The 56,900-nt window shown below is 68.0% G+C and carries 50 protein-coding genes (1 of these 50 running past the window's edge); 24 read left to right on the forward strand and 26 right to left on the reverse strand.

From position 1 onward, the window contains the following. The coding region (locus AC1RVW_RS19410) for a penicillin-binding transpeptidase domain-containing protein (RefSeq protein WP_493201861.1) at nt 1–877 on the forward strand (877 nt) is incomplete at its 5' end. 94 nt (nt 878–971) lie between these two features. Here AC1RVW_RS19410 and AC1RVW_RS19415 read toward each other — a convergent pair. The 6 genes from AC1RVW_RS19415 to AC1RVW_RS19440 form a co-directional block, all read right to left on the reverse strand. Continuing rightward, on the reverse strand, nt 972–2,189 hold the full coding sequence (locus AC1RVW_RS19415) for an acetate/propionate family kinase (RefSeq protein WP_493201863.1): 1,218 nt from the start codon (nt 2,187–2,189) through the stop codon (nt 972–974). 78 nt (nt 2,190–2,267) lie between these two features. Then, nucleotides 2,268–4,649, reverse strand: coding sequence for a DNA polymerase II (locus tag AC1RVW_RS19420; protein WP_493201865.1), 2,382 nt, complete (start codon nt 4,647–4,649; stop codon nt 2,268–2,270). A gap of 132 nt (nt 4,650–4,781) precedes the next feature. Continuing rightward, a complete protein-coding gene (locus AC1RVW_RS19425; protein ID WP_493201867.1) occupies nt 4,782–5,912 on the reverse strand; it encodes a 2-aminoethylphosphonate--pyruvate transaminase in 1,131 nt (376 codons plus the stop codon). A 52-nt stretch (nt 5,913–5,964) separates the two neighbouring features. Next, nucleotides 5,965–7,674, reverse strand: a complete 1,710-nt coding sequence (locus tag AC1RVW_RS19430) for a putative 2-aminoethylphosphonate ABC transporter permease subunit (protein WP_493201869.1) — start codon at nt 7,672–7,674, stop codon at nt 5,965–5,967. Between the two features lie 41 nt (nt 7,675–7,715). Continuing rightward, nucleotides 7,716–8,858 (reverse strand): putative 2-aminoethylphosphonate ABC transporter ATP-binding protein, encoded by a 1,143-nt coding sequence (locus tag AC1RVW_RS19435; RefSeq protein ID WP_493201871.1) that lies wholly within the window; start codon nt 8,856–8,858, stop codon nt 7,716–7,718. A 127-nt stretch (nt 8,859–8,985) separates the two neighbouring features. Continuing rightward, nucleotides 8,986–10,026, reverse strand: coding sequence for a putative 2-aminoethylphosphonate ABC transporter substrate-binding protein (locus AC1RVW_RS19440; protein WP_106937992.1), 1,041 nt, complete (start codon nt 10,024–10,026; stop codon nt 8,986–8,988). Between the two features lie 160 nt (nt 10,027–10,186). Here AC1RVW_RS19440 and AC1RVW_RS19445 point away from each other — a divergent pair, with 160 nt between their 5' ends. The 10 genes from AC1RVW_RS19445 (at nt 10,187) to AC1RVW_RS19490 (ending at nt 19,113) form a co-directional block, all read left to right on the forward strand. Then, nucleotides 10,187–10,915 carry a phosphonate utilization associated transcriptional regulator gene (locus tag AC1RVW_RS19445; protein ID WP_493201874.1) on the forward strand — a complete coding sequence of 243 codons (729 nt, stop codon included), beginning with the start codon at nt 10,187–10,189 and terminating at the stop codon, nt 10,913–10,915. A gap of 1 nt (nt 10,916) precedes the next feature. Continuing rightward, nucleotides 10,917–12,143, forward strand: coding sequence for a phosphonoacetate hydrolase (gene phnA, locus AC1RVW_RS19450; RefSeq protein WP_493201876.1), 1,227 nt, complete (start codon nt 10,917–10,919; stop codon nt 12,141–12,143). 14 nt (nt 12,144–12,157) lie between these two features. After that, nucleotides 12,158–13,606, forward strand: coding sequence for a phosphonoacetaldehyde dehydrogenase (gene phnY / locus AC1RVW_RS19455; RefSeq protein WP_493201878.1), 1,449 nt, complete (start codon nt 12,158–12,160; stop codon nt 13,604–13,606). Nucleotides 13,607–13,612: 6 nt separating this feature from the next. Further along, nucleotides 13,613–14,179, forward strand: coding sequence for a phosphonate degradation HD-domain oxygenase (locus AC1RVW_RS19460; protein WP_493201880.1), 567 nt, complete (start codon nt 13,613–13,615; stop codon nt 14,177–14,179). Beyond that, on the forward strand, nt 14,176–14,625 hold the full coding sequence (locus tag AC1RVW_RS19465; RefSeq protein WP_493201881.1) for a GNAT family N-acetyltransferase: 450 nt from the start codon (nt 14,176–14,178) through the stop codon (nt 14,623–14,625). Before AC1RVW_RS19460 ends, AC1RVW_RS19465 begins: the two co-directional genes overlap by 4 nt. 17 nt (nt 14,626–14,642) lie before the next feature. Then, entirely contained in the window at nt 14,643–16,031 is a 1,389-nt protein-coding gene (locus AC1RVW_RS19470; protein ID WP_493201883.1) for an FAD-dependent oxidoreductase, read from the forward strand. A 116-nt stretch (nt 16,032–16,147) separates the two neighbouring features. After that, complete coding sequence (locus AC1RVW_RS19475) at nt 16,148–16,612, forward strand: hypothetical protein (RefSeq protein WP_493201885.1); 465 nt, start codon at nt 16,148–16,150, stop codon at nt 16,610–16,612. A gap of 54 nt (nt 16,613–16,666) precedes the next feature. Further along, nucleotides 16,667–17,692 (forward strand): phosphotransferase enzyme family protein, encoded by a 1,026-nt coding sequence (locus tag AC1RVW_RS19480; RefSeq protein ID WP_493201886.1) that lies wholly within the window; start codon nt 16,667–16,669, stop codon nt 17,690–17,692. Nucleotides 17,693–17,718: 26 nt separating this feature from the next. Continuing rightward, a complete protein-coding gene (locus AC1RVW_RS19485; protein ID WP_493201888.1) occupies nt 17,719–18,600 on the forward strand; it encodes a DMT family transporter in 882 nt (293 codons plus the stop codon). 39 nt (nt 18,601–18,639) lie between these two features. Beyond that, nucleotides 18,640–19,113: a VOC family protein gene (locus tag AC1RVW_RS19490; protein WP_106937983.1), complete on the forward strand. Its 474-nt coding sequence runs from the start codon at nt 18,640–18,642 to the stop codon at nt 19,111–19,113. A gap of 70 nt (nt 19,114–19,183) precedes the next feature. On the opposite strand, the gene AC1RVW_RS19495 is transcribed toward AC1RVW_RS19490, so the two are convergent. The 4 genes from AC1RVW_RS19495 to AC1RVW_RS19510 form a co-directional block, all read right to left on the reverse strand. Beyond that, a complete protein-coding gene (locus AC1RVW_RS19495) occupies nt 19,184–20,425 on the reverse strand; it encodes a D-alanyl-D-alanine carboxypeptidase family protein (protein WP_081269193.1) in 1,242 nt (413 codons plus the stop codon). Between the two features lie 297 nt (nt 20,426–20,722). Continuing rightward, nucleotides 20,723–21,445, reverse strand: coding sequence for a winged helix-turn-helix domain-containing protein (locus AC1RVW_RS19500; protein ID WP_493201891.1), 723 nt, complete (start codon nt 21,443–21,445; stop codon nt 20,723–20,725). Between the two features lie 83 nt (nt 21,446–21,528). Then, nucleotides 21,529–23,226, reverse strand: a complete 1,698-nt coding sequence (locus AC1RVW_RS19505) for an EAL domain-containing protein (RefSeq protein WP_493201893.1) — start codon at nt 23,224–23,226, stop codon at nt 21,529–21,531. A gap of 245 nt (nt 23,227–23,471) precedes the next feature. Continuing rightward, on the reverse strand, nt 23,472–24,206 hold the full coding sequence (locus AC1RVW_RS19510; protein ID WP_493201895.1) for an alpha/beta hydrolase family protein: 735 nt from the start codon (nt 24,204–24,206) through the stop codon (nt 23,472–23,474). A gap of 202 nt (nt 24,207–24,408) precedes the next feature. Here AC1RVW_RS19510 and AC1RVW_RS19515 point away from each other — a divergent pair, with 202 nt between their 5' ends. Beyond that, complete coding sequence (locus AC1RVW_RS19515; protein ID WP_234383133.1) at nt 24,409–25,785, forward strand: aspartate aminotransferase family protein; 1,377 nt, start codon at nt 24,409–24,411, stop codon at nt 25,783–25,785. 34 nt (nt 25,786–25,819) lie between these two features. Here the strand turns inward: AC1RVW_RS19515 and AC1RVW_RS19520 are convergent, their stop codons facing one another. Further along, entirely contained in the window at nt 25,820–26,560 is a 741-nt protein-coding gene (locus AC1RVW_RS19520) for an IclR family transcriptional regulator (protein WP_106937971.1), read from the reverse strand. A gap of 164 nt (nt 26,561–26,724) precedes the next feature. Here AC1RVW_RS19520 and AC1RVW_RS19525 point away from each other — a divergent pair, with 164 nt between their 5' ends. Beyond that, complete coding sequence (locus AC1RVW_RS19525; RefSeq protein WP_493201898.1) at nt 26,725–27,273, forward strand: GNAT family N-acetyltransferase; 549 nt, start codon at nt 26,725–26,727, stop codon at nt 27,271–27,273. Between the two features lie 16 nt (nt 27,274–27,289). Here the strand turns inward: AC1RVW_RS19525 and AC1RVW_RS19530 are convergent, their stop codons facing one another. After that, the gene (locus AC1RVW_RS19530) at nt 27,290–28,741 is read right to left on the reverse strand and encodes an APC family permease (RefSeq protein WP_493201900.1); all 1,452 of its coding nucleotides are present in this window, start codon (nt 28,739–28,741) and stop codon (nt 27,290–27,292) included. A 171-nt stretch (nt 28,742–28,912) separates the two neighbouring features. After that, nucleotides 28,913–29,872 (reverse strand): helix-turn-helix domain-containing protein, encoded by a 960-nt coding sequence (locus AC1RVW_RS19535; protein WP_493201901.1) that lies wholly within the window; start codon nt 29,870–29,872, stop codon nt 28,913–28,915. Between the two features lie 362 nt (nt 29,873–30,234). On the opposite strand from AC1RVW_RS19535, the gene AC1RVW_RS19540 reads away from it, so the two are divergent. The 6 genes from AC1RVW_RS19540 (at nt 30,235) to AC1RVW_RS19565 (ending at nt 39,170) form a co-directional block, all read left to right on the forward strand. Beyond that, a complete protein-coding gene (locus tag AC1RVW_RS19540; protein ID WP_493201903.1) occupies nt 30,235–31,689 on the forward strand; it encodes an aldehyde dehydrogenase family protein in 1,455 nt (484 codons plus the stop codon). A gap of 43 nt (nt 31,690–31,732) precedes the next feature. Next, nucleotides 31,733–32,362, forward strand: coding sequence for a cytochrome b (locus tag AC1RVW_RS19545; protein ID WP_493201905.1), 630 nt, complete (start codon nt 31,733–31,735; stop codon nt 32,360–32,362). 215 nt (nt 32,363–32,577) lie between these two features. Continuing rightward, nucleotides 32,578–33,978 (forward strand): DUF1329 domain-containing protein, encoded by a 1,401-nt coding sequence (locus AC1RVW_RS19550; protein WP_493201907.1) that lies wholly within the window; start codon nt 32,578–32,580, stop codon nt 33,976–33,978. Nucleotides 33,979–34,031: 53 nt separating this feature from the next. After that, nucleotides 34,032–35,696, forward strand: a complete 1,665-nt coding sequence (locus tag AC1RVW_RS19555; RefSeq protein WP_493201908.1) for a DUF1302 domain-containing protein — start codon at nt 34,032–34,034, stop codon at nt 35,694–35,696. A gap of 79 nt (nt 35,697–35,775) precedes the next feature. After that, nucleotides 35,776–38,121 (forward strand): efflux RND transporter permease subunit, encoded by a 2,346-nt coding sequence (locus AC1RVW_RS19560; RefSeq protein ID WP_493201944.1) that lies wholly within the window; start codon nt 35,776–35,778, stop codon nt 38,119–38,121. A 20-nt stretch (nt 38,122–38,141) separates the two neighbouring features. Next, nucleotides 38,142–39,170, forward strand: a complete 1,029-nt coding sequence (locus tag AC1RVW_RS19565; protein ID WP_493201910.1) for a WD40/YVTN/BNR-like repeat-containing protein — start codon at nt 38,142–38,144, stop codon at nt 39,168–39,170. 26 nt (nt 39,171–39,196) lie between these two features. Here the strand turns inward: AC1RVW_RS19565 and AC1RVW_RS19570 are convergent, their stop codons facing one another. The 12 genes from AC1RVW_RS19570 to AC1RVW_RS19625 form a co-directional block, all read right to left on the reverse strand. After that, nucleotides 39,197–39,787 (reverse strand): nitroreductase family protein, encoded by a 591-nt coding sequence (locus AC1RVW_RS19570; RefSeq protein ID WP_106937961.1) that lies wholly within the window; start codon nt 39,785–39,787, stop codon nt 39,197–39,199. Between the two features lie 80 nt (nt 39,788–39,867). After that, a complete protein-coding gene (locus AC1RVW_RS19575; RefSeq protein WP_493201912.1) occupies nt 39,868–41,319 on the reverse strand; it encodes an NAD-dependent succinate-semialdehyde dehydrogenase in 1,452 nt (483 codons plus the stop codon). 11 nt (nt 41,320–41,330) lie between these two features. Further along, entirely contained in the window at nt 41,331–42,758 is a 1,428-nt protein-coding gene (locus tag AC1RVW_RS19580) for an NAD-dependent succinate-semialdehyde dehydrogenase (RefSeq protein ID WP_493201913.1), read from the reverse strand. Between the two features lie 63 nt (nt 42,759–42,821). Beyond that, on the reverse strand, nt 42,822–44,504 hold the full coding sequence (locus AC1RVW_RS19585) for a bifunctional 3-(3-hydroxy-phenyl)propionate/3-hydroxycinnamic acid hydroxylase (protein WP_493201915.1): 1,683 nt from the start codon (nt 44,502–44,504) through the stop codon (nt 42,822–42,824). 47 nt (nt 44,505–44,551) lie between these two features. After that, on the reverse strand, nt 44,552–44,848 hold the full coding sequence (locus AC1RVW_RS19590; RefSeq protein ID WP_106937957.1) for an NIPSNAP family protein: 297 nt from the start codon (nt 44,846–44,848) through the stop codon (nt 44,552–44,554). Next, on the reverse strand, nt 44,845–45,717 hold the full coding sequence (locus tag AC1RVW_RS19595) for an alpha/beta fold hydrolase (protein ID WP_493201917.1): 873 nt from the start codon (nt 45,715–45,717) through the stop codon (nt 44,845–44,847). Before AC1RVW_RS19595 ends, AC1RVW_RS19590 begins: the two co-directional genes overlap by 4 nt. A gap of 20 nt (nt 45,718–45,737) precedes the next feature. Continuing rightward, nucleotides 45,738–46,340 carry an amino acid synthesis family protein gene (locus AC1RVW_RS19600; protein WP_493201919.1) on the reverse strand — a complete coding sequence of 201 codons (603 nt, stop codon included), beginning with the start codon at nt 46,338–46,340 and terminating at the stop codon, nt 45,738–45,740. 55 nt (nt 46,341–46,395) lie between these two features. After that, on the reverse strand, nt 46,396–46,905 hold the full coding sequence (locus AC1RVW_RS19605) for a VOC family protein (RefSeq protein ID WP_493201920.1): 510 nt from the start codon (nt 46,903–46,905) through the stop codon (nt 46,396–46,398). A gap of 16 nt (nt 46,906–46,921) precedes the next feature. Then, the gene (locus AC1RVW_RS19610) at nt 46,922–47,959 is read right to left on the reverse strand and encodes a WD40/YVTN/BNR-like repeat-containing protein (RefSeq protein ID WP_493201922.1); all 1,038 of its coding nucleotides are present in this window, start codon (nt 47,957–47,959) and stop codon (nt 46,922–46,924) included. A 25-nt stretch (nt 47,960–47,984) separates the two neighbouring features. Beyond that, nucleotides 47,985–48,779: an SDR family NAD(P)-dependent oxidoreductase gene (locus AC1RVW_RS19615; protein ID WP_493201924.1), complete on the reverse strand. Its 795-nt coding sequence runs from the start codon at nt 48,777–48,779 to the stop codon at nt 47,985–47,987. A gap of 41 nt (nt 48,780–48,820) precedes the next feature. Beyond that, nucleotides 48,821–50,380, reverse strand: coding sequence for an acetolactate synthase large subunit (locus AC1RVW_RS19620; protein ID WP_493201926.1), 1,560 nt, complete (start codon nt 50,378–50,380; stop codon nt 48,821–48,823). 49 nt (nt 50,381–50,429) lie between these two features. Further along, nucleotides 50,430–51,416, reverse strand: coding sequence for a Bug family tripartite tricarboxylate transporter substrate binding protein (locus AC1RVW_RS19625; RefSeq protein WP_106937950.1), 987 nt, complete (start codon nt 51,414–51,416; stop codon nt 50,430–50,432). A 503-nt stretch (nt 51,417–51,919) separates the two neighbouring features. Between AC1RVW_RS19625 and gstA (AC1RVW_RS19630) the strand changes: the two genes are divergently transcribed. The 5 genes from gstA (AC1RVW_RS19630) to AC1RVW_RS19650 are packed head-to-tail and all read left to right on the forward strand — an operon-like array spanning nt 51,920 to nt 56,281. Further along, complete coding sequence (gstA, locus tag AC1RVW_RS19630; RefSeq protein ID WP_493201928.1) at nt 51,920–52,537, forward strand: glutathione transferase GstA; 618 nt, start codon at nt 51,920–51,922, stop codon at nt 52,535–52,537. A 28-nt stretch (nt 52,538–52,565) separates the two neighbouring features. Continuing rightward, complete coding sequence (gstA, locus tag AC1RVW_RS19635) at nt 52,566–53,213, forward strand: glutathione transferase GstA (protein ID WP_493201930.1); 648 nt, start codon at nt 52,566–52,568, stop codon at nt 53,211–53,213. A gap of 35 nt (nt 53,214–53,248) precedes the next feature. Further along, nucleotides 53,249–54,217, forward strand: coding sequence for a Bug family tripartite tricarboxylate transporter substrate binding protein (locus AC1RVW_RS19640; RefSeq protein ID WP_493201932.1), 969 nt, complete (start codon nt 53,249–53,251; stop codon nt 54,215–54,217). A gap of 38 nt (nt 54,218–54,255) precedes the next feature. Next, nucleotides 54,256–55,239, forward strand: coding sequence for a Bug family tripartite tricarboxylate transporter substrate binding protein (locus AC1RVW_RS19645; protein ID WP_493201934.1), 984 nt, complete (start codon nt 54,256–54,258; stop codon nt 55,237–55,239). A gap of 37 nt (nt 55,240–55,276) precedes the next feature. After that, nucleotides 55,277–56,281 carry a Bug family tripartite tricarboxylate transporter substrate binding protein gene (locus AC1RVW_RS19650; protein ID WP_493201936.1) on the forward strand — a complete coding sequence of 335 codons (1,005 nt, stop codon included), beginning with the start codon at nt 55,277–55,279 and terminating at the stop codon, nt 56,279–56,281. 32 nt (nt 56,282–56,313) lie between these two features. On the opposite strand, the gene AC1RVW_RS19655 is transcribed toward AC1RVW_RS19650, so the two are convergent. Next, nucleotides 56,314–56,900, reverse strand: partial view of an IclR family transcriptional regulator gene (locus AC1RVW_RS19655; RefSeq protein ID WP_493201938.1) — the 3' portion only. Its footprint extends 286 nt past the window's final position; 587 of the gene's 873 nt are visible here — the last part of the coding sequence; the start codon falls outside the window, past its right edge — the gene reads right to left on this strand; the stop codon is at nt 56,314–56,316.

Genomic DNA, 56,900 nt, shown 5'->3' on the forward strand with positions numbered 1-56,900 from the left:
GGGCGGGGTGGACATGCACCGCGCCATCCAGTTTTCGAGCAACACCTATTTCTACTCGCTGGCCAACGAGATGGGCGTCGACCTGATCCACGAGTTCATGGCGCCACTGGGCTTCGGGCAGTTCACCGGCATCGACCTGCTTGGCGAGTCACGTGGCGTGCTGCCGAGCAAGGCGTGGAAGCGTGCCGCTTATCGGCGCCCCGACATGAAGACCTGGCACGCCGGCGAAACCATCTCGCTGGGCATCGGACAGGGCTACAACAGCTTCACGATGCTGCAGCTCGCATCCGCCAACGCCACGCTGGCAAACGGTGGCATGCACTATCGGCCGCACCTGGTGCGCGCCATCAAGGACACCGTCACCGAAGAGGTGGTGGAGCAGGTGCAGCCGCAGGCGCGGGATCTGGGCTACGCGCAAAAGCATGTCGAAGTGGTGCGCAATGCGATGGTTGCCGTCACGAAGGGCGGCACGGGCACCCGCGTGTTCGCCGGGGCCGCCTACACCTCGGCCGGCAAGACGGGCACGGCGCAGGCGGTCGGCCTCGGGCCGAAGGCGCGCGCCAGCGGCAAGGCACTCGAAGAACGACAACGCGATCACGCGCTCTACATGGCCTTTGCGCCAGCGGAGGCGCCGACCATTGCGGTGGCGGCCATCGTCGAGAACGCAGGCTTCGGTGCGGCCCACGCCGCACCCATCGTGCGCCGGGTGTTCGACTACTGGATTTCCGGGCAATACCCGAACGAGGCCGACATGGCCGCGGTCCGGATCGGGAAGGCCGCGGCGCCGATCGGCAAGCCTCTGTCGGCGAGCGAGATGCAGGCTCTCGAGGATCTGGCGGAGGCAGAAGAAGGCGGCGAGGAACCCTCGGCGCTCTGAGACCGCCCAGGGCGTCTTCGCGCGCCAGCGAGCGGACACCGATTCCCTGGTGGCGCATTGTGGAGGCCGATCCGCGCGAGGCTCGCGGAGCCGATCATTCCGGCGTTTCGCCCTTCGGCGGGCAGCCTGCGAACACGCGGGCGGCGGTCAGCCTCGCGACCATCCACTCCTCGTTCGTCCGGATGACACGCACGGTGACGCGGCTGCGGGCAACGGAAATCACGTCGGCATTGGCGGCGTTGCACGACGCATCGAGGCGCACGCCGAGAAACTCGAGCCCCTCGCAGATGCGCGCCCGCACCGCCGCGCAGTTCTCGCCGATGCCGCCTGAGAACACCAGCGTGTCGAGCCCGCCCAGCGCAGCCGCGTAGGCGCCGACCCACTTCTTCGCCTGGTAGCAGAACAAGGCCACCGCATCCGCGGCCCTTTCATCGACCGCTTCGCGCGCAAGCAGGTCGCGAATGTCGGAGCTGGTCTCCGAGACGCCGAGCAGCCCCGATGCATCCTTGGTCATGGCGTCGAACTGCACGGGCGTCATGTGCTCGGTTCTTTCAAGATAGAGCGCCAGACCGGGATCGATGTCGCCGGAGCGCGTGCCCATGGGCATGCCGCTGGCGGGCGTGAAGCCCATGCTGGTGTCGATGCCCGTGCCGTCCTTCACCGCCGCCAGACTGGCCCCGCTGCCCAAGTGCGCGAGAACCACCCGCCCCTTCGCGGCAGCCGGACCAGCAGCGCGCGCCAGCGCCAGCATCAGATAGGCGTACGACAAGCCATGAAAACCGTAGCGGCGCACGCCCTTCTCGCCCAGGCGCCGGGGAATGGCCAGCATCCTGGCCACGAGCGGCATGTGGCTGTGGAAGGCCGTTTCGAAGCAGGCGACATGCGGCAGTGACGGCACATGCTTGCGCACGGCCTCGATCAACTCGATCTCGTCCGGCAGGTGGTCGGGGTCGACCCACTGGATGCGGCGCAGGTCATCCAGCAGGTCGGGCGTGACAAGTTCGGGGTCGGTGTGGCCCATGCCGTGCACCAGGCGGTAGCCGACGGCGGCGAGCGTGTCGAAAACCTTGCGCGCGCTCAGCCAGTCGAGCACGGCCTTGGTGGCCGAGCTGTAGTCCCTGACGGCCCTGAGCGCAACTTCGTGCGCCACGCCGTCCGCCCCCGCGAAGCGCAGGGTGGAGCCGCCCACGCCGATGCGGTCCAGCTTGCCCTGAAGCTGGCACGCCGGCCTCCCGCCCATCCGGTACACACCGAACCGGATGCTGGAGGAGCCACCGTTCAAGGCCAGGATGAGAGGGCGCGCGGGCTTCATGAGTGGCCGCAGTTTCTGGTCCCCGGCAAAAGTCCGTCTGTGCGGTAGCGAACATTCGCGACCACATGCACCTAGTCGTCAGAACAAGCCCTGCTGCAGGCTCGTCAGGGCCGCGAAGCTGTCGCCCAAAGGCTGCAGGATGGCGTCGGCGATCGGCTGGAGCTGCTTGCTCAGGTAGTGCTCGTAGTCGATGCGGGAATGGCGCGTTTCCAGCGGCTCCGGCCCGTTGCGGGTCATGACATAGCGGATCCAGCCGCCGTTCTGATACTGCCTGGGCCTTCCGATGCGGGCGTTGTATTCGTCCGCTGTGCGAGCGGCGCGAACCTGCGGCGGCACGTTGACCTGATAGGCGTCGAGGCGATGGCGCAGGCGCTTCCTGTAGATGAGAAGGTCGTCCTTCTCGCCGGCGAGCATCGACTGCGCATAGGCGGTCACGAACGCCTTGTAGGGCTCGCCCTGGAAGATGCGCGACAGCAGGCCCTCCTGGAACTGGCGCGCCAGCGGCGTCCAGTCGCTGCGGGCCATCTCCAGCCCGCGGTAGACCATTTCCTCCTTGCCGTCGGCGTCCACGCCGAGGCCGGCATAACGCTTCTTGCTGCCCACCTCCGAGCCGCGAATGGTGGGCATGAAGAACTTCCGGTAGTGGGTGTCGAATTCGATTTCGAGGAAGTTCTCCAGCCCCTGCCCCTCGCGAAGCGTGCGCGTCCACCATTCGTTGATGTCGCGCGCCAGGCCCGCCGCGACCGCATGCGCTTCCTCGTTGCTGTGGGTGCGCCTGAGCCAGATGAAGATGGAATCGGTGTCGCCGTAGATGGCCTCGTAGCCCCGGCGCTCCACGAAGTCGCGCGTGAGCTTCATCATCTCGTGGCCGCGCAGGGTGACGGCGGAAACGAGCTGGGGATTGAAGAAGCGGCAGTCGGCCGCGCCGAGCACACCGGCGAAGGAGTTCATGAGCAGCTTCAGCGCCTGGGACAGCGGCTCGTTCCTCGCGCGCTTGGCCTCGTCGCGCGCACGCCAGAGCGTGGTCACGATTTCCGGCAGGCAGTGCCTCTCACGCGAGAAGGCGGTCCCCTGCGGACCCTTGACGACCATCGCCGGGTCGCCGGCATTGGCGCCTTCCACGAGCCCCACCGGATCGACCAGGAAGGTCCGGATGATCGAGGGGTAGAGGCTCTTGTAGTCCAGGACCACGACGGAGTCGTAGAACCCGGGCTTGGAGTCCATCACGTAGCCACCGGGGAAAGCCTTGCTCGGGATCTCGCCCACGTTCGGTGCCACATAGCCCAGGCGATGCATCCTTGGAAGGTAATGGTGGCTGAACGCGGCAATGGAGCCGCCGAAGTGATCGGCCTGCAGGCCCGTGGTGTGCGCCCGCTCCATCACGAACTGCAGCAGCTTCGCCTTGTCGAAGATGCGCAGCACCAGCTCGCAGTCCCGGATGTTGTAGCGCGCGAGCGCGGGCTTGTCTTGCCGATAGCGCCGCTCGATCTCCGCCATCTTGTCGTATTCGTCGCCGATGGCCTTGCCCTCCCCCAGCATCGCCTGCGAGACGCTCTCGAGGCTGAAGGACGGAAAGCTCCACATCGCCGCCTTCAGCGCGTCGATGCCATCGATGATCACCCGCCCGGGCGTGGGCGCGAACAGGTAGCCCTGCTTGCCCGGATGGGTGCGCCAGTCGATGGGCCGACGCTCCCGCCCCAGCAGGAGCTGCGTCCCGCAGTCGTTGGCGGTCTTCTGGAGCACCCGCAGGTCGAACTGAATGACGTTCCAGCCGATCACGACGTCCGGGTCGTTGCGCTCGAGCCATTCATTGAACTTCTCCAGCATGGCCTTGCGGGTCGGGCAATAGACAAGCGCGAAGTCCATGGGCTCACCCGACGGCTGCTGCTGCGGCGGCGGCTCGCCCAGCATGAAGACCACGCGCTCCTGCGTGCCGTCCAGCGCGATGGAATAGAGCGCCTCGTCCTGGCTCGTCTCGATGTCCAGCGACACCATCTTCAGCATCGGCCGGAATTCAGGCGCGGGCTTGAGCCTGCCGTCGTAAATGGTGGCGCGGTCTGCCCGGCCCTCCTCCACCAGGACGCCGGCGGTGATGAACCGCTCCATCAGGTAGCGGTCGTGCGGGCGCACGTCGGCTTCGAACACCCGCACGCCCTGCGCCTGCAGGGCGCGCGCCATGCGGCCCAACTGGCGGAAGTGCTTCGCATAGACGCCGAATACGGGGTTCCGATCGAAGGTCTTCAGCTCCAGTTCACGCAGCTGCAGTCCCGGCAAGGCCGCAAGCTGCGCTTCCACCGCGGCCCTGTGCCGCGTCTCGACGAACGCGACCGAGGTCTGGGAGGTCAGGACCACTTTCCTCGGTCCTGCATCCGTTGCCAGCCAGTACTCGATCTCCGTGCCGCCCGGGGTGTCTCGCCAGTGGCGGGTGAGGATGAAGCCCGTGAGTCCGGTGGACGCCACGGGGGTCAGGGGTATCGGGTGAGTCGGGTGGATCGGAACGGCAGGCTTGGGCACGCCCGATTCTCCCCGGTCCCGGCCCGCCGCGCGAAGCGGTCGTGCAACGCGTCGCCGCGCTGCGCGGCGTCTGCTCGCTCACGCCGCCACCACGCCCTCGCCTTGCCGGATGCCCATCGCCTTGAGCGTCTGCCCGATCGCTTCCACCGCACCCGGAATGCCCGCTTCGCCGAAGTGGCCCATGCAGCCGACGCGGAAGGTCTCGACCTGGGTCAGCTTGCCCGGGTAGAGGATGTAGCCGCGCTTCTTCACCTCCTGGTAGAAGGTCTTGAAGTCGTAGTTCGCGTCGTCGGGCGCATGGAACGTGACGATGATCGGCGCCTGGATCGATTGATCGAGAAAACTGCGCAGCCCGAGCGCGGCCAGGCCGTCGACCAGCGCCTTGCAATTTCGCGCGTAGCGCCCGCCCCGGGCCGCGAGGCCGCCCTCCTCGATGTACTGCGCGATCGCTTCGTCGAGCGCGGCGACCACGTGCGTGGGCGGCGTGAAGCGCCACTGCGTGGTCTTCTCCATGTACACCCACTGGTCGTACAGGTCCATGCTCAGCGAGTGGCAGTTGCCTTCGCACTTCTCGAGCGTGCTGCGCCTGACGACCACGAAGCCCATGCCCGGAACACCTTCCAGGCACTTGCCGGAGGCCGCGATCACCGCATCGAAAGGCGTCTTGCGCGCATCGATCTCGATGGCACCGAAGGAGCTCATGGCGTCGATGATCAGGCCGCACCCATGCCTGGCCGCCACGAGCGCGATTTCATGCAGCGGATTGAGCACGCCGGCCCCTGTCTCGCAGTGCACCACCGCCACGTGCGTGATGCTCGGGTCGGCGGCAAGGGCGCGCTCCACGTCGTCGGGCTGCACCTGCCGGTCCTCGGTGTAGTCGATGGTCGTGACCTTGCGCCCGAGCACCCGGCAGATCCGGGCAAGGCGCTGGCAGTAGGCGCCGTTGCTCGGAACCAGCACATGCCCATCGCGCGGCACCAGCGTGCCGACGGCCGCCTCGACCGAGAAGGTGCCGCTGCCCTGCATCGGAACGCATTCGTGCGTGCCCTTGCCGTGCACGATGTCGAGCACTCGCTCGCGGATGCGCGCGGTGATCTTGTTGAAGTCGCTGTCCCACGATCCCCAGTCGCGCAGCATGGCGTTGCGGGTGCGGTCCGAGGTGGTGAGCGGGCCCGGCGTGAGAAGGATGGGGCTGGTGGTCGAACTCATCGTGATATCTCCGTACAGGTAAAGAGCGGGAAGGTCGAGGGGGAACGCGATCTCAGGTGCGCCCCAGAAGGCGCCAGGCCTGCGTGCGCGTCAGCAGCACGCGCGTGAGCAGCGAATAGACGATGCACACGACGACGGAGGTGACGACGATCAGGCTGGCCAGGGCGGCCGCGGGGCCGATGTCCCCCGCGTCGTCCATGTGCATGATCGCGACCGAAGCCAAGATGGTGTCGGGCGTGTAGAGGAAGATGGCGCAAGACAGGCTCGCCATCGACACCACGAAGAAGTAGCGCCCGATGTCCAGGATCGCGGGCAGGCACACCGGCACCGTCACGCGGAAGAAGGTCTTGATGAACGGGACCTTGAGCGAGGCCGACACGGCCTCGAATTCGTTGTCGATCTGCTTGAGCGCGGTAACGGCCGTGAGATGGCTCGAGGTGTAGTAGTGCACGATCATCGAGACGACCAGGATCGTCATCGTCTGATAGAGAAAGCCCAGCGGGTTGGCCGGATGGTTGAAGAACATCACATAGCCCAGGCCGAGCACCAGCCCCGGCACCGCCATCGACAGCACCGCCATCATGTGCATCGTGGGCCGCATCATTCCCAGATTGCGCGTCTTCTCGATCAGATAGGCCCCCACGAAAACGATGAAGGAACCGGCCACGGCCGTGAGCGCGGCGACGGCGAGGCTGTTGGTGTAGGCGGCCGCCATGTCGCTTTCGAGCAGCGCGAAGCGATAGTGCTTCAGCGTGAAAGAAAGGTCGTAGGGCCAGAGCGTGATCAGGGAGGTGTAGACCGCCATGCCGATGATCGCCAGCAACAGCGCGCATACCGTCGCGCAGAACATGAGCAGCAGCGTGTCGGCCACCTTGCGCGGTTTCGGGCTGTAGGGCACCGAGCGGGCAGTGAGCTGTGCCTTGAGCTTGCGGCGCACCACGTAGTCGATCACGAAGGAGACGATTGAAGGCACCAGCAGCAGCATCCCGACCACCGCGCCGATCGAGAAGTTGTGCTGACCCACCACCTGCTTGAACACGTCGACCGACAGCACGTTGAAATTGCCGCCGATCACCTTGGGCGCGCCAAAGTCGCTCACCACGTAGGTAAAGACCACCGTCGACGCGCTGATCAGGCCGTACTTGCAGGAAGGCAGCGTGATCGTCATGAACTGGCGCATCGGCCTGGTGCGCAGCGCCTTGGCCGCCTCGTACAGCCGACCGTCGGTGAGCGACATGGCGGTCACGAGGATCATCAGCGCGTGCGGAAAGGTGTTGTAGACCTCGGACAGGATGATGCCGGGCGCCCCGTAGATCGAGACGCCGCCGAGCAGGAACTTGAGCGCGCCCTGATTGCCGAACCACTGCACGAACGAGATGGCCGACAGCAGCGACGGCGCCAGCAGCGGGATGAGCGCGATCAGCCGGAAAACGGCCTTGAGCCCGGCCGGCATGCAGCTGCGCGTGAGCGCGTAGGCAAATACGAAGGCCGCGGGCACCGAGATCGCGACGACCGCGGCCGCGACCCACACCGAGTTCCAGACCGCGCGCAGCAGGCTGGGCGTCTGGAAGTAGGTGATGAAATGCGCGAGGCCGACGAAGCGGCCGTCCTTGTCCTGCACCGCGTGCGCCAGGATGGTCACCAGCGGCGCGACCAGGAACACGAACAGCATGGCCATCACCGCAAGCAGCACGCCGCGCGCGATGATCTCGTCACGGCTCCAGCGCATGCCGGTGCGGCGGTAGGCTGCGGGCGGTGTCATGGCGGGCGCGCCGGGCGCGGGGGGAGTGTGCGCCAGCGTGTTCATGCGACCGTCCGGGCGGCCGGTGCCGCGAAGGCGCGGATGCGGTTGGCCCGCAGCGCGATCTCGATGGTGTTGCCCTCGCGGATGTCGAGGTCGTGCAGCTGGTTGAGCGAAAAGTGCAGCCCCAGCGTCTGGCCGTGCAGCGCCTGCGCCGTGACTTCCGCGATGCACAGGCCGCCCAGGAACTCGACCTTGCTCACCAGCACGCTCATGCGGTTGGCGGTGTCCTCTCGCAGGTTCTCCGCCATGCGGTCCTCGGGCCTCAGATAGAGGTTGACCGCGTCGCCCGGCGCGAAGGCACCGTCGCAGGCATCGCACTGCAGCTCCAGGTCGCCGACCTTGAAGCGCTGCTGGCCCAGCGCCACCGCGCGCAGCACGTTGACCTTGCCCACGAAGTCGGCCACGAAGGGCGTGGCCGGCTGCTCGTAGATTTCCATCGGCGTGCCGACCTGCTCGATCACGCCGTGGTTCATGACCACGATGCGGTCGGCCATCGAGAGCGCCTCTTCCTGGTCGTGCGTGACCATGATGGTGGTGATCCCCACCTGCTTCTGCAGCCGGCGGATCTCGCCACGCAGGCGGATGCGTTCCAGCGCGTCGAGCGCCGACAGCGGCTCGTCCAGCAGCAGCAGACCCGGCCGCGTGGCCAGCGCGCGCGCCAGGGCCACGCGCTGCTGCTGGCCGCCCGAGAGCTGGCTGGGGTACTTTTGCGCGGAGGTCGGCAAGCCGACCAGCGTGAGCAATTCACTGACGCGCGCCTTGATCTGTGCTCTGCGCGCGCGCGAATTGACCAGCCCGTAGCCCACGTTGTCGGCGATCGTGAGGTTGGGAAAGAGGGCGTAAGACTGGAACACGATGCCGTAGTCGCGCCGCTCGGGCGGCAGCCACGAGACGTCTTTGCCGTTCTGCAGGATCTGCCCCGAGGTCTGCTTCTCCAGCCCCGCGATGATCCGCAGCAGCGTGGTCTTGCCGCAGCCCGAGGGCCCGAGAAAGCACAGCATCTCGCCCGGGTTCACGCGCAGGTGGATGTCGCGCAGCGCGCTGAAGGACTCGAAGTCCTTGCGAACGCCCGCGATCTCCAGCGCGGCGCAAGCGCCCGCGGGCACCGGGCTGGCAATGAACTTGGTATCGGTCATATCCATTTTTCGCACTCGTCGTTGGCGTACGCCGCAGGGATGGGCGCCGCGGGTTGTGAGAAGGGCTGCGGGTGTCGCCCCGGCAGGGGGCTGGTGAAGCGACAGAAGATGCGCGCAGCCCCGGGGGCGGGCCCTATTTCGGTTCGGCCTTGCCTTCGTAGCGCTTGCTCCACTCCGCGAGGATTCGCTCGCGGTTCTTGGCCGCCCAGTTCAGGTCGTTCCTGGCCAGCAGCTTCTCGTAGTTGTCGGGAATGCCTTCGAGCTTCGATGCGACGCCGGGGTAGGCCACCACCGCCCACCATGTGGAGGTGATCTGGTTGGCCTCCTTGCTGGCCATCCAGTCGGCGAAGCGCTTGGCCTGGTCCATCTTCTTGCTCGTCTTCATGATGCTGGTAGCCTCGATGTCCCAGCCCAGACCCTCCTTCGGGAAAATCAGGTCCACGGGCGCACCGGACTTCTTGACCTGGTGCGCACGGAATTCGAACGAGATGCCGATGGGAAACTCACCCGCGCCCGCCTGTTTGCAGGGCTTGGAGCCCGAGTGCACGTACTGGGCGATGTTCTGGTGCAGCGCGTCCATGTACTTCCAGCCCTCGGCATCGCCCATGTTCTGCAGCCAAGAGGACACGTCGAGGTAGCCGGTGCCGCTGGAGGCGGGGTGGGGCATGGTGATGGCGCCCTTGTAGACGGGCTTGGCCAAGTCCTGCCAGCTCTCGGGCTTGGGCAGGCCCAGCTTCTTGGCCTCCACGCGGTTGAAGCAGATGGTGGCGGCCCACACGTCCATGCCGACCCAGGACGGCGGGCGGGCGCTGTCCGAGTACGCGGGATTGAGCGCATTGAAGCCCTTGGGCTCATAGGCCTGGAGCATGCCCTCCTGGGCCAGCAGCGCGAGGCTGCTGGCGGCCAGGCCGGCGACCACGTCGGCCTGCGGGTTGGCCTTTTCGGCCAGCAGCTTGGCAGTGACGATGCCGGTGGAATCGCGCACCCATTTCACCTCGATGTCGGGATTGGCTTTTTCGAAGGCGTCCTTGTAGAGCTTCATCGCGTCGGTTTCGAGCGCCGTGTAGACCAGGAGCGAGGTCTTTTGCGCCCATGCGGCGCCGCTGGCCGCAAGGCCTAGCGCCGCCGCACACAGAACCGCCGTGAGACGGCGCGTGCTTTGTTTCATCGTCATCTGTTTCTCCTGAGGGCTTGCTGTCACTGGAAGAGGTGAGTGAGTGGCGGGCTCCGGCAAGGGCTGTACCAAGCGCCGGTGGGCAAAATGTAGATTGGTGATTGAAGACTGTCAATAAAAAATTGTTGACAGTTTTCAATCCATCGGGAAAATACGCCCCATGGTCACCAGCAATCACTCCGCCGCCCTCGCCTTCCTCCAGTCCAGCTCGCTGCCGATGCTGATGCAGGAGGAGATCGAGCGTTTGATCATGACGGGCGAGCTCCCCGTCGGCAGCCGCATCAACGAAAGCGAGCTCTCGCAGCGCTTCAATACCAGCCGCGGCCCCATCCGCGAAGCGCTGCGCGCGCTGGAAGAAGCCGGCCTGGTGCGCAACGAAAAGAACCGCGGCGTCTTCGTGCGCGAGATCGCATTCGAGGAAGCCGACGAAATCTATGAATTGCGCGAGGCCCTGGAAGAAGTCATCGGCCGGCGCGTGGCGCTCGCCATCAAGCCCGATGGCATCGAGCGGCTGCGCGCCATGCTCGACGCGATGCGCTCGGCCGCCCAGGCGCAGGACGTGGAGCAGTACGCGCAGCTCAACCTGCAGTTCCACGAGATCCTGCTCGACACCGCGGGCAGCAAGAAGCTGACCGAAACCTACAAGCGCCTGGTCAAGGAACTCCACCTTTTCAGAATGCGCGCGCTCGACAGCGGCGGCGGCCTGCGCGTCTCGGCCGACGAGCATCGCGCCATCGTCGACGCCATTGCCAGCGGCAACCCCGACGTCGCCGGACAGGCGCTGCGCCAGCACGTCGCCGGCAGCCGCGCACGCATGCACAAGGCCTTCGGCCGCGCCGATCCCGCTCCCATTGCAGCCCCGAACAACCCACCCCAAAAGGAAGTCTGAAATGACACAGGAGACACTCGAAGTCAACGCCCGCAGCTACCGCTGGATGTCGCGCCCGGTCGTCGTGGTGTGCGTGGACGGCTGCGAGCCGGCGTACCTGGACGCAGCCATCGCCGCAGGCGTGGCCCCGTATTTCGACCGCATGAGGAAGTCCGGTGCCGACCTGCTGGCCGACTGCGTGGTGCCCTCGTTCACCAACCCGAACAACCTGTCCATCGTGACCGGCGCGCCGCCGGCGGTGCACGGCATCTGCGGCAACTACTTCTTCGACCGCGAACTCGGCCAGGAAGTCATGATGAATGACCCCAAGTACCTGCGCGCGGGCACCGTGCTCGCCGCCTTTGCCGACGCAGGCGCCAAGGTCGCCGTGGTCACCGCCAAGGATAAGCTGCGCAAGCTCCTGGGCCACCGCATGAAGGGCATCTGCTTTTCCTCCGAGAAGTCCGACCAGGTCACGATGGAGGAGAACGGCATCGACAACGTGCTCGACATGGTCGGCATGCCCGTGCCCTCGGTCTACAGCGCCGAACTGTCGGAGTTCGTGTTCGCCGCCGGCGTGAAGCTGATGGCGTCGCGCCGCCCCGACCTGATGTACCTGTCGACCACCGACTACGTGCAGCACAAGGCCGCTCCGGGCAGTCCGGCGGCCAATGCCTTCTACGCCATGATGGACGGCTACCTGTCGCAGCTCGATGCAATGGGCGCCACCATCGTGGTCACCGCCGACCACGGCATGAACGACAAGCACGACGCGCAAGGCGCGCCCAAGGTCATCTACCTGCAGGACGTGCTCGACGGCTGGTACGGCCAGGACGAGGCAAGGGTCATCCTGCCGATCACCGACCCCTACGTGGTGCACCACGGTGCGCTCGGCTCCTTCGCCACCGTGTACGTGCCTGCGCAGGCAAGCGTGCCCGGCTGGATCGAGCGCATCAAGGGCATTCCCGGCATGGAGCTGGTGCTCTCGCGCAAGGAAGCCGCCGAGCGATTCGAGCTGCCGCCGGACCGCATCGGCGACATCGTGGTCGTCAGCGAGCAAAGCACGGTCATCGGCACCTCGGCCAGCCGGCACGACCTGTCGGCCCTCGAAGTGCCGCTGCGCTCGCACGGCGGCGTCTCGGAGCAGCGCGTGCCGCTGATCTGCAACCGACCGGTCACCGGGATCGCCGCCGGGCGCCGGATGCGCAACTTCGACGCGCTCGACCTCGCCTTGAACCACGCTCAGTAACTGCGGAGAACCTCATGAGCCAAGCCATGCTGAAGCCAGGCACCATCCACAAGGAAGCGCTGCGCATCGCCGGGGAAAAGGTCTATCGCGATTGCACGATCGAAGTCACCTACCCCTACACCGGCGAAGTGATCGCCACCGTGCCCAAGGCCTCGCTCGAGGACCTGCGGGTGGCCTACAAGATCGCGCGCGACTACAAGCCCACCCTCACGCGCTACGAGCGCTACAAGATCCTGATGCGCGCGGGGGAGATCATCGCCTCGCGCCTGGATGAGATCTCGCGCGTCATCACCATGGAGTCAGGCCTGTGCCGCAAGGACTCGCTGTACGAGGTGGGACGTGCCTCCGATGTGCTGCTGTTCGCGGCCAACCAGGCCCTGGTGGACGACGGCCAGGTGTTCTCCTGCGACCTCACACACCACGGCAAGAGCCGCAAGGTCTACACGCTGCGTGAGCCGCTGCAGGGCGCGATCACCGCCATCACGCCGTTCAACCATCCGTTGAACCAGGTGATCCACAAGGTGGCGCCGTCCGTCGCTACCAACAACCGCATGGTGCTCAAGCCCAGCGAGAAGACCCCGCTCACCGCCTTCATCCTGGCCGACATCCTGTACGAGGCGGGACTGCCGCCGCAGATGCTGTCGGTGATCACCGGCGACCCGCGCGAGATCGCCGACGAGATGCTCACGAGCGCCGACGTCGACCTCGTCACCTTCACCGGCGGCGTGGCCATCGGCAAGTACATCGCGGGCAAGGCGGTCTACAAGCGGCAGATCCTGGAGCTGGGCGGCAACGATCCGATCATCGTGATGGAAGACGCCGACATCGAGGAGGCCACGACGCTGGCGGCCAGCGGCTCCTACAAGAATTCGGGCCAGCGCTGCACAGCCATCAAGCGCATGCTGGTGCACGAGGCGGTGGCCGACCGGTTCGTCGAACTGCTGGTGGCCAAGACCAGGGCCCTGAAGTACGGCGACCCGATGGATCCGGCCACCGACATGGGCACGGTGATCGACGAGGCGGCGGCGATCCAGTTCGAGTCGGTGGTCAACGAGGCCATCAAGGCGGGCGCGAGGCTGCTGTGCGGCAACGAGCGCCGCGGCGCGCTCTACTCGCCCACGGTGCTCGACCATGTGGACCCGCAGATGACGGTGGCCAAGCACGAGACCTTCGGGCCGGTGTCGCCGGTGATCCGGTTCAAGAACATCGAGGAGGCGATCCGCATCTCCAACGGCACGGCCTACGGCCTGTCCTCGGCGGTGTGCACCAACCGCATGGACTACATCACGCGCTTCATCCGCGAGCTGAACGTGGGCAGCGTCAATGTGCGCGAGGTGCCGGGCTACCGGCTGGAGCTCACACCCTTCGGCGGCATCAAGGACTCGGGCCTGGGCTACAAGGAAGGCGTCCTCGAGGCCATGAAGAGCTTCACCAACTGCAAGACCTATTCGCTGCCCTGGTAGACCACGATGAGCCTGAGCATTCCCGACATCGTCGGCCTGTTCGAAAGCAAGGGCGGCGCGCAGTACGACGGCGAGCCGGTCACGCAACTGGAGCATGCGCTGCAGTCGGCGCACCTGGCTGAGCAGGCGGGCGCCGGCAGCGAGCTGATCGCTGCCTCGCTGCTGCATGACCTGGGGCATCTGCTGCACGACTTCGGCGGCACGCCGACGCAGCAGGGACTGGACGACCTGCACCAGTACCGCTGCCTGCCATTTCTTCGCGCGTTGTTCGGCCCGGCCACGCTGGAGCCGATCCGCCTGCATGTGGATGCCAAGCGCTTCCTCTGCGCCAGGGAGCCCGGCTACCTCGAAGCGCTGTCGCCCGATTCGAAACGCAGCCTGCAGTTGCAGGGCGGCGTGTTCGACTCGGCGCAAGCCAGCGCTTTCGAGGCCCTGCCGCATGCAATGGATGCGGTCCGCCTCCGGCGCTGGGACGACCAGGCCAAGTGCGCCGATGCGAGGACACCAGACCTGGCGTACTACGCGCGTCACCTGGCGATCGCGTCCAAACACGTTGCCGCGGCACAGGCATGAGCGCGGCGCCAACGGTCGCCCTGACCAGGCGCCGGGCCACGACGCAGGACATTCCCTTTTTGCTCGCGCTGCGGCAGCAGACGATGAACGGCCACGTCATTGCTTCCGGTGCCGAGGTCAGCGACGCGCATCACATGGCGCGGCTGATGCATCGCTTCGAGTGCGCCGAGGTCTTGCTGCACGCGGGGATGCCGGTCGGCCTGCTCAAGGTGTCGCGCGATCCGCATGAGTGGGTCGTCATCCAGATCCAGCTGGCGCCCGTCTGCCAGGGTGGCGGCATCGGCACCGGGCCGCTGGCAGAGGTCGTCCACCAGGCCGCAAGCGCCGGCGTCGACCTCACGCTCAGCGTGCTGAAGGCGAATCCCGCGAAGTCGCTCTACGAGCGCTTCGGGTTCGTCGTCGAGCGCGAGTCCGAGTTTTCCTACGAAATGCGGCGCAAGCCCTGACAACCTGCGAGGCCGACATGCGCCCCTTCTGGATCGAACAGGCCCTTTTCAACGACGGTGATCTCGCCCCCGCGCTGCAGGGTATGCAGCGCGCCGACGTGTGCATCGTCGGCGGCGGCTTCACGGGCCTGTGGACCGCCATCCAGGCAAAGCAGCGCAACCCCGCACTGGACATCGCGATCGTCGAGAGCGACCTCTGCGGCTCGGGCGCCAGCGGCCGCAACGGTGGCTGCCTGCTCACCTGGTCGGCCAAGTTCTTCACGCTGCGCCGGCTGTTCGGCGAAGCCGAGGCGATCCGCCTCGTGAGGGCCTCGGAAGCCGCGGTGCAGCACATCGCGGACTTCTGCCGCGCACAGGGCATCGATGCCGAGTTGCGGCAGGACGGCACGCTCTACACCGCCACCTCGCAGGCCCAGGTCGGCGCGCTCGACCCGGTGATGAAGGGGCTGGAGGACTGCGGCATCCACTCCTACCACCACCTGCCGCCGGAAGAGGTGGCGCGCCGCTCGGGCTCCGCACGCAACCTCGCCGGCGTGTTCTCGCCCATCGCGGCGACCGTGCATCCGGGAAAGCTGGTGCGCGGGCTGCGCCGCGTGGCGCTGCGCATGGGCATCCGCATCTACGAGCGCAGTCCGATGGTCGACTTCACGCAGGGCCATCCGGTCACGGTGCGCACACCTGCCGGCAGCATCGAAGCGCCGAAGCTGGTGCTCGCGATGAACGCCTGGATGGCCAGTGCCCTGCCCTGCTTCGAACGCAGCATCGCCATCGTCTCGAGCGACATGGTCATCACCGAGAAATGCCCCGACCTGCTTCGCGCGACCGGCCTCGTCGATGGTGTGTCGGTGCTCGACTCGCGCACCTTCGTCTACTACTACCGCACCACCGTCGATGGGCGGCTGATGCTGGGCAAGGGCGGCAACACCTTCGCCTGGGGCGGGCGCATCGCGCCGGTGTTCGACCAGCGCTCGCCTTACGAGGCCGACCTGACGCGCGCGCTGGGCGACTTCTTTCCCTCGCTGCGCCAGGTGCCCGTGACCGCCAGCTGGAACGGCCCCTCGGACCGTTCGGTGACCGGCTTTCCTTTCTTCGGCAGGCTCAATGGCACGCCGCACATCTACTACGGCTTCGGCTATTCGGGCAACGGCGTAGGGCCCACCTACATGGGCGGGCAGATCCTGTCGTCGCTGCTGCTGGACGAGGACAACGCCTGGACTCGGAGCCCGCTGTTGCGGGGACCGCTCGGGCTGTTTCCGCCGGAGCCGATCCGCTACATCGGCTCCATCGTCGTGCGCGACGCGATCCGCCGCAAGGAAGCGGCGGAAGACCGGGACGCCCGTCCGCGGATGGGCGACCGCCTGCTCAGCAAGTTCGCCAATGCGGCGGGCAAGTCGGACAAAGCCTGAGCCAACTGCGGCACTTCGGCGCGATGCCCGTGGACGGCCGCAGCCCCCGGTTGTGGCGTACGCTTCCGGTGCAGTCAGGCAGACGCACTTCGCGCCCTCAACTCCGGAACAACAGCATGCAATCCCACCAGCTCGAAATCTTCGCGGACTACTTTCAGTTCTACCTGCAGGACGAGACGGCGCAGGGCGATCTGTCGGATGCCTGGGATGACCCGGCCGTGGAGCGCATGCTCGCCACCTCATCGGGCATGGTCGGCCTTGGCACCGTCCGCAACATGCGTGTGCCGGTGACGCTCGAGTTCCTGGACGCGGAGCCTGCGGGTGACCTCGCCCCGTTCGATCATGTGGCCGAAGGTTCGCTGGTGATGGAGACCGGCCCATTGGTCGTGGCGGGCTGCACGGACTATCTTCCGGACGCGGCCCGCTTCGACATCGAGCCCGGCACCTACCGGGTGAGGCTGTCGTGTTCAGGCCTGAATTCCCTGTCGGAGGATGGGCTGCAGGGGCAGGACCGCTATCTCGTGCAGCTGTGGCAGGCGCCTCCGATCGACCCGCGCGTGCTCAAGCAGCATGCCGGCTAGCGCCTCGTCCGGATCCGCCGCCCGGGCGAGCGCGCCCTTGGCGGAAAATGGCTCATGCACGATGCCTGCCCCCACGACCCCGCTCTCGTTCCTACTCACACGACCGCGGCCCCATCGTCCGTCGCACACTGGGTCTCGCACCACCACGGCATCCCGGTGCAGCAGTGCCACCTGATTCGCCGCGGCCTGAATGACAACTACGCGCTGCTTTCGGCGGACGGCATCCGTTACGTGGCGCGCCTGTACTCGATCCGCCCGCGCGGCGGCTTCAATGCGCATTTCGAAATTGCGCTGCTGGCACACCTGCAGTCCAAAGGGGTCGGGGTTGCCGCGGCCGTGCCGGCGGCGGACGGGCGCGCCTGCGTACAGCTGCAATTCCCCGAAGGACCGCGCGCGCTGGCCCTGTTCCGGAATGCCGAAGGCGCGATTCCCGAGACGCTGGAAGAAATCGAGCTGACCGGGTGCATGCTGGCCCGCATCCACGGGGCGGCACGCGACTACGCCGGTCCACGCAGCCGCTATACGCTGGACGGCCACCACCTGGCCGGGCGGACCCTGGGCTACCTGCAGGTGTATCCGGAGATCGGCGCGCAGCTGCTGCAGGCTTACCGCCTCCTGGTGCAGCGCCTGCTTGAAGAACTGGCCGAAGTCGAGCCCGGGCTGACGCGCGTCGTCTGCCACGGCGACACGCACGGCTTCAACAACCATGTGAACACCGACGCGGACGGCATCCGCAGGACGGTGTTCTTCGATTTCGACGATGCCGGCCCGGGCTTCCTGGCCTACGACCTGTGCGTGCTGCCCTGGTCGTATCTGTTTCGCAAGAACCTCAAGGCACCGGACGACGTGCTGCGCGAGCGCTGGATGCACTACCTGCGCGGATACCGCGCGGGCGGCGGCGAAGTCAGCGACCGCGACCTGGCGGCATTGCCGCTGTTCATGCAGCTTCGCCACCTGTGGAACCTTGGCGAGGCGGCCGGGCGGCTCAACCACTGGGGAACGAACTCGGTGCCCGTGGATTGGCTGCAAAAGCAAATGGAGGTGTTCGAGGCGTGGAAAGGGCTGGACCTGCGGGTCTGACACCGCTGCCGCACGACAACCCGACCATGTACCCGACCGGAACCCTGCGCGGCATCGCCGCGATGCTGCTGGCTTGCGCCTTCTTTGCCTGCATGGACGCGCTGCTGAAGAACCTCGCCGGCCACTACCCGCCAGTGCAGGTGATGGCGCTGCGCGGTCTCACGGCCCTGCCCCTGGTGTGCCTGTACATCGCGTGGCGGCGCGAGGCGGCCGGCGTCTTCAACCGCCGGCTGCGTTGGCGCCTGCACCTGCTGCGCACCGTGCTGAACATGGCGATGCTCGTGCTCTTCGTCCACGGGCTGAAGACGCTGGGCCTGGCCGAGGCCTACACGCTCACCTTCATCGCTCCGCTGCTGATGGTGCTCATCGCCGTGCCGATGCTGGGCGAGTCGGTGCAGCCGCGGCACTGGACCGCCATCGGGCTGGGCTTCGTCGGTGTCGTGATCGCGCTGCGCCCCGAGCAGGGCGCGTTTCTCTCGACGGGCGCCCTGGCGGTGCTGGTGGCCGCCGTCTGCTATGCGCTGTCGAACATGCTGGGCCGGCTCGTGAGCCGTACCGAGTCGAGCGCCGCGCTGGTCTTCTGGGCCACGGCAGGCATGGCCGTGGGCGGCAGCCTTTTGTCCGCACCGCAATGGGTGCCCATCCAGGCCGGGCACGCGTGGGTGCTCGCGGGTCTGGCCATCAGCGGCTTTCTGGGCCAGCTGGCCATCGCCGAGGCCTTCCGCCACGGCCAGGCCGCCGCCATCGCGCCCTTCGAATACAGCGCCCTCGCCTGGGGGTTGATGCTGGACTGGCTGTTCTGGCAGGCCGCGCCCGATGCATGGACGCTGGGCGGCGGCGCATTGATCATTGCGAGCGGCCTGTGGCTGGCGCGCAGCGAGGCAGCAAAGCGGCCGGCCCGGAGCTGATCTGCTGCTCGGCCTGATATCAACGAGGAGCCGAAGGACATGTCAATCAAGCGAATGGACAACATCCTGATCGTCGTCGACGATCTCGAAGCGGTGAAGGCGTTCTTTGTCGAACTGGGACTCGAATTCGAGGGCCAGACAACGGTCGAAGGGCCCGCTGTCGGGAGCCTCATAGGGCTCGGAGACGTCCGAGCCACGCTCGCGATGCTGCGGACGCCGGACGGCCAGCGCATCGAGCTGGACAAGTTCCACACGCCAGCCGCGGTCAGGTTCGGGCCGGTGGACGCACCGGTGAACGCGCTGGGTCTGCGCCGCATCATGTTTGCCGTCGATGACCTCGACGGTGTCGTTGCGCGGATGCAAGCCCAAGGCGCGGGACTCATCGGCCGGATGCAGTACGAGGAGTCGTACCGGCTCGCCTATGTTCGCGGGCCCGAGGGCATCATCGTCGGGCTCGCAGAACAGCTCGGCCAGGAGCCTGCTTCAGCGGACCAGCCTTCACCGAAACGCTGAATACCGTAGCCGCGCTTCGGCGCAGCGGATGCGGTGCGTGCCCAATTCGACGGCACGCAGCATCCGAACGTCACTTGCCGAATAACCCGGCCACACGCTGCCACGTGCGCAGCATGAAGCCCGCGCGCTCCACGTCGGCCTGCGCGACCAGCGGCGCCTCGCCCACCGCCTTGCCGTTCGACTCCGCGACGACCTTGCCGATCACCGCGCCCTTGGCCACAGGTGCCTCCAGCTTCGGGTTGATCTGCACGGAGGTGTTCACTTTCTGGCCGCGCGGCACCGTCACCGTCCAGGGTGCTCCAAGCCCCGCGGCAACCGTATCGGCCTTGCCGAAGCGGACGTTGGTCGTCGTGACCACGGCGTTGGGCTGGATGGGGGTGGCCTTCTCGAAGTTGCCGTATCCCCATCCGAGCAGCGCGCGGGTCTCGTCGGCACGTGCCTGCGCGCTGTTGGTGTTGAGGATCACGGTGATCAGGCGCATGCCATTGCGCTTGGAGGAAGTCACGAGGCAGTAGCCCGCCTCCTGGGTGTGCCCGGTCTTCAGGCCGTCGACCGTGGGGTCGGTATAGAGCAGCGCATTGCGGTTGCCCTGCTTGATGCCGTTGTACTTGAACTCGCGCTCCGCGTAGATCGGGTAGTACTCCGAGCTGTCGCGGATGATCGCGCGCGCCAGGATCGCAAGGTCGCGCGCGGACGACTTGTGATCGGGATCGGGCAGGCCCGTGGAGTTCACGAAATGCGTGTGCGTCATGCCCAGGCGCTGGGCTTCCGCATTCATGAGTTTGGCGAAGCCCTCCTCGGTGCCGGCCATGTGCTCGGCGATCGCCTTGGACGCGTCATTGCCGGACTGCACGATGATGCCGCGCAGGATGTCGATCACGGTAGCCTGGCTGTTCAGCGGCAGGTACATGCAGGACTCTGTGCTCGAGCCACGGCACCAGGCGTTCTGGCTGACCGACACCAGATCGTCCTTCTTGAGCTTGCCGGACCGGAGTGCCTGTTCGACCAGGAAGCTGGTCATCATCTTGGTCAGCGACGCCGGCGGCAGCGGCTCGTCGGGGTTGGCCGAGGCCAGCACCTCGCCGGAATCGAAGTCCATCAGCAACCACGCCTTGGCCGGCAGCGCCGGCGGGCCGCCGGCAACGGCCGTTTGCCCGGCCGCCGGTGCGGCGGCGGGCGCGGTGGCAGCGGGCTTCTTCTGGGCTGCAGGCTTGGCGGCATGGGAGGCCGCGAAAGCGGGTGCGGCGGAAATCAGGGCGCCCGTGGCGATTGCGAAGGCGAGCGGGAGGACGGAAGGAGTCTTGAATTGCATGTGCGTGTAGGAGCTGAACGGCGATTCTGGCGGATGTGGCGATTCGGGGGTGCTTGGCAGACCAGGAATCGCCGCGCAAGTTCGCCAACCGGTGGAACACCCCGGACGCTACCCGATCCGCACGCGGTCCGCGGTGGCGTTTCCTGCCGTTACCGCATGCCCGCCGCTCAAGCCTGCTGGAGACGGGGTTCGGTCGGGCCCGCCGCCAGGCGCAACCTCGAGGAACTGCGCAAGTGGCGGCCGGGGGCCAACTGTACACCGCCAGGAGCCGCCGGCACCCCCAGCGGCAAACGCCCCCTAGGAGCCGCCATTCACTGCTTGCATCACCGGGGCGTCGGATTCCACGACTGCGTTTCCATGCACAAGAGCCTGCGGACCGGCCTCGGCGGAAACCGCATCCGCGGACGCGGCGGCCAGCAGCTGGTAGCCACGTCCGTAAACCGGTACCAGCAAGAATCCGTTTTCCTTGCGCAAGGCCAGGCGGGTTCGCAACCTCGCGACACATACATCCAGCGCCCGGGAGCGGCTGCTTTGCGTGGAACCGTTCCACAACGAGCCCATGAGCAGTTCCCGCGACACCACGTGGCCGATGTTGCCGAAGAGAGCCATGGCCAGGTCGAACTGAAGCGGTTGAAGCTGAATTTCAAGGTTCTTGTGAATCACCACATGGCGGCCGTCCATCACAAAGCGATAGTCGCCCCAACTGACTTCCCGCTCGGCATCGCTGCGCACTGCACGAAAACCGGACCGGTGCAGGAGTGCTTCAATCCTCCATTCAAGCTCGTCCTCGCTCAACCTCGCGATGCCGATGACGCTGGCCCCGAAGAAATCGGCGTTGCGCGGAAGCGATCGCCATTGCATTTCATCCAGGCAGAGGAGGACCGGAACATCCTTTGCCCGACAAATGCCCGAGACGCCGAGCCACTCCGAATGGCGCTTGACAGTCATCACCAGCACATCGAACTCGTGATTTTCCGCGAGCCGCTCCAGGAATTCGTTGGAATCCTGAAACTCATGCACGGAGGGACCGATCCGCCGAAGAAGCGAACTCAGTTGATCTCTGCGACTCGGGTCTCGATCAACAAGCGCTGCCCTGATTGTCTTCAAGATTCCTCTCCACAACACACCTCGGCGAATCTTCTGAATTGTCCAGCCCATGGCGAAGCATTGCTATGCGCCTGGGCGGCCTCCAGCGTGCGAATAAGCGCCTCCGCGGGCAGCGGGCGAGCGTAGAACCAGCCCTGCATCAGGTGCACGCCGCGGTCTCGGAAGTACTCGACCTGTGCGTTGCTCTCGACGCCCTCGACGATGATTTCCACACCCAGTTCTCTGGCCAGCTCAATCACGGATGGGACAATTCTCTCCCTCAACGTGCCCGTGCCCACGGTGTCGGTGAATTTCTTGTCCAGCTTGATCTTGTCGACCTTCAGGTCGCTGAGGTAGGACAGGTTGGCGTACCCCGTGCCGAAATCATCGATGTAGATTTCGTGGCCCCGACCGCCCAGCTCCAGCATCACGGTCACTGCGGATTCGAGCCTTGCGGAAGTCCTCTCTGTGAGTTCAAAGGCCAATTGCGTCGGCGCGATGCCGGCTTCTTCAAAGTGATGCTGCAGCGACTGATGGAAGCTGCTGTCCATCATGTCCGCGGGAACGACGTTCACGCTGATCTTGAAGTTCTTGTGGGTGCGAAGGAAATCGCCAAAGTCCTCGGAGACCCGCTGGAGCGCCAGCAGAGTCAACTTGCCGATCAGGTCATTCGCTTCGGCGATGGGGATGAACACTGCAGGTGGGACGCTTTCCCCGCTCTTCAGGGTCCATCGCATCAACGCCTCCGCTGACACCGTTTCGCCGGTCCGGTTGTCCACGATCGGCTGGTAGTGCATGAACAGCTCTTTTTTGGCAACCGCCTCGCGCAGCAGCGCGTCGATGGTGCGCATTCTGTATCCGCGAGCGGACCAGGATGCGATGCCGAACGCCACACCGATGCCGGCAAGAATTCCCGTGAAGATGAGCAGCATCAGGTTGCTCATCAGGACAGCCAACCCGCGCGCCTTCAGCACATAGCAGGTGACCTGCCCAGGCAGGCACGCGACTGAAATGATGTCACCCCGAAGCCAGTACGTGGAGCCCGAGATGAACAACGGTTGCGCGATGCCTGGATCTGCGCCACGCACGACGAGCATCGTGCCGGTTGCGCTGTTCAACAACACGACACTCAACGCGTAGCGGCCATCCTCCACCGTCGCCGTCTGCTTCTCCGGCGCGACGAGGAGCTCGTAGGCGCCTTCCTTGACGAGGGTGGATTTGACGCCGGGCGATAGCGGCAGGTCGACATTGCGCCATATCCGGCGGCCTGTCTCGGTCGTGAAATCGGGACTGTCGGAAGGAAGGCTGGAAGCGGCGGCGCCAATGTTGCCGTTGCACCGCGGGCCGGCGTTGTCGCCCTGGTAGACGACGTCGCGAATGATCGCGGATCGAAAGGCGATGGACCGCAGTGCTTCAAGATGCGTCGCGGAGCATGGTTGGGCATTCAGGGCGCGCAGTTCCGCGAACGCCGCATTGACTTCGGCAACCCTCTCCAGCGGTTTGGAGATGACGGCCGCCGCGGCCGCGCGTATCGTGCGTTGTTCGTCGGCAATCAGAAATGCGCATAGCACCGCGAGCGTGGCCACAACGCCGAACGTGGACCACACGATGATGCGCTGTCTGTTGGACGCCATCTGACCCAGCACTGACGCATCGGGGTCAATGTCGCGCCGAGATATGGTTGATTTGCCTGGATGAAAGTCGGCACGGAACATCACGCAACTTTCATTCGCGGGTAAAGCCCGAACGATATTGCATTCACGCCCGCTTGGGCGAAATATGACGGACGCGAGGAAGTAAAGCAGCGGCTGCGGACCTCTATCGACTCCGAAGTGTGATTCGAATCACAAGCTGCAGAAGACGGGGGTCACTCCAGATATCAGGTCCACGACCGAGATGGCCGCCCCGTGGCGACCATTGTTCCCTCGCACCAAAGTTGCCGCGCGATTTTTTCCGCGCTTCAGCCGATCAAGAACTTGCAAATCTCGCGCGAATACGCCTGGAGAAACGCATTCTTGTCGGGCAGTGGCTCCGTGGTATGCGGCGGGGGAATGTCCATGAATGAAAAGTGACCTGCTCCTTCCGTGACGCGGACGTCCACGGCAATCGAAGCGCGCATGGCACTCGCCATCCATTCGGTTTGGACTGGCGGAGTGATGCTGTCCGCCGAACCCACCCACGTCAGGACTGGAACTCGCACCGCATCAAGCGCTGCGGGCGCGCGGAAGAATCCGGTAGGGGGAGCCAAGAGAGCCAGACGAGTCAAGCGACCGTCCGGTGCAATAAAGACGCGTCGACCTGGCGCTAACCACATTTGAGCTCCCGCCATGGCAACGAGGGTGGCCGCGCCAATCGAATGCCCCACTCCCACCACCTTCGCCGATGGCTCAGTGAATGCGTCGAGTGCGAGGGAAGGACGCCTTGCGCGGAGAGTCAGTTCGTCCTCGCTCGGGGTGGTCGAAGCAAGCCGCTCGAAATGCGGCGCCACGATCTTGCAGCCAGACCCGGCCAAGGCACCGAGGAGAGTCGCGTGACGCTCTGGCTGGCCGCCCGTGCCCACCGCGAAAAGAACCACGGGAGCGCCGGCGGCCGCTTCCTGCACCGACACCTTGAATGAGTCAGCTGCGTCTTGCAGCGTCTCCGTCAGCATTGAAAGCAGCTCCCTGTCATGTGTGGGCTTGATCGCGTTTTGCACGATGCAGTTTCATCAAGTTCTTGCCCCGTCCAGGCCCGCATTCTGCCGTGCCGACGAAGCCGCGCCGCGTTTCGGTCCACCGCCAGGGCAGCGGACTTGCCGATTCGGGCTAACGGACTGTGGTGATCAATGGAACCATGACTGCGGCTGGCGTGCTGAACGCGCCTGCACTCAAGCACCCAGAGACTCACCGAGGTATGTTGTGAACGACATCGAATCCCTTCTCGAAAACCTGCATTTCCCCGACGCACCCAAGATGGCCGCGGGCCCCTATCCCGGACCGCGCGCGGCCGAAGCCCTGGCGCTGTCGGCTCGCACCGAATCCATGGCGCGCGGCGGCGGCCGCATGCCGGTCGTCATGGACCGCGCCTTCGGCGCCACCTTCAAGGACCCGGACGGCAGCACCTTCATCGACCTGTCGGCCGGCGTCGGCGTGAGCAGTGTGGGCCGCTGCCATCCGAAGGTGCAGAAAGCGATCGTCGAGCAGTCGCAGCAGCTCATGCATGCGATGGAGGTCAACAGCACCCGCCGCACCGAGCTGGCCGCGCGCCTGTCGGCCCTGATGCCAGAAGGCCTGCGCAACGACTGCATCACCTTTTTCGCGCAGAGCGGAAGCGATGCGCTCGAAGCGGCTGTGAAGTTCGCGCGGCGCGTGACGGGCCGCCACCAGATCATCGCCTTCCACGGCGGCTATCACGGCGTGTGGCATGCGTCGAACGCACTGACCACGGGCACGGCCTACCGCAAGGGCTACGGACCGTTCATGGGCGGCGTGATCCATGCGCCCTACCCGTACGCCTATCGCTTCCCGTTCGACACCACCCACAAATCGGCCGAGCAGATCGCCGGCGAATACGTCGACTACCTGCTGAACACGCCCTACACGGCCGCCGACGACGTGGCCGCCGTGATCGTGGAGCCGGTGCAGGGTGAAGGCGGATACGTCCCGCCTTCACCCGAGTTCCTGCAGTTGCTGCGCAAGGCCTGCGACCGCAGCGGCACGCTGCTGATCGTGGACGAGGTGCAGTGCGGCGCCGGCCGCACGGGCCGCATGTGGGCGGTGGAGCACACGGGTGTGAAACCCGACATGCTGACCTTCGGCAAGGGCATCGGCGGTGACGTGCCCATGGCCGGCATCGCCATGCGCAGCGAGCTGGCCGCGCGCATTCCCGACGGCTCGGTCCCCAACACCTTCGCTGCGAACTCGCTGTCTGCTGCGGTGGCCCTCGCCAACCTCGAGATCCTGCACGACCCCGCGCTGGGGCTGATGCCGCGCGCGGAGCTGCTGGGCCAGGAAGTCCAGGAACGGGTGCGCGGCTTCCAGAGCCCCTATGTGGGCGAGGTGCGCGGCAAGGGCTTGATGATCGGCATCGAGCTCGTCGAGGACAAGGCCACCAAGGAGCCGCTGGCGCCGCAGAAGGTCGGCCAGATCATGGAATACGTGCTCGGCCACGGCGTGCTGATGGTGCCCTGCGGGCGCTATGGCAACGTGATGCGCGTGATGCCGTCGCTGACCATCTCGAAGCGGCTGCTGCACCGCGCGCTGGATGTCTTCGGCGAGGCGCTGGCCTCGCTCTGAACCGGCCGTGACGCGCGCGGCACGGCCGCCTCGCCTACTGCTGGGCGATGCGGGCCGTGAGCTCCGACGCGGCGGTGGTGATCAGCGTGCACAGGTAGCTTTCCTGGAAGGCCCGGAAGCGCTCGTTGCGTCCCACCAGCGTCATGCTGCCGAGCACGCGCTGCTTCTCGTCGAAGATCGGCGCGGCGACGCCCGTGCGGCCCGGGTGAAGCTCGCTTTCGCTGATGCAGTAGCCCTGCTTGCGGATCGCCAGCAGGCCCTTGGAGAAGGACTTCCACTCCAGCCCCTGCTGCTGCCCCTCGGGCGTGCTGGCATGGGCATCGAAGACACGGCGGATCTGCCGCGGCAGCAGGTAGGCCAGCACCACGCGCGAGGTCGCACTGTGGAACAGGTCGATGGGGCGGCCGCGGCCTCCGCCCACAGGCCCGGGGTCGGGGCCGCGGCGGATCAGCACGTTGACCACCGAGTCGCCGTACCACTCGCTGATCACGGCATCCAGGCCCGTCTCCGCCACCAGCTTCTCGACCAGGTCGCGGCTGCGCACCAGGACCGGGTCGTAGTCGGTCATCTGGTGCTCCAGCGCGATGATGCGCGGCCCCAGCGCATAGCCGCGCGGCAGGCGCACCAGGAGGCCGGCATCGCCGAGCTCGCGCAGGTAGCGGTAGGCGCTGGCGGGCGTGTAGCCGAGCTGGTTGCAGATGATCTCGACGTCGATGACCGGCTGGTCGGGCCGAAAGAGATCGAGGACATCGAGCATGCGGCGAAGGCTGTTCATCGTCTGGGAAGGCTGCGGTCGTGAAACAAGAAATCGTACGGGCGCGCAAGCGCGCGGTGCCCTTTATTGTCGGGCACCATCCGCGGACCTGATCGGGAGCCGCGGCGGTCCCGGATCCACGAGATACAGAAACAGATACGCACAACACGAAGCAAGCAAAGACCATGGCCCTCGAGCAACCCATCCACACCCCGCGGCTCGTCCTCCGGCGCTTTCGCGAGCAGGACGCCACGGACCTGTTCGACTACCTGCATGCCCCGACCGCGAGCTGCTTCCTGTCGCTCGCACTCGCGAACGTCGAAGACGCTCGGGCCGAGGCTCGACGACGCAGCACCGACGGCGAGCATGTGGCCGTGTGCCTCCAGGAATCGGGACAGCTCATCGGTGACTTGTTCGCCATGCAGGAGGATGACACCTTCTCGGTCGGCTGGAACTTCAACCCGCGTTTCGGCGGCACGGGCTACGCCCACGAGGCCGCCGCGGCGCTGTTCGCCCATCTCTTCACCGCCCGGGCCGCGCGCCGGCTCTATGCCTATGTGGAAGACCACAACGGCGCCTCCCGGCGACTCTGCGAGAAGCTGGGCATGCGCGCCGAAGGGCTGTTCCTGGAGTTCATCTCGTTCAGGAACGACGCCCAGGGCAAGCCCGTCTACGAGAACACCATGCAGTACGCGATCCTTCGCAAGGAATGGCTGCACGCTTCATCGGCTTGACAGGGACGCACCGGGCTCAGCCGCGGTCCTTGCCGAGTGCGGCAAAGCGCGGCGGATCGCGTTTCGCCAGCCGCGATGCGGCCAGCCATCCGGCGGCCGCGGCGAGAGGCACGGTGACCACCAGGCCCCCCGAGATACCCCGGCTCGCACCGGTGAGCACATGGAAGTTGCCCACCGCCAGCACCAGCACGACCAGCAAGCCCGCGCAAGCCAGCAGCGGCAGCACGCGGATCCGCATCTGGCCATAGCCGTGCGACTCTGCCCTGAAGAAACGCACCACCGCCACGGCCGTCGCGATCATCAGCACCAGCAGGCACAGCGTGGCCAGGTTGCTGAGCCAGGCAAACTGGGTGAGCACCGGGTCGGCGCCCAGCAGCGCGAACAGCCCGACCGCCACGGCGCTGAGCGCCGTCTGCAGCAACGAGGCCACGTGCGGGCTGCGGTGGCGTGCATGCGTCCAGCCCAGGCGAGCGGGCATCAGGCCCTCGCGGCCCATGGCATAGAAATAGCGCGCGCTGGAGTTGTGGAAGGCGATCAGCCCCGCATAGATGCTGGCGATGAACATCAGGCGCAGCAGCACCGTCAGGCCATGGCCCGCATAGGTGTCCGACAGCAGGTACAGCAGGTTGGTCGGATCGGCCAGTGCCGTGATGGTGGCCACCACCTGGTCGCTGCCCGCGCCGAGCACCAGGCACCACAGCGAGAAGGAATAGAAGCCCCCCACCAGCAGCAGCGCCGCATAGGTGGCGATGGGAATGCTGCGCTTCGGGTCCTTGGCCTCTTCGCTGTAGATGGTGGTCGCCTCGAAACCGATGAAGGCCGCGAAGCAGAACAGCAGGCCGATGAAGGGGTTGCCGCTGGTGAAGGCCTCCGGCGAGAAGGAGTGCGCGTCGATGCCGTGCGCACCGCCCCTGGACAGGATCAGCACGTCCAGGGCCAGCACCGCCAGGTACTCGGCCACCACGAAGACCGCGAGCACCCGCGCCGAGAAGTCGATCTGCCGGTAGCCGAAGACCGCCACGCTGGCCATCGCGGCGAAGGCGCAGGCCCACCACGGCACCGCCAGGCCGAACTGCGTCTGAAGCGTCTCGGACGCCACCGCGCCGAGCAGGCCGTAGAGCCCGAACTGCAGCGTCACGTAGCCGAACACGGCCACCATGGCGGCCGCCCCGCCTGCCCTGCCGCCCAGGCCGCGTGCCACCATCGCATAGAAGCCCCCGGCACTGGTCACGCAGGTGGCCATGGCGGTGTAGCCGGTCGCGAACATCAGCAGCAGCCCGAGTGCCACCAGCACCAGCACCGGCGTGCCGGCGCCGTTGCCCAGCATCATCCCGATCGGGAAGCCGCCCGCGACCACGCTCAGCGGACTCGCGGCCGAGATGACCAGCAGCGTGATGAAGCCGGCACTCAGCGTGCCGCGGCGAAGGCTGGTGGCGTGGGGGTGGCGCGTTTCCTGGGCAGGTGTCATCGCGGGAGTCAGCGTTTCCATGGTGCGTCGCAATGCATGCCGCGCGCAAACGCGTGCAGCGTGGGGAGGGAAGGCCATGCACCGCAGTGCCGGCCGCCGAGTGAGGCAGTCTAGGAAGGCATGCCCGGGCAGCGGTAGCCCGGATCGGCAATCCGGAAATGCGCGCGCGCTTCAGGCGTCATGCCACCTGGCCGCCCGCGGCGTCTGCGACGGCAGTTCGCCGAAAAGCTCCTGGTACTCCGCCGCGAAATGGCTCAGGTGGAAGAACCCCCACTGCCCCGCCGCGTCGCCCACGGTCAGGTCGCCGGCGCGGCTGCCCATCAGGGTGCGGCGCACACCGTTCAGGCGCACCGAGCGCAGGTAGCTCAGCGGCGTCGTATCCGCCACCGTGCGAAAGCTGTTCTGCACCGTGCGCCGGCTGACCTGCAGACGCTCGCACAACTCCATCACGCTCGGTGCGCTCATGGTCTCGGCCATGGCCATGCGGTGGCACTTCTCGACGATGAAATCCTGGGTGGAACTGCCGCTGCGTTGATGCCGGTCGCAGGCCGGGTCGATCACCAGTTGCACGAGCTCGCCCAGCAGCGCCTGTTCCAGTTCTTCCTGCCGCGCGGGGGTGCCGCTGAGTTCGTCGTTGACCAGCGCTTCGGAGAACATCGCCATCAGGCGCTGGCGGCATTCGGCGAAGCGCTGCGCCGGCACCTTGATGACGGGCTGGCGCAGCAGCCGGGCGATCTCTTCGGCAAAGGGGATTTCCAGGAGCGCAGCGTCGAAGAAGGCACGCTCGAAGGTGATGGACAGCAGGTCCATGCCCGTGGGCATGTGGAACATGAACTCCTCGCCGCCGCGCAGAAAAAAAAGGCTGTTGTCGTCCGCGTCGCGTCCCTGCATGCGGGCGGTGCCCGGAATGGCGATCGGGACCGCGAAGCACACGCGCTGGCCGGGCGCCTCGCCTTGCTGGACCACGCGCTGGTTGATGCGTTCGCGAAAGACGTGACAGCGGTCGCTGGACAGCTGCTGCAGCGAACTCTCGAGCGCACCGGCCGTCAGCTGGCTGTAGAGCTGGCTCCAATGGGCCACCGATGCGGCATGGGCATGGACGTCCTGGAAATGGCGGATGCTTCGGATCATGGCGTGGAATCCTTGCTCAGAAGAAGCTCGGTTGCGCTCTAGATAAATGCAAATTTATCGAATAGAAGAAATTCTGCATATGTTGGACTCGGTGTCAGACAGAGGAAACCCGATGACGGAAATGCGAACGGGGAAGGGCCATCTCAAGCAGCGGCAGTCCTGTGGCGGCCAACCTTCTGAGCTGCTCGATTTCGACAAAGCAATAAACGTGCAAGACCGAATGCGAGCCCTCGCACCGTGGCGGTGCGCCGCGCATGGCAGCCGTGGCGCCCTCGCCAGCGTGCATGCGCGTTGCTGATTTGGGCTAACGCAGCGCGGTGCCCGCCCCGGACACTGCGGCCGCTCGAACATCCGCAGACACCATGACCCAGAACCTCAAGCATTTCATCGAAGGCGCCCACGCCGAAGCCTCCGACGGCGCGCGCATGCGGCTCGTCAGCCCCGTGGACGAACAGGAATACGGCAGCGCCGCCCGCGGCACCGCCGAAGACGCGGACCGCGCCGTGGCCGCGGCCCATGCCCAGCTCGAGGGCGGCGCCTGGAGCCGGCTGCACGCCGGCCAGCGCGCCCAGCTGCTGCTTGGCCTCGCCGACCTGGTCGAGCGCGACACGGCCCTGCTGGCCGACATGGACGCCAACGCCATCGGCCGCTCGCCGATGGAGCCGCGCATGATGGACGTGCCCAACGCCGTCGTCAACCTGCGCGCGGCCGCCGGCTGGAGCCAGCAGCTCGAAGGCCGCACGGTGCCCACCGGGGGCTACATGGGCACGCCCACGCTGTCGTACACGCTGCGCGAGCCCGTGGGCGTGGTCGCGGCCATCGTGCCGTGGAACTCGCCGCTGATGATCACCGTGTGGAAGCTCGCCGCCCTGCTGGCCGCCGGGTGCACCGTGGTGGTCAAGCCCGCCGAGGAAACGCCCCACTCCGCGCTGCACCTGGCGCGGCTGGCGCAGGAAGCAGGCTTTCCCGACGGCGTCATCAACGTGGTGACCGGCTTCGGCGACGTGGTGGGCCGCGCGCTGTGCGAGCACCCGCTGGTCGCCAAGATCAGCTTCACCGGCAGCCCCGAGGCGGGCCGCGCCATACAGCGCCTTGCCGCACCGCTGTTCAAGCGCGTGACGCTGGAGCTCGGTGGCAAGAGCCCGCAGATCGTGTTCGACGATGCCTCGTTTGACGACGCGCTGCGTGGCTGCGCCATGGGCCTGTTCGTCAACCAGGGGCAGGTGTGCGCTGCCGGCTCGCGCATCCTGGTGCAGCGCAGCCTCGCCGAGCCGTTCGCGCAGGCGCTGGCGCAGGCGGCCCGGGCGGTCGCTGTCGGCGACCCGCGCCAGGCCGGCGTGCAGATGGGGCCGGTGGCCAAGAAGGCGCAGTTCGAACGCGTCAACCGCTACATCCAGCTCGGCCTGGACGAAGGCGCGGTGCTGCTGGCAGGCGGCGTCTCCCGGCCCGAGAAGGGCTGGTTCGTGCAGCCCACCATCTTCGCCGGGGCCACCAACCAGATGACCATCGCCCGCGAAGAGATCTTCGGCCCGGTGGGCACCGTGATCCCCTTCGAGACCGAGGAGGAGGCCGTCGCACTGGCCAACGATTCGTCCTACGGACTGGCGGCCACGGTGTGGACCACGCAGCTCGCGCGGGCGCACCGCGTGGCCGCGCGCGTCAAGGCCGGGGCCGTGGGCGTCAACTGCTGGAGCCCGCTGGACGCCAACCTGCCATGGGGCGGCCTCAAGACCAGCGGCATCGGCCGCGAGGGCGGCCTGCCCGGCGCGCTGGCGTACACCGAGGAAAAGGTCGTCACCGTCCTGCTGCCGGCCTGAGCCCCGGATCTGCATCGCAACGCACCGCACAAGGAAATCTGAAATGGGTTGGCGCAACACGATCGACGCCTGGGGGCGGGCCTCGATGCTCTTCCACTGGGCCACGGCCGCAGCCTTCGTCACGGCCTACGTGGTCGTGTACTACGTGATCTGGTTCGTCGATCCGCAGACCAGCATCAAGCCGGGGCTGTTCGGCACCACGCCCGATGTCGAGCGGGTGGTGCCGCTGCTCAACATCCATTGGGTGCTGGGCCTGTCCATCGGCTTCCTCACGCTGCCCAGGCTGGTATGGCGCATTGCCGGCGGCGTGCCGCGGCATGTCGCCGGCTCGCGCCTGGAGCGTCTGTCGGCCGACGCGGCGCATTGGGCGCTCTATGCCATCCTGATCCTGATGCCGCTGTCGGGCTACATGACGACCTACGACCCGACCGACTTCGGGCTGTTCGCGATCCCTGCCTGCCGCGACACCGCCATCGCAGCCGCGATACGCGACGCCTTCGGTCTCTCCGTTGCGCAGCTGGAAGATGCGGCCTGGGCGGTGCACAGCTTCATCGGTGCCTGGCTGGCCTGGCCGCTGCTGGTGCTGCACGTCGGGGCCGCGCTGCTGCACCACTTCGTGCGCAAGGACGCCGTGCTGCGGCGCATGCTGCCGCTGCGTCGCAGCACCGGCTGATCCACCCCCTCCGCCACACGGCCCGCACAACGCCCGGAGCGGTGCGATCGCGTGGCTGCAAACAGATGCCGATCTCGGATAACGGCCGGCACCGCCTCCCTCCGATAGTCCAAAGACCCCACTGCCGGTTGGTAAAGCGGGCATCGGCGCAGCCCGGGCACGGTCCGGGCGATCCGGATCCACACACCTCGCCTCTTCATCTTTCAGGAGTTCCCATGACCCAGCACTGTGCAAGAACCCTTCGCCCTCTCGCCCTGGCGGTGGCCGTCGCCGCCGGCCTTCTCTGCCCCGGTTTCTCCGCCATGGCAGCGCCCGACGCGGCCCAGCTCGACAAGCTCACGCCCTCGGGCGCGCAGCGCGAGGGCAACGCCGACGGCAGCATTCCCGCCTGGCAGGGCGCGGAGCCGCCGCTGGCCGGCTGGGAATGGGGCAAGCTGCGGCGCGACTTCTGGAAGCACAAGGGCGAGAAGCCGCTGTTCACCATCGATGCGGCCAACGTCGACAAGTACGCCGACAAGCTCTCGGCCGGCCAAGTCGCCATGCTCAAGCAGCGCAAGGACTACCGCATGGACGTCTATCCGTCGCACCGCACCTGCGGCGTGCCGGATTTCGTTGCGGCCAACACGCGCAAGAACGTGGGCACCGCCCGACTCAACGACGACGGCTGGAGCCTGAAGGAAGCGACCGTGCCGGGCTATCCGTTCCCCCTTCCCTCCAACGGCGTGGAGGCGATGTGGAACTCCAAGATGCGCTACCGCGGCGTGGGCATCGACTACAAGGGCACCATCACCGCCGTCTCGCCGCGCCGCGGCAGCACCGAGTGGATCCGCGCCGACTCGGAGCAGACGGTGTTCATTCCCTCGGGCGCCAAGGGCTCGCAGCAGCTGTCGTCGCTGCCGCCGGTGGAGTTCTACGTGTACTTCGGCTACACCTCGCCCGCCGCGCTGGCCGGCCAGGCCCTGGCGATCACCCAGTACATGAACCAGGCCGAGAACGAGACCTTCTACTACTTCCCCGGCCAGCGCCGCGTGCGCCGCATGCCGACCTACTCGCACGACTCCCCGCAGATCGGCATGGAGAACCAGTACACGCTGGACGAGCCGCAGGTCTTCAACGGCGCGCTCGACCGCTTCGACTGGAAGCTGGTGGGCAAGAAGGAGATCTACGTTCCCTACAACGCCTTCGGCGCCTACGACTTCAAGGCCAAGTTCGAGGACGTGGCGCGCGACGACTTCATCGCGCAGTCGCATCGCCGCTACGAACTGCACCGTGTGTGGGTGGTGGAGGCCACCGTCAAGGCCGGCATGCGCCATTCGGCGCCCAAGCGCACCGTCTACCTCGACGAGGACAGCTGGGCGCCGCTGCTGATGGACGACTTCGACGGGCAGAACAAGCTCGCCAAGATGCGCGAGGGTTTCCTCATCCCGGTGTACGAGACCGGCTCGTGCGACGTGATGGCCATGGTGCAGAACAACCTGGCCGAGGGCCGCTACGTCTTCGACACGCACACCGTGGGCGTCGGCAAGGACATCCGCTGGTTCACCGAGCCGACCGGTCCGCGCATGCGTTCGGGCTTCTTCACGGCCGACAACCTGCGCGCTATCAGCGAGCGCTGAGCGCCGCGCTTCGAACTTCGAACCACGACAACAAGCCCCGAGGAGAAGACCCGATGAACTTCACCGCCCGCCACGCCGGCACCTTCGCCCGGCTGGGCGCCGTGCCCGCCGCCTGCCTGCTCGCCGCGACGGGGGCCGCCCATGCCTTCACTTTCGAGACCGACAACGTGCGAGGGAGCTTCGACTCCACCATCACCATCGGCACCGGCATCCGCGCCAAGGACCCCTCCTGCACGCTCGTCATCCAGGGCGCGGTGGGCGTCGGCGCACCCGCCGGCTGCCTGGCGCCGACTTCTTCGCTGGGCGACCAGGGCAACCTGAACTACCGCAAGGGCGATGCGTTCACCACCTACGTCAAGGGCAGCCACGAGCTGCTCCTGAAGATGCCCGACGACATCACCTTCCTCGGGCGGGTGAACTGGGTTCGCGACCTCACGGCCACCCAGACCACCGGCTACACCAGCGCCGCGGCGCCGCAGTACCTGCCCGGCGGCCTGGCCAGCGACGCGCGCAGCGACCTGCGCTTCAAGGCCCGGCTGCTGGACTTCTGGGTGAGCAAGACCTTCCAGCTCGGCGGCGAGACGGCCCGCGTGCGCGTGGGCAACCAGGTGATCAGCTGGGGAGAAAGCCTCTTCCTGCCCGGCGGCATCAACGCAACCAACGCACTGGACATCATGCGGCTGTCGCAGCCGGGCACGCAGCTGAAGGAGGCGGTGCTGCCCGCGCCCATCGCCAGCTTCGCCACGGGCCTGGGCCATGGCCTCAACTTCGAGGCCTACGTCCAGGCGCGGTGGAACGGCAACTACATGCCGCCCACCGGCTCCTACTGGTCGGTGGCCAACGGCATGGGCAAGGGCCACGACGCCTACGGGCTGATCCAGACGAAGCCGAAGAACGGCGGGCAGTGGGGCACCGCGCTGAAATGGCAGCCCGATGGCACGCAGCTGAACCTGGGCGCCTACGTGATGAACTACAACGACAAGTCGCTGAACTTCAGCACCAACGCGGGCGGCACCGGCCGCCCGGGCTGGGCCTACCCGGAGAACCGGCGCCTCTACGGCCTGAGCGCCAACATGCCGGTGGGCGACTGGTCGGTGGGCACCGAGCTGTCGTACCGTCCGCGCGACGCCGTGGCGCTGAACCCGGCGGCGAGCGGCTGCTCGTTCAACCACGGCAACTGCTGGGTCGACGAGAAGAAGCTGCAGTGGCACCTGACCGGCATGCTCAGCCTCACGCCGAACAACGCAGGCGGCGTGCTGCGCTTCCTGGGCGCGGACACCGCGACGCTGATGGCCGAAACCGTGGTGGTGCGCTATCCCAACCTCAAGCCGTACTACGGGTCCGATCCGATCGCCGCGGGTGCGTGGGGCTGGGGCCAGGAGTTCAGCGCCGCGGGCACACCGCAGCCTGTGGGGTCCAAGACGGCGTGGGGCTACAACCTGGACTTCAGCTGGGTCTACGACGGCACGCTGATCCCGGGCTGGCAGGTGATCCCCGAGGTGTACTACTTCCAGGCCGTGAAGGGCCGCACGCCCAACGGCGCGGGCCAGTTGATGGAAGGTGCCAAGTCGGTCAACCTCGTCGTGACCTTCGTGCAGAACCCGGCGAAGTGGCAGGCCTCGATCAACTACGCAGCCTTCTTCGGCGGCAAGCGCGTGTTCGACCAGCCTTACCGCGACCGCAACTTCGTGGGCCTGACCCTGTCGCGCAACTTCTGACCCCGCGCGCGCCTGCTGAAAGCACTCCGTGTCCGATCCCGACCACTCCCTCGCCCCCGCTTCCACGCTGCAGCGCAACGTGCAGCGCCTGGAAGCGTTCTGCTTCTCCCATCGCCGAGGCATCCTCGTCGCGCTGGTCCTTTTCACGCTGGCCATGGCGTGGTTCGCCGCGCAGCTGCGCATGGACGCCGGCTTCGACAAGCAGATGCCCACGGGCCACGAGTACATCCGGACCTTCCAGACCTACCGCGAAGACGTGCTGGGGGCCAACCGGCTCAACGTCGTGGTCAGGGCCCGCCACGGCACCATCTGGACCGCGCCGGCCCTCAAGCGCCTGTACGAGGTGACGCAGGCCGTCACCTACCTGCCGGGCATCGAGCGGCTGGGCGTGCAGTCGATGTGGACACCCAACAGCTTCGTCAACGAGATCACCGAGGAAGGGTTCCGCGCCGATCCGCTGATCGACGCGACCATCACGCCGGATCGGCTCACGCCCGAGACCATCGCCGGCATCCGGCGCGCGGCCGCACAGGGCGGCTTCATCGGCACCCTGGTGTCGCGCGACCAGACCAGCGCCATGGTCACGGCCGAGCTGGCCGAGTACGACGCACAGGGACGCAAGCTGGACTACGTGGCCTACAACCACCTGCTCGAAGAGAAGATCCGCGCGCGGTTCGAGGACGGCGACTTCGAGGTCCAGATCATCGGCTTCGCCAAGCAGATCGGCGACATCGCCGATGGCGCGCAGTCGGTGCTCAAGTTCTGCCTGATCGCGCTGCTGCTCACCGCCGGCGCGGTGTACTGGTACTGCCGCTCGGTGCGCTTCACGCTGCTGCCCATCGCCTGCTCGCTCGCCTCGCTGGTGTGGCAGTTCGGCACGCTGCGGCTGCTGGGCTTCGGGCTCGATCCGCTGGCGGTGCTGGTGCCTTTCCTCGTGTTCGCGATCGGCGTGTCGCACGGCGTGCAGCAGATCAACTACATCGTGCGGCGCATCTCGCAGGGCCACACGACCTACGAGGCCTGCCGCGACAGCTTTGGCGGCCTGCTGATCCCCGGCACGCTGGCGCTGGTGACGGCCCTCGTCTCCTTCGTCACGCTGCTGATGATCCCGATCCCGATGGTGCGCGAGCTGGCCATCGCGGCCTCCCTGGGCGTGGCCTACAAGATCGTGACCAACCTCGTCATGCTGCCGGTGGCGGCCTCCTTCTTCGAGGTGAGCTGCGACTTCGCCGACCGGGCCCTGCTGCAGCGCGAGCGCCGCTCGGGCTGGCTGCGCGTGCTGGCCCGGCTCGCCCAGCCGCGCCCGGCGGCCGCAATGCTGCTGGTCACCACGGTGGTGTTCGGCGCCGCCGTGTGGCAAAGCCGCGACCGCGTGGTCGGCACCTTGCAGCCCGGCGCGCCGGAGCTGCGCGAGGACGCGCGCTTCAACCGCGACGCCGCGTCCATCGCACGCAATTTCGACACGGGCCTGGACTGGTTGACCGTGGTCTTCGAGGCGCCGCCCGAGAGCTGCGCGAACGTGAACATCGGGCTCTACCAGGACCGTTTCGTCTGGGCGATGCAGCCGGTCGAGGGGGTGCTCTCGATCTCGTCGTACGCCGGGCAGCTGCGGCTCTACAACGAGGGCTACAACGAAGGCAACCCCAAGATGTCCGTGGTGCCCATCGATGCGGCCAACTACGCCGCCCTGTCCACCGAGATCGCCCGCATCCGCGGCACCATGCGCAAGGACTGCAGCATGACGGCGGTGAACCTTTTCCTGACAGATCACAAGGCCACCACCATCCAGCGCGTGATCGATGCGGTGAAAGCCTTCCGCGACGGCCATCCCATGCCCGGCGTGAACATCCGCCTGGCCGCGGGCAACGCGGGCGTGCTGGCGGCCATCGACGACGAGGTCGAGAAGAGCGAGCTGCCCATGATGCTGTACGTGTACGCGGCGATCGTGGTGCTGGTCTTCCTGGTCTACCGCGACCTGCGCGCCGTGGCGGCCTGCTGCCTGCCGCTCACGGTGGGCACCTTCATCGGCTACTGGTTCATGAAGGAGCTGCAGATCGGCCTCACGGTGGCGACCCTGCCGGTGATGGTGCTGGCGGTGGGCATCGGCGTGGACTACGCCTTCTACATCTACAACCGCCTGCTGATGCACATGGCCGCGGGCCAGTCCATCGTCAAGGCCATCGAGCACGCCATCCTGGAAGTGGGCACGGCCACCATCTTCACCGCCATCACGCTGGCCGTGGGCGTGGCGACCTGGTCCTTCTCGCAGCTGAAGTTCCAGGCCGACATGGGCAAGCTGCTGGCCTTCATGTTCATGGTGAACATGGTGATGGCGATGACCGCCCTGCCCGCCCTGGCGGTATGGCTCGAAAGGCTCTTCCCGCGCCGCAAGCCGGTGCGGGCGACCGGGCTGCAGCACCACTGAACCCCATCCCACGATCGAAGATGAAACCGACTTTTCTCCTCGCGCGCGCGGTCCTGGCCAGCGCCCTCGTTGCCCTCCCGCTGGCCTGCGCGGCGCAGGCACCTCAGGCAAAGGAAGCCACCGCCGCCAACGATGGCGCACCCGTGCTGGTTCCCGCGCTGCGCGCCGCGCATGCCGCCCATGCCACGATGCTTGCCAGCACCCTCGCGGGCGAGCGCATCGTCGCGGTGGGCGATCACGGCGTGGTGCTGCTGTCGGACGACGGCGGCCGCAGCCACCGCCAGGCACGCCAGGTGCCGGTGGACGTGGCGCTGACCTCGGTCTCCTTCATCGATGCCCGGCGCGGCTGGGCCGCGGGCCACTGGGGCGTGATCCTGCACACCACCGACGGCGGCGAGACCTGGCAGGTGCAGCGCAGCGACGCGGCGCAGGACAGGCCGCTCTTCGCCGTGCACTTCTTCGACGACAGGCAAGGCGTGGCCGCGGGCCTGTGGTCGCTGGTGTTGCGCACCGAGGACGGCGGCGCCCACTGGGAGCCCGTCGAACTGGCGCCGCCGCCGGGCGGCAAGCGCGCCGACCTCAACCTGTTCGGGCTGTTCGCCGACGCGCGCGGCCGGCTGTTCGCGCCGGGGGAGCGCGGCATGGTGCTGCGCTCGGGCGACAAGGGCCGCAGCTGGAGCTACATGCCGACCGGCTATGCGGGCTCTTTCTGGAGCGGCATCGCGGGCCCCGGCGGCACCTTGCTGGTGGCCGGGCTTCGCGGCTCGATGTACCGCAGCCTCGACGACGGCGGCAGTTGGCAGCGCGTGGATACGCACACGGAGTCGTCCATCACCGCGCTCGCCGGCGCCGGCTCGAAGATCGTCGGTGTCGGGCTCGACGGACTGGTGCTGGACAGCGAGGACGGCGGCGCGAACTTCACCGCCAGCACGCGCGAAGACCGCCTGCCCCTGACCAGCGTGGTGCTGGACGGTCAGGGCCGCGCGGCGATGTATTCGCGCCAGGGCGTGGTGGCAGCCGCCGGCGCCAAGGATCCGTCGGCGCGCTGAACGCCCCGGACCCGGGAGGACGCGGGCTACTGGCGGAACACACCCTCGGCGGCCGTCTCGGCGAGCGCCCGTCGATCGTTGGGCGTCTCAAGCTTGCGCACGCCATCGGGCAGCACGGCCGGATCGCCCTTCCTGCCGACAGCCACGACCGTCTCGATCGCATAGCCCTGCGGCAGCTGGATGGCCTCGCGCAGCTTCTCGGCGTCGAAGCCGGCCATCGCATGCGCCGACCAGCCCGACAGCGTGGCCTGGAACGCGAGGCTGGCCCAGGCGGCGCCGGCATCGAAGGAATGCCACTGGTTGGGAGCCGCCTCGGTGCGGCCCGGGAACAGGGCCTCGCGCTGCGAGACCACCACCACCAGCGCGGCGGCGCGCTTCGTCCACATCTGGTTGAACTCGACGAGGCTGTCGAAGATGGGTTGCCAGGCGGGTGTGTCGCGTCGTGCGTAGATGAAGCGCCAGGGCTGCACGTTGTACGCCGAGGGCGCCCAGCGGGCCGCTTCGAGCAGGCTCATGAGCGCCGGCTCGGCGATGCTCTCTTCGGCGAAGGCGCGCGGCGACCACCGGTTGGTGAACAGCGGGTCGATGGGATGGGCGGATTGGCGGGGATTGCTCATTGAAGACTCCAGGGAACGATGGAAAGAAGATGCGGCACGGCGGTGCCGCGCGGGAAAAGCGAATGCGCTTGAGCCGGCCGTCAGGCGATGCCGGCCATGTTGATGTACTTGACGACCAGGTAGTCCTCGATGCCGTGGCGCGAGCCCTCGCGGCCCAGGCCCGACTGCTTGACGCCACCGAAGGGCGCGACCTCGTTGCTGATGAGGCCGGTGTTGACGCCGACCATGCCGTACTCCAGCTGCTCGGCCACGCGCCACACGCGGCCCAGGTCGCGGGCATAGAAGTAGCTCGCGAGGCCGAACTCGGTGTCGTTGGCCATGCGCACGACCTCGGCTTCGTCGCGGAAGCGGAAGAGCGGCGCAAGCGGGCCGAAGGTTTCCTCGCGCGCCACCGTCATCGCCTGCGTCACGCCGGTCAGCACGGTGGGCTCGAAGAAACTGCCGCCCAGCGGATGGCGGCGACCGCCGCTGAGCACCTGTGCACCGTTTGCCACCGCATCGGCCAGGTGCTCCTCCACCTTGCGCACGGCGGCCTCGTCGATCAGCGGGCCGATGCGCACGCCCTCTTCGTCGCCGGGCCCCACCTTGAGCGCGCGCAGTGCCTCGGCCAGCTTCTGCGCGAAGGCGTCGTAGACGCGCTCGTGCACGTACAGCCTGTTGGCGCACACGCAGGTCTGCCCCGCGTTGCGGAACTTGGCCACCAGCGCGCCTTCGACCGCCGCGTCCAGGTCCGCGTCCTCGAAGACGATGAAGGGCGCATTGCCGCCCAGTTCCATCGACACCTTCTTGACCGTGGCCGCCGTCTGCTGCATCAGCAGCCGGCCCACTTCGGTGGAGCCGGTGAAGCTGAGCTTGCGCACCACGGGGTTGGTGGCCAGTTCGGTGCCGATGTCGCCGGCGGACCCGGTCAGCACCGACAGCACGCCCGCGGGCACGCCGGCGCGCTCGGCCAGCACCGCCAGCGCCAGGGCCGTGAGCGGCGTCTGGCTCGCGGGCTTGACCACCATGGTGCAGCCGGCGGCGAGCGCCGGCCCGGCCTTGCGCGTGATCATGGCCGCGGGGAAGTTCCACGGCGTGATGGCCGCGCACACGCCCACCGGCTCGCGCACCACCACGATGCGCTGCGAGGCCACGGGTGAAGGAATGGTCTCGCCATACACGCGCTTGGCCTCCTCGCCGAACCACTGGATGAAGGAGGCCGCATAGCCGATTTCTCCGCGCGCCTCCGCCAGCGGCTTGCCCTGCTCGGCCGTCATGATGCGGGCCAGGTCTTCCTGGTTCTGCAGGATGAGCGCATGCCAGCGCGCAAGGATGGCCGAGCGGTCGTGCGCGGTGCGCCGCCGCCACTGCGGCCAGGCGGCTTCGGCCGCCTCGATGGCGCGCCGCGCGGCGGCGGCGTCCAGCCGTGGCACGTGGGCGATCAGCGCACCGGTGGCGGGGTTGGTGACAGCGATGGTCTGGTCGGCGGATATCCATTCGCCCGCCACCAGGCATTGCTCGCGCAGCAGCGAGGGGTCGTCGAGTTTCAGCATGAGGATCGAATTCAGATCTGGGTGATGAGCTTGGTACTGAGAAAACTGTCGAAGGACTCGGTGCCGCCTTCGCTGCCGAAGCCGCTGTCCTTCACGCCGCCGAACGGCAGCTCCGGATGCGCCATGCCCGAGTGGTTGATGTTCACCATGCCGGCCTCGAGGCCGTCGCCCACGCGGGTCGCGGTCTGCAGCGAGCGGGTGAAGACATAGCTCGCGAGGCCGAAGGGCAACGCATTGGCCTGCTGCAGCGCCTCGTCCACGGTGTCGAAGCGCGACATCGCCGCCACGGGGCCGAACGGCTCTTCATGCATCACGCGGGCGCCCCGGGGCACGTTGGCAAGCAGCGTCGGCGCGTGGAAGTGGCCGTGCGTCCCGATGCGGCGGCCACCCGTCAGCAATTCGGCGCCCATCGCGCGGGCGTCCTCCACCAGCGCCTGCACGGCCTGGAAACGGCGCTCATGGATCAGCGGGCCCATCTGCACGCCATCCTCCAGGCCGTGGCCCACCTTCACGGCGGCCAGCGCGTCGGCGAAAGCGGCGGCGAAGCGGTCGTGGATGCCCGACTGCACGTGGAAGCGCGTCGGCGACACGCAGACCTGGCCGGCGTTGCGCGTCTTCAGCCGCGCCAGCAAAGCCACGGCGGCGTCGACGTCGGCGTCGTCGAACACCAGCACGGGCGCATGGCCGCCCAGCTCCATGGTCATCCGCTTCATGTGCAGGCCGGCCAGCGCGGCCAGCTGGCGGCCCACCGGAACCGAGCCGGTGAAGGAGACCACGCGCACCAGCGGCGACTCGATGAGCTGGCGCGAGATGTCCGCGGGCGCGCCCCACAGCAGGTTGAACACGCCCGGCGGCAGGCCCGCATCGTGGAACAGGCGTGCCATGGCCACCAGCGCGCTGGGCGACTCCTCCGGCCCCTTGAGCACGATGGGGCAGCCGGCCGCGATGGCGGCGGCGGCCTTCTTCATGGCCTGGCCGAAAGGAAAGTTCCACGGGCTGAAGGCGGCGCAGACGCCCACCGGCTCGCGCACCACCAGCTGGCGCACGCCTGGCTGGCGCGCGGGCACCACGCGGCCGTAGACGCGGCGGCCCTCCTCCGCATGCCAATCGACGTGCTCCGCGGCGTTCAGCACCTCGGCCACGGCGTCGGCCAGCGGCTTGCCGTTGTCCAGCGTCATGGCGCGGCCGATCTCCGGCGCGCGCTCGCGCGCCAGCGCGGCCACGCGGCGCAGCAGGTCCGAGCGCTCCAGCGGCGACACGCGCCGCCAACCGGCGAAGGCTGCATGGGCGGCCTGCACGGCGGCCTCGACGTCTTCGGCCTCGGCCCACGGCAGCAAACCCAGCGGCTGCAGCGTGGCGGGATCGTGCACGGCCTGAGTGCGCCGGCCCTGCGCGTCGATGAAGCGGCCGGCGATGTAGAGCGAGAGTTCTGGGTACATGGTGAGACGGCCCGCGGCGCGGGCAGGTTGGCGCGGGCGGTTGGGCGCGGTTGGCGCGAGGCTTCAGGCCGCCAGGGCCTCGGCCTGCGCGAGGGATTGATTGGCTGCGGCCTGCGGCCGTGCCGTGTCGTCCGGGCCCAGCACGGCCTCGCAGAAGCGGCCCAGTTCGGCCACGGCGTCGGCCCGGCGGCCCACGGCGGCGACGAAGCGGTCCGGGCGGATCAGCACCCAGTCCACGTCCTTGCCCTGGAACCAGAAATGCAGCGTGTTCTCCAGGTCCTCGATCACCGTGCCCGAGAGCTGCCCAGGCATCGGCGAGCCGGCCTCGTTGCCCATGCTGCGCGAGCGCACGGCCACGTAGTGGTCGCAGCCCAGCCAGGCGAGCTGCGCGTGCAGCGCGGCGGGCGCGCCTTCCAGTGCGTCGCAGCGCCAGCTCAAGAGGGCGAAGCGCGCGCCGACCACGTCGTCGAGCTTCTGCGGCCGTCCGCGCTCGCGCTCCACGTTGGGCTGGATGAACATGCGGCCCACCAGGGCGTCGCGCCCGGCCACGCCGCTGTTGCGCACGATGCCCTTCACGAAACGTGGCATCGGCTTGAACTTCATCTGCAGCACGTAGTCGCGCACCTTCGGAATGCCCCGGATCGCCATGAAGAAGCAATCGCGCGCCCAGGCCAGCAGAGGGTTGCGCTGCGACAGCACGGCGCCGAAGGTGTCGGCCAGGTCGATCATGGCCTTGGCATGGGCGTGGCGTTCCTCGTGGTAGCTGGCCAGCAACTCGGGCCGCAGGCGGCCCTGGAGGATCCAGGCCAGCTTCCAGCCCAGGTTGAAGGCATCGCGCAGCCCGGCATTGAGGCCCTGGCCGATCCACGGCGGCGTGATGTGCGCGGCATCGCCGGCCAGGCAGACGCGGCCCGCGACGAAGCTGCCCGCCACGCGCGAGTTGTGGGTGTACACGCGCGCCCGGATGACGTTCAGCGCCGCCGGGTCGGCCACATGCCGGCCCAGCAGCTCACGCACCTTGTCGGGCGCGAGCATCTGCTCGCCGTCCTCACCGGGAAAGAGCATGAACTCCCAGCGCCGCAATCCGTAGGGCAGGCGCAGGCAGACATAGGGACGCCCGGGTTCGCAGTGCAGCGCGGTGTAGGGTGCGTCCAGCGGATCCTGGTCGCATTCGATGACCACCCACTTGGCCGGGTGTGTGCGGCCCTCGTAGGGCAGCCCGAGCATCTCGCGCACGGTGCTTCGACCGCCGTCGCAGGCGACCGCATAGGCGGCGCGCACCTGGTGCTCGGCGCCGGCCTCGTCGCGCAGGGTGGCGCTCACGCCCGCCTCGTCCTGCACCAGGTCCACCAGCTCCAGGCCGAGCCGCAAATGCACATGGTCGAAGCGCGCGAGCCCGCGGCGCAGCGTCCTCTCGCCCAGGGGCTGCGAGAACAGGTTGCGGCGGAACCAGCCGAACTCGCGCGTGCTGGGCAGGATCTCGGCGAAGCATTGCTTGCGCGCGGTGTACATGCGCATGGGCACGTTCTGGATCATGTCGCGCAGCATCTCCTCGGCCAGGCCGGTGGACTGGAAGGTGCGCAGGGCCTCGTCGTCCAGCCCCACCGCGCGCGGAAAGTCGAACACCGCCGTGCTGCGCTCGACCACCAGCGTGTGCACGCGATAGGTGCCCAGCAGGTTCGCCAGCGTGACGCCGACAGGGCCGGCACCGATGATGAGGACGGGGGCTTCCACGGAAGCGCTCATGGGAACTCCTTGGGACTTGGACGGGAACGGAGGCCTGTGCGAGGGCCTCAGGCGGGCGAGAGCAGCCGGCTCTCCTGGCGCAGCAGCAGGTGGCGCACCTGCTTGCGGAATTCCGCGAAGGCCGGGTCGGCCATCAGTGCGGCACGGCGACGTGCGCGGTCGTCGAGGCTGTCGAAGGCCCAGTGGAAGACCAGCTGGTTGATGTCGCCGCTTTCCGGCGTCATCAACGCGACCAGTTGTCCGAGCGTGCGGGTCTGCAGCTCGCGGCCGCACTCGTTGTAGATGCGCAGGTAGTCGCGCACGCCGCCGGGCACCAGGGTGTAGGTTCTGAGTTCGTGGATCATGGGTGGGGTCGGCCCGAGGCGGCCGCCTCGGCCCGCTTCAGGAAGGCAGTGACGGCCGCCGCGAAGAGCGCCGGCTGGTCGTCGTGGACATAGTGGCCCGCGTCGGGAATCTCGAGCGTGGAGATGCGCGGGTTGAGAGTTCGCATGCGCTCGGCCATGGCCGGCTGCAGGTAGTCGGAGCGGCCGCCGCGCACCACGAGCGTCTCGCACTGCAGCTGCTTCACGCATGCGGCAAGGTCCACCTGGCGCGCGGGGTCGGGGTTCAGGCGCGTGGCGGCGATGCCCGCATGGTCGTAGCGCCAGGTGAAGCCGCCGCCACCCATCGGCTTGAGCATGCTGTGCAGCCGCTGCTGGCGCGCCTCCTCCGTCACCGTGGGGCGCAGTGCGCGCATGAACGCGGCGGCTTCGTCCCAGGAAGCGAAGGCGGTGGGCGTGCTCGCCAGTTCCTTGCGGATGCGGGTGGCACCGTCGCTCGCGTCGAAGGCGCCGGGGCCGGCATCCTCGATGACCAGGCGGCGCACCTTGCCGGGATGTCGCGCGGCATACACGATGGCGTTGATGCCGCCCATCGAATGGCCGAGCAGATCGAAGCGCTGCAGGCCCAGTTGCGCCACCAGCGCCTCGACGTCGGCGACGTAGGTGTCGGTGTAGTAGCCGTGCCCCGGGTCCCAGTCGGTCTCGCCGCGGCCGCGCTGGTCGAAGGCGATGACGCGGAACCCGGGCTGCAGTGCGCCCGCCACGCCCGCGAAGGTCTCGGCGTAGCCGCGGATGCCGTGGAGCATCAGCACGGGCCAGGCATCGGGCTCGCCCCATTCGGTGATGTGGAAGCCCAGGCCATCGTGGCTCAGGCGGTGGTCGCGGCGTTGCATGTGCGGCTCTCCGGCGGCGCTCAGACGAGGCCGTCCTCGCCCTTGATCTCCGAGGCCTTCAGGCCGCCCAGGCGCGCGTTGAGCCGCCCGCGCGTGGCGAAGGCCCAGATCAGCACCACTTCGTCGCGGTTGGGGCCGTCGCCGAACATGGCCGAGACGGTGTCGTAGTGCGAGCGAACGTACAGCGCGTCCTTGTGCGCCAGCGGAATGTCGATGACGGTGCCGGGCCCGCCGCGCTTGCCGGTGGACGGCACCCACGACTTGCCGCCGCCCACGCCTTCGCGCACCGGGTTGGCGGCGGGGTTGGTCAGCAGCGCGTTGCCGTGCTCGTATTCGCCGTCGATGCCCACCAGGCAGGCCTTGCCGTAGCTCTCGATGGCCTGGCCGCCCGCAGCCTCGCGGATGCGGCGGCCGAACTCCTTGCCGAGCTCGGGCGAGGGCGCGATCCAGGGCGACAGGTCTTCGACGTAGCGGCCCGCGAAGGGGTTGCGAAGGCAGGCGCCGATGACGATCTTGCGCAGCGGCTCGCCGTCGGCGGGTGCGCCGGTCTCGCCGGCCAGGGTGTCCTCGATCTGGAGGTACCACTTGCGGATGTGGAAGGCGCTGAGGTCGGGGGTGCTCATGTTGATCGTGTCCAGGAATGGGAATGGATGGAGTGGAGGTGCAGCAGGCAGTCGCTCACAGCGGCTGCAGGTCCAAGGCGTCGCTGGGCGCGTTGTATTCGCCCAGCAGGCGCTTGGCTTCCTCGTCGTCGTGGACGAGCTCGAGGAAGAATTCGAAGCGGTGGCCATCGGGGTCGTGGAAGTACAGGCCGTAGCCCACCTTGTGGTCGGTGGTCTTGACCACCTCCACGTTCTTGCGCAGCAGCATGCCGTAGAGCCGGCGCAGGTCGTCCAGGCCGCCCTCGATCTCCAGGCCGTAGTGCTGCATGTTCACCGTGCCGCGGCTGGCGGCCTCGGGCTCGTCCACCTGGATGAGCGCGATGTCGTGGTGCTTCTGCCCGAAGGAGAGGAACACCCATCGCGCCCCGCGCGCCGTGACCTGCATGCCCAGCACTTCCTCGTACCAGGGTGCGGACGCGAAGGGGTCCTTCACGAACAGCGCCAGGTGCGTGCGGCGGATGCGCGGACGGACCTCCTCGACAGTGCTGCCGGTGCCGTCGGTGGGCACGGGGTTGCGGGTGTTCATGGCCGGCCTCCTTGCGTCAGTGGATGGACTGCGGATGCGCATGCACCGGCGCCACGAAAGGCGTCCAGGCCACCGAGGTGATCTCGCTGAAGTCGCGCCATTCCTTGAACCAGCTGCGCCCGCCGTTGGTGGAGCGCAGCAGGTGGCCGTACTTGGTGCCGGCGAACAGCAGGCCGCGGTCGCTCGCATGGGACCCGAAGGTCCACACGGTGGAATTGGGCGCGGTGTTCAGCAGCGTCTGTGCCCAGGTCTGGCCGCGGTCGCCCGAGCGATAGATGCGGGTGCGCGAACCCGGCGTGCCGTCGCCGATGGCCAGCAGCAGCTCGCGGCCCTCGGCGTCCAGCGGCTGCACCGTGCGGGTGTAGTACAGGCCGTCGAAGCGGTCCCTGGACGGGTGGCACACGAAGCTCTCGGCATCGTCGACGCTCTCGCACACCGAATTGACGGTCACCACGATGTGCTTGGCCGGCGCATCCCGGGTGGCCGGCAGCACCGAGATGGCATGGATGTCGGAGTTGTTGATGCCACGCCCGGGCGTGTCGATGCGCTCCCAGCTGTCGCCCGCATCGCGCGTGCGCCAGGCGCCGCCCTCCTCCACGCCGAACCATGCTTCGCCGGCGCGCTGCGGATGGAAGGCGATGGTCAGGATGCGCGGGCGGTGCACGCCGGAGCAGAACTCGGGCAGCTCGACGTCGAGCAGCTCCCAGCTCAGGCCGCCGTCGCGCGAGCGGTGCATGCGCGAGCGCGACGGCGCGCCTGTGCCGGCGAGCACCAGCTTCGGGTCCAGCGGGCTGAAGGCGAGCGCCCAGACGGTCTGGCCGTCGGCCGGCGAGGCCATGCGCTGGAAATGCGCGCCGCCGTCGATCGACAGGCAGATGCCCACGTCCGCGCCGGCCAGCACCCGGCTGGGGTCGGCCGGGTCCACGGCCAGCGCGCGCACCGTGCCGTCGAACTCGATGGCTTCCTTCAGGCCCAGGCGGTGCCAGGTGGCGCCGTCGTCCACGCTGCGCAGGATGCCCTGCCCTGCCGTGCCCACGAGAATGGTTCCGTTCATGTCTGTGACTCCTTGGATGGATGGCTCAGAGGAAGATGCCGCGCGTGATGCCGCCGTCGACCGCGATGGATTCGCCGGTGATGGCGGCCGCGCGGTCCGAAGCGAGGAAGAGCACCACGTCGGCGATCTCGCCGACCTGCAGCACGCGGCGGATGGGCGTGGCCTTGGCGTAGTTCGCCTCGACCTGCGCGGGCGTGAGGCCCTGCAGCCTGGCTTCCTTCGCGTAGAGCTCGTGGATGTGCGGCGTCTCCACCACGCCGGGGTGGATCACGTTGACCGTGATGCCCGAGGGGCCGAGCTGGTCCGACAGCGTCTTGGTCATGTGCGCCACGGCCACGTTGCGCAGGCCCGAGAGCTGCTTGCTGCCGCGTCCGGTCAGGCCGCCGATGTTGATGATGCGGCCCCAGCCGCCCTTTCGCATGTGCGCCGCGCAGGCCTTGGCGAAGCGCATGTAGCCCACGACCTTGATGTCGATGTCCTGCAGCAGGCCTTCGGGATCGGCGTTCTCGATCTCGCTGCGCACCAGCCCGCCCGGATGGGCCGCGCCGTTGACCAGGATGTCGATGCGGCCGAAGTGCGCCGCCGCCTTATCGACGGCGGCCTGCACCTGCGCGGTGTCGCTCACGTCGGCGGGCGTGGCCAGCACCTCCACGCCGGTCTTCGCGGTGATTTCCCGTGCGGCCTGCTCGAGCGCGTCCCGGCTGCGCGCCACGATGGCCACGCGCACGCCTTCGGCCGCGAAGGCTTCCGCCACCGCCCGGCCGATGCCCAGGCTGCCGCCCGTGACCACCGCCACCTTGTCCTTGAGTCTGAGATCCATCTTCGATTGCTCCTTGAATGCGTTGCGGCCCGCCGCTGAGTTCAGAGGGCCATTTCGATGAGGGCCGGGCCGCGGCGCCCGAAGGCGGCGCGCAGCTGGACCGTGAGTTCTTCGGCCGTGGCGGCGCGGGTGGCCGGCACGCCATAGGACTGCGCCAGTCCCACCCAGTCGATGCGCGGCGAGTCGAGCGCGGTGAGCGCCTCGGCGCGCGCGCCCAGTGCAGCGCCGCCGCGGCGCAGTTCGTTGCGCAGGATGGCGTACTGATGGTTGGCGGCGATGAGCACGACCACGTCGAGCTGCTCGTGCGCCATCGTCCACAGCGCCTGGATCGTGTACTGCGTGCTGCCGTCGGACAGCAGCCCCACCACCTGCCGCCCGGGGCAGGCGATGGCCGCGCCCACCGCCACGGGCAGGCCCTGGCCGATGGCGCCGCCGGTGTTGGTCAGCGTCGTGTGCGGCGCCGCGGCGGCCGATGCGGCATAGAAGGGGTAGCCGCAGGTGCCGCCCTCGACCGAGACGATGGCGCCTTCGGGCAGCGTGCGCGTGAGCACCGCGCCGATGGCCGCGGGCGTGAGCGCGCCGGTGGGTTCGGCCGGCAGCGGATGCACGGGCGCTTCGCAGGCCGGAGCCTGCAGCGCATCGGCCAGCTGCTCCAGCGCCTCGGCCACCGGATGGCCGGGCTCGCCCACGGTCAGCAGGCGATCGGCCTCGACCAGCAGGCTGGGGTGGCCCGCGTAGCCGAAGTAGGTGACGGGCGGCAGCGCGCCGGCCAGCACCACCAGGTCGGCCGGATCGAGCACGGCGCGTGCCGGCTCGGGAAAATAGGGCAAGCGGTCGAAGGCCGGCAGGCCCTGGCCACGCTCCGCGCGGGCCGGGAACGTTTCGGCATAGGCCGTGGCGCCCAGCGCTGCGCACAGCCGCGCCGCGGCATGTTGCGCCCGCACGCCCAGGCCGCCGAGCTCGCCGCCGCCGCCCAGCAGGAAGACGATGCGGCGCGCCGTGCGCAGGCGCTGTGCGCAGGCGGCAATGCCGATGGCCGCGGCACGGGCTGCGGCTGGCGCCGGGGCGTCGGCGTCGTCGGACGCGCCGCGCAGCGGCTCGGCCTGGAAATCCGCCGGAAAGATCAGCGTCGCCCCCCGCCCGCCGTTGGCGAGCGACTGGCGCACCGATTCGGCGGCGGCGCGCGGCGCATCGGCCGTGCTGGCGATGCGGTGCACCCAGCCCGACACCGGCCGCGCCAGCGATTCGATGTCCGAGGTCAGCGGCGCATCGAAGGGCAGGTGCCAGCTGGTGTGGTCGCCGATCAGGTTGACGATCGGCGTGCGCGCGCGCCGCGCGTTGTGCAGGTTGGCGATGCCGTTGGCAAAACCCGGGCCCAGGTGCAGCAGCGTGGCGGCGGGCCGCCCGAGCATGCGTCCGTAGCCGTCGGCCGCGCCAGTGCAGACGTTCTCCTGCAGGCCTATCACGCAGCGGATCGAATCCTGGCCCTCCAGGGCGCGCACCAGGTCCAGCTCCGTCGTGCCGGGGTTGGCGAAGCAGGTGTCCACCCCTTCGCCGGAGAGCGCCGCCCACAGGGCCTGGGCGCCAGTCTGCTCAGTCATCACCGATGTCCTCTCGTTGTGTCTTTTCAGGGAAGGGCCGCTGCGGTCGTCACTGCACCTTGATGCCGCGCTCGCGCACCAGGCGGCCGATGCGGTCGTTGTCCACGGCGATGCGCGCGTCCAGGTCGGCCGGCGTGGAAGCTCCCGCGCCCAGGCCGCGCTCGGCCGCCCAGCGCTTGAGTTCGGGCTGCGACAGCACCTTGGCCAGCGCGGCGTTCATGCGCGCCAGGATCTCGGGCGGCACGCCGCTCTTCGCATGGAAGGAGTAGGAGGTGGACAGCAGCATGTCCGCGCCGCCCGCCTCGGTGATGGTGGGCACGTTGGGCACGATGGCCTGCCGTTGGGGCGCGCCCACGGCCAGGAGCCTGAAGCTGCCCTTCTGCACATAGGGCAGCATGGCCTCGACGCCGCCGGAAGTGACCTCGACCTGGCCGCCCAGCATGGCCGGGATCACCTCTGCCAGCGCCTTGTAGGGCACGTGCAGGAACTTGACGCCCGTGCCCGATTCGAGGAGCTCCATGTTCAGGTGCATCACGCTGCCCACGCCGCCGGTGCCGAAGGTGACCTTGTCCGGGTGGGCCTTGGCATAGGCCACGAAGGACTTGAAGTCGGTCACCGGCAGCTGCGCGCTGGTGACCAGGTACAGGTTCACGTCGGCGATGTTGCTGACGGAGACAAGGTCCTTCCGGGGATCGTAGGGCGGCTGGTAGAGCAGCGGGTTGACCGTGAGCGTGAGCCGGTCGACCAGCAGGTAGGTGTAGCCGTCGGCAGGCGCCTTCACCACCTCGGCCGTGCCGATGATGCCGTTGGCCCCGGCCTTGTTCTCCACCACGACGGTCGCCTTGAGCTCCTTGCCCAGCCCCTCGCCCACGAGGCGGGCCATGACGTCCGGACCGGTGCCCGGCGGGTACGGCACCACGATGCGGATGGGCCGCGAGGGCCAGTTGCCTTGGGCCGATGCCTGCAGCGGCACCAGCCACGATGCCGCAGCCAGCGCGATGGCACCGCAGGCCCGCAGAACGAACTTTCTTCTCATTGCACGTTTCCTTGGCACCCCTGTGAAGACGGGGCCGGCACCAGGAACCGGGGGAATGCTCCTGGGCGGCAATGGACAACTGGCAGCACCGATCGCCTCGTCGTTGTGGCGATCATATGCTTTTTTATCGAATAAGCGAAATCATGCATTTTTTATTCGCATCATCTACTTCTTCACATGCAACTTTTCATTCATTAGGAATGTGAGCACGCAAGGACCGTTCCAACCAGCACATCGAGCCAACGCAAACGTATTCTCGCAATGCAGTAAATCTCACCGCACGATGGATGCTGCAAGAGGAAGCCTGCGTCCATTTTCCCGTCGCGAAACACGCGGCCTTTACGGCTCGCGTCTGGGTAGTTCCACCAACACACGTCACACTCAGAGATGGCATATTTATCGCATAGCAGTAATTTTATGACCGCAACTTCAATGATTTGCAACCAATCGGTGCACAGCCGCACCACGAGGCGGCACGCGCACCACGCGAGGAGCGCCGTTCGATGAAGCTCTACATGACCCCCCACACCTACGCGCTGGCGGTGGATGTCGTGGCGCGCGAGATCGGCATCGCGCCCCAGCGCGTCTGGGTCGACGTGCGGGCGAAGAAGCTCCACGACGGCAGCGACCTGCACCGCATCAACCCCAAGGGCCAGGTGCCGGCGCTGGAGACGGACGACGGCCAGGTCCTCACGGAGGCCGCCGTGATCATTCAGTACCTCTGCGACCGCCACGGCGCGGACGGCTTGCTGCCGCGCAGCCTGGACATGGACCGCTACCGCGTGCTCGAGTGGATGAACTTCCTGGGCTCGGAACTGCACAAGAGCTTCACGCCGCTGTTCCGTGCCAACACGCCGCCGGACTACCGCAGCATCGCCATCGGCAACGTGCAGCGGCGCCTTGCCTGGCTCGACGAGGTGCTGGCCACGCGCAACTACCTTCACGGCGAGCGCTTCACCGCGGCCGACGCCCACTGCCACGCCATCGTGATGTGGGCCGAGCTGCAAGCCATCGACCTCGCGCAATGGCCCCGCCTGCACGCCTACGTGCAGCGCATCGAGTCGCGACCCAGCGTGCAGGCGGCGCGGGCCGCCGAACTCGCCCGCCGTGCGGCAGCCTGAACGCCATGCCCCTTACCCGGAGAACCCCATGAAGCTCTATCACGAAGTCCGCGGCTGCTCGCTCGCGGTGGATATCGTCGCGCGCGAACTGCAGCTGCCGCTGACCCTGGCGTGGGTGGACATGAAAACCAAGCGCCTCGAAGACGGCCGCGACTACTTCGCCGTCAACTCCAAGGGCACCGTGCCCACGCTGGAGCTGCCCGACGGCCAGCACCTCAGCGAGGGCTGCATCGTCATGCAGTACCTGGCCGACCTGCGCCCCGGCAACACGCTGCTGCCGGGCGCGGGCCTGCCGCGCTACCGCGTGCTGGAATGGATGAGCTTCATCGCCGCCGACCTGCACAAGGGTGGCTTCATGCCGCTGTTCAAGGCCGTGACGCCGCCAGAGTACAAGGCCATCGCCCGCCGCATCGTCGAGTCCAAGCTGCAGTGGGTGGACGAGCAACTGGCCGGCCGCAGCTTCCTCACGGGCGAGGCCTTCACCATCGCCGACGCGCACTGCTACACGATCGCCATGTGGACCCGCGCGCATGCCATCGACACGCGGGACTGGCCGCACCTGGAGGCGTACCTCGCACGCTGCGGTGCCCGTCCCAGCGTGCGCGCGGCCGAGGCCGCGGCAGCCGCCCAGGGCGAGCGCGAACGTGCAGCCGCGGCAACCGCCGCCGCGCACTGACCCCCGTCTTCGCCACTCCTGCGCAAGGACCGACCATGCCCATGCTCCGACGCTTCCTGCTGACCTGCCTGACCGCCCTGGTGCCGGCGCTGGCCTGTGCCCAGGCCTCTCCCACGGCGCCCATCCACCTGGTGGTCGGCTTTCCGCCCGGCGGCGGCACCGACGGCGCGGCCCGGCTGATCGCCGAGAAACTGGCACCGGCGCTGGGGCAGTCGATCGTGGTGGACAACCGCGCGGGCGCCGGCGGCACGATCGGCGCACAGTCGGTCGCGCGCGCCAAGCCCGACGGCCACACGCTGTTCTTCGGCACCGGCGCCGAACTGCTGATCAACCCCGTCACGCGCAAGGCCGCGCCCTACGACCTGCTCAAGGACTTCGTGCCCATCACCGAGGTCGGCATCGTGAGCTTCGTGCTCGCCGTGCCTGCGGGCTCGCCGGCGCAGAACGTGCGCGAACTCATCGCCACCGCGAAGGCGCAGCCGGGCAAGCTCAACTACTCGTCCTTCGGCATGGGCTCGACCAATCACCTGATCGGCGAGCTCTTCCTCCATGCCACCGGCATCCGGGCCACGCACGTGCCTTTCCAGGGCAGCCAGCAGGCCATGACCTCGCTGCTGGCGGGTGACGTCGACTTCACCTTCGACACCACCGCCGTGGTGCTGCCGCAGATCCAGGCCGGCAAGCTGCGCGCGCTGGCCACGCCATCTCCGAGGCGGCTGCCGGGCCTGCCCGACGTTCCCACGCTGCAGGAGCTGGGCTACGGCGGGCTGGTGGCCGAGGGCTGGATGGGCGTGTTCGCGCCTGCCGGGACGTCGCCCGCCGTGGTGACGACCCTGGGCACCGCGCTGGACAAGGTGATCCGCACGCCCGAGATGGAGTCCCGGCTCGGCGCCCGCGGCGTGGCAGTGACGGCGGCGGCCGGGCCGCAGTTCCGCGCCAAGCTGCAGGCCGAGCTGGACAAGTGGCGGCGCGTGGCTCGCGAGGCCAACGTGTCGCTGGACTGACGACGCCGCCGCGTCTTCTTTTTTTCAGAAAGCCCGCCATGCCGACCCTTTCCTGCGCCCGCCGCCGCACCGCCCTCTTCCTGCTGGCCGCGGCCTGTCTGCTCGGCGGCACCGCTGCGCGTGCCGAAACATGGCCTTCGCGCCCGATCACGCTCGTCGTCTCCTTCGAGCCGGGTGGCTCGACCGACATCTCGGCCCGGGCCGTCGCGCAGGCGCTGTCGGTGGAGCTGAAGCAGGCCGTGGTGGTCGAGAACCGCGCGGGCGCGGGCGGGCGCATCGGCACCAAGGCGGCCGCCCTGGCCAGGCCCGACGGCTACACGCTGTTGTGGGGCAGCGGCAGCAGCCTGACGGCGGCGCCGGCGATCTATCCCAACCAGGAGCATGTCGCCACGCTGGTGCCGGTGAGCCTGGGCGCCACGCAATCCTTCGTCTTCGTCACGAATCCGGGCCTGGGGGTGCGCACGGTGCAGGAGTTCGTGGCGCTGGCAAAGCGCCAGCCCGGCAAGCTCAACTTCGCCTCGGCCGGCATGGGCTCCAGCAACCACCTGCTGGGCGAGATATTCCTGGCCGCCACCGGCGCGCCGGTGGTGCATGTGCCCTACAAGGGCGCCGTGATGGCCAAGGACGCGGTGATCCGTGGCGAGGCGCAGCTGATGGACGAAGTCAGCTCGCCCCTGATCGGCGCTCTGCGCGCCGGTCAACTGGTGCCGCTGTTCATGACCGGCGAGCGGCGCGACCCGGCCTTCCCCGCCATTCCCACCGCCGCCGAGGCCGGCCTGCCGGAGATGACCATCCAGGGCTTCTTCGGCCTGCTCGCGCCCGCCGGCACGCCACCGGAAATCGTGGCGCGGCTCAACGAGGCCATGCGTGCCGCACTGGCATCGGAGGCCGTGGCCAAGGCCTTCGGCAACCTGGGTTTCACCACCGTCTACAGCACGCCCGGCCAGATGGCGGCCCGCATCGCCGAGGGCCGCGCCACTTATGACCGCATCGTCAGGACGCGGCAGATCCGCGTCGACTGACGGTCGGCTTCTTTTTCCTTTGCTCCGCTCCAATCCCATGACTGCGACCCCATCCCGTCCCCCACTTCTTCTCCGGCGCCGCAGGGCCCTCGGCGCGCTCGCCGCGCTCGCCGCCTGCGGCAGCGGCCTGGCGCGCGCTGCCGGCTGGCCGCAACGGCCGATCAACCTCGTGGTGCCCTTCGCCGCCGGCGGCGGCACCGACACCGTGGCCCGGCTTATCGGTCAGAAGCTGCAGGCCGCGCTGGGCGGCACGGTCGTCATCGACAACAAGCCTGGTGCCAACGGCCTGATCGCCGCGCGCGCCGTGCTCCAGCCACCGGCCGACGGCCACATGCTGATGTTCGGCAGCAACTCCACGCATGTGATCGCCGCGCTCGCCTCCAAGCAGCCAGTGGCGCCGGGCAAGAGCATGCAGGAGGCCTTCACCATCGTCAGCGTGATGGCCAATGCACCGCTGGTGCTGGCCGTGCGCGCCGACAGCCCGGCCAAGGATCTGCGCGCGTTCCTGCAGCAGGCCAAGAGCGGCAAGCTCAGCTACGGCAGCTTCGGGGCCGGCTCTTCGGCCCACGTGATGGGCGAGGTGCTTGCCGAATCGGCCGGCGTCGAACTGCTGCACGTGCCCTACAAGGGCTCATCGCCCGCCGTCACCGACCTGATGGGCGGCCAGTTGGATGCCGTGTTCCTGACCGTCGCCGCCGTCGAGGCCATGGTGACGGCGGGCTCGGTGCGCCCGCTGGCGGTGACCGGCCTGCGCCGCGTGCGTTCGCTGCCCGCGGTGCCGACCTTCGAGGAGCTGGGCGTGCGCGACATGGGCAACGCCGGCTGGTTCGCGGTATTCGCGCCGGCCGGCACCCCCGAGCCGGTGGTCACCAGGCTGGCCACCGCGCTGCAGGCCATCGCGGGCGATGCCGAAGTGCAGGCGCGCATGGTCGCGCTGGGCCTGGAACCGGTGGTGAGCACGCCGGCACAGGCGCTGCAGACCTGGCGCCGCTCGCTGGCCTCGGCGGCACCTGTCGTCAAGAAGGCCAACATCGTGTTCTGAACGAGCTGGCCGCACGGGCACGTCGCAGGTGTCTACAAGTGCCCGTCGGCCGACAGCCGCACGCTGATCATGTGCGCGGTGCGCTTGACCAGTTCGGCGATGGCCTCTGCGTCGAAAAGCGCCAGTCGCGCATCGCTGCCCAACGCGGTGACGCTGGCCACCACCAGGCGCCCACGCCCGAAGATCGGCGCCGACACGCCGGTCTTGCCCTCGTTGAGTTCGCCCGAGGTCCGGCAGTATCCCTCGCGGCGGATGCGCTGCGCTTCCTCGTAGAACACCTCCCATGGCGCGGTGTCGGATGCTTCGCTGGCCAGTTCCTGGTGCAGCCGGCGCAGCCGCGCCGCCGGCAGGAAGGCCACCAAGGCCTTCGCGCTCGCGCCGCGCAACACCGGCACCGGTCGGCCCCGGCCATAGCGCAGGTGCGGCAGGGGGTCGTTGAATTCGGTGTGTACCGTGATGATGGAATGGCCGTACAGCTTGGACAGGAACACGTCCAGTCCCGTCTGCTCCGCCAGTTCCCGCATGGGCGGCGCGGCCGCGCGGATCACGGGGTCGGACTCGCGGATGCTGCGGTCCAGCTCGATGATGCGCGGGCCCAGCGTGATGCTGCGGTCCAGCC

The organism is Variovorax sp. MPBD4-3, assembly GCF_058809745.1.

Coding starts and splice junctions, on each gene's coding strand:
- AC1RVW_RS19415 (WP_493201863.1), bottom strand. CDS start 2,189: ATGAAGCCCGCGCGCCCTCTCATCCTGGCCTTGAACGGTGGCTCCTCC.
- AC1RVW_RS19425 (WP_493201867.1), bottom strand. CDS start 5,912: ATGAGTTCGACCACCAGCCCCATCCTTCTCACGCCGGGCCCGCTCACC.
- AC1RVW_RS19430 (WP_493201869.1), bottom strand. CDS start 7,674: ATGACACCGCCCGCAGCCTACCGCCGCACCGGCATGCGCTGGAGCCGT.
- AC1RVW_RS19435 (WP_493201871.1), bottom strand. CDS start 8,858: ATGGATATGACCGATACCAAGTTCATTGCCAGCCCGGTGCCCGCGGGC.
- AC1RVW_RS19440 (WP_106937992.1), bottom strand. CDS start 10,026: ATGACGATGAAACAAAGCACGCGCCGTCTCACGGCGGTTCTGTGTGCG.
- AC1RVW_RS19445 (WP_493201874.1), top strand. CDS start 10,187: ATGGTCACCAGCAATCACTCCGCCGCCCTCGCCTTCCTCCAGTCCAGC.
- phnA (WP_493201876.1), top strand. CDS start 10,917: ATGACACAGGAGACACTCGAAGTCAACGCCCGCAGCTACCGCTGGATG.
- phnY (WP_493201878.1), top strand. CDS start 12,158: ATGAGCCAAGCCATGCTGAAGCCAGGCACCATCCACAAGGAAGCGCTG.
- AC1RVW_RS19460 (WP_493201880.1), top strand. CDS start 13,613: ATGAGCCTGAGCATTCCCGACATCGTCGGCCTGTTCGAAAGCAAGGGC.
- AC1RVW_RS19465 (WP_493201881.1), top strand. CDS start 14,176: ATGAGCGCGGCGCCAACGGTCGCCCTGACCAGGCGCCGGGCCACGACG.
- AC1RVW_RS19470 (WP_493201883.1), top strand. CDS start 14,643: ATGCGCCCCTTCTGGATCGAACAGGCCCTTTTCAACGACGGTGATCTC.
- AC1RVW_RS19475 (WP_493201885.1), top strand. CDS start 16,148: ATGCAATCCCACCAGCTCGAAATCTTCGCGGACTACTTTCAGTTCTAC.
- AC1RVW_RS19480 (WP_493201886.1), top strand. CDS start 16,667: ATGCACGATGCCTGCCCCCACGACCCCGCTCTCGTTCCTACTCACACG.
- AC1RVW_RS19485 (WP_493201888.1), top strand. CDS start 17,719: ATGTACCCGACCGGAACCCTGCGCGGCATCGCCGCGATGCTGCTGGCT.
- AC1RVW_RS19490 (WP_106937983.1), top strand. CDS start 18,640: ATGTCAATCAAGCGAATGGACAACATCCTGATCGTCGTCGACGATCTC.
- AC1RVW_RS19495 (WP_081269193.1), bottom strand. CDS start 20,425: ATGCAATTCAAGACTCCTTCCGTCCTCCCGCTCGCCTTCGCAATCGCC.
- AC1RVW_RS19505 (WP_493201893.1), bottom strand. CDS start 23,226: ATGTTCCGTGCCGACTTTCATCCAGGCAAATCAACCATATCTCGGCGC.
- AC1RVW_RS19520 (WP_106937971.1), bottom strand. CDS start 26,560: ATGAACAGCCTTCGCCGCATGCTCGATGTCCTCGATCTCTTTCGGCCC.
- AC1RVW_RS19525 (WP_493201898.1), top strand. CDS start 26,725: ATGGCCCTCGAGCAACCCATCCACACCCCGCGGCTCGTCCTCCGGCGC.
- AC1RVW_RS19530 (WP_493201900.1), bottom strand. CDS start 28,741: ATGACACCTGCCCAGGAAACGCGCCACCCCCACGCCACCAGCCTTCGC.
- AC1RVW_RS19535 (WP_493201901.1), bottom strand. CDS start 29,872: ATGATCCGAAGCATCCGCCATTTCCAGGACGTCCATGCCCATGCCGCA.
- AC1RVW_RS19540 (WP_493201903.1), top strand. CDS start 30,235: ATGACCCAGAACCTCAAGCATTTCATCGAAGGCGCCCACGCCGAAGCC.
- AC1RVW_RS19545 (WP_493201905.1), top strand. CDS start 31,733: ATGGGTTGGCGCAACACGATCGACGCCTGGGGGCGGGCCTCGATGCTC.
- AC1RVW_RS19550 (WP_493201907.1), top strand. CDS start 32,578: ATGACCCAGCACTGTGCAAGAACCCTTCGCCCTCTCGCCCTGGCGGTG.
- AC1RVW_RS19555 (WP_493201908.1), top strand. CDS start 34,032: ATGAACTTCACCGCCCGCCACGCCGGCACCTTCGCCCGGCTGGGCGCC.
- AC1RVW_RS19565 (WP_493201910.1), top strand. CDS start 38,142: ATGAAACCGACTTTTCTCCTCGCGCGCGCGGTCCTGGCCAGCGCCCTC.
- AC1RVW_RS19570 (WP_106937961.1), bottom strand. CDS start 39,787: ATGAGCAATCCCCGCCAATCCGCCCATCCCATCGACCCGCTGTTCACC.
- AC1RVW_RS19575 (WP_493201912.1), bottom strand. CDS start 41,319: ATGCTGAAACTCGACGACCCCTCGCTGCTGCGCGAGCAATGCCTGGTG.
- AC1RVW_RS19580 (WP_493201913.1), bottom strand. CDS start 42,758: ATGTACCCAGAACTCTCGCTCTACATCGCCGGCCGCTTCATCGACGCG.
- AC1RVW_RS19585 (WP_493201915.1), bottom strand. CDS start 44,504: ATGAGCGCTTCCGTGGAAGCCCCCGTCCTCATCATCGGTGCCGGCCCT.
- AC1RVW_RS19590 (WP_106937957.1), bottom strand. CDS start 44,848: ATGATCCACGAACTCAGAACCTACACCCTGGTGCCCGGCGGCGTGCGC.
- AC1RVW_RS19595 (WP_493201917.1), bottom strand. CDS start 45,717: ATGCAACGCCGCGACCACCGCCTGAGCCACGATGGCCTGGGCTTCCAC.
- AC1RVW_RS19600 (WP_493201919.1), bottom strand. CDS start 46,340: ATGAGCACCCCCGACCTCAGCGCCTTCCACATCCGCAAGTGGTACCTC.
- AC1RVW_RS19605 (WP_493201920.1), bottom strand. CDS start 46,905: ATGAACACCCGCAACCCCGTGCCCACCGACGGCACCGGCAGCACTGTC.
- AC1RVW_RS19610 (WP_493201922.1), bottom strand. CDS start 47,959: ATGAACGGAACCATTCTCGTGGGCACGGCAGGGCAGGGCATCCTGCGC.
- AC1RVW_RS19615 (WP_493201924.1), bottom strand. CDS start 48,779: ATGGATCTCAGACTCAAGGACAAGGTGGCGGTGGTCACGGGCGGCAGC.
- AC1RVW_RS19620 (WP_493201926.1), bottom strand. CDS start 50,380: ATGACTGAGCAGACTGGCGCCCAGGCCCTGTGGGCGGCGCTCTCCGGC.
- AC1RVW_RS19625 (WP_106937950.1), bottom strand. CDS start 51,416: ATGAGAAGAAAGTTCGTTCTGCGGGCCTGCGGTGCCATCGCGCTGGCT.
- gstA (WP_493201928.1), top strand. CDS start 51,920: ATGAAGCTCTACATGACCCCCCACACCTACGCGCTGGCGGTGGATGTC.
- gstA (WP_493201930.1), top strand. CDS start 52,566: ATGAAGCTCTATCACGAAGTCCGCGGCTGCTCGCTCGCGGTGGATATC.
- AC1RVW_RS19640 (WP_493201932.1), top strand. CDS start 53,249: ATGCCCATGCTCCGACGCTTCCTGCTGACCTGCCTGACCGCCCTGGTG.
- AC1RVW_RS19645 (WP_493201934.1), top strand. CDS start 54,256: ATGCCGACCCTTTCCTGCGCCCGCCGCCGCACCGCCCTCTTCCTGCTG.
- AC1RVW_RS19650 (WP_493201936.1), top strand. CDS start 55,277: ATGACTGCGACCCCATCCCGTCCCCCACTTCTTCTCCGGCGCCGCAGG.